The following is a 55,779-nucleotide window of genomic DNA, read 5'->3' as shown; positions in this document are numbered from 1 at the left end:
TTCTGGATCGCCACGGTCTGATCCTCGGCCATGGCGCGCGGGGAGGGGCCTCGCCAGCGTCTCCGCGGGCCGGGCCCCGTCAGTCCCGGCGGGCGGGCGGCGCGAGCCGCGGCTCCGGCACGACGGGGGCGGTCGCCGGCGGGCGGCGCACCGGCAGGAGCAGCACCAGCCCCACGGCGAGGACGAGGACGAGCCCGAGGATGCCCCAGTACTGCACGTTCGCCTCGCCGCTGCCCGAGACGGCCGCGGCGATCGAGACGGCGGCCGCGAAGGCGGCGGGCGCGAGGAACGAGGCCGCCCGCCCGGTGGTCGCGTAGAGGCCGAAGATCTCGCCCTCGCGTCCCTCCGGGATGAGGCGGGCCAGGTAGCTGCGGCTCGCCGACTGCGCCGGGCCGACGAATAGGCACAGCAGCAGGCCGAAGATCCAGAACACCGTGCTCCCCCCGTCGTGCAGGACGAAGACGGCGGTGCCGCAGACGACCAGGCCGATGAGCGAGGCGACGATCACGGCCTTGGGGCCGATGCGGTCGTCGAGCGCGCCGACCGAGATGGTCGCCACTCCGGCCACGACGTTCGCGGCGATGGCGAACAGGATCACCTCGCCGGCGTCGAAGCCGAAGGTGCCCTGCGCCAGCACGCCGCCGAAGGTGAAGACCCCGGTGAGCCCGTCGCGGAACACCGCGCTGGCGATGAGGAAGGCCACGGTGCTGCGGCTCTCGCGCCAGAGGGCGGCGACCTGCGCGAAGAGCGCGCGGTAGGAGGCGATCACGCCGACGCGCTCCGCCCGGCTCGCGCGCGCCGGCGTCTCCGGCACCGCGACCAGCACAGGGAGGGCGAAGACGGCGAACCACACGCCGGCGACCAGGATCGAGACGCGCACGTCGAGGCCGTCGTCCCCCGTCACTCCGAAGAGCCCGACCTCGGGCGAGATGAAGCCGAAGTACACGATCAGCAGCAGGACGATCCCGCCCACGTAGCCCATGCCCCAGCCGAAGCCGGAGACGCGGCCGATGGTCGCCCGGGTCGAGACCTGGAGGAGCATCGCGTTGTAGTTGACGCTCGCGAACTCGAAGAAGACCGTGCCGACCGCGAGCAGTCCGAGTCCCAGCCAGAGGACGGCCGGGTCGGGGCGCACGAGGAACATCAGCAGGATGCAGAGGACGACGACGGCGGAGTGGATCCCCAGCCAGAGGCGGCGGCGCCCGCCGAGGTCGGCCCGGCGGCCGGTGATCGGCGCGATGACGGCGACGACCACGCCGGCGGCGGCGAGGGACCAGCCGAGCGCGGCCGAGACTCCGCTCGAGGTGCCGAAGAGCCCGTCGGTGGTCAGGTAGACGGTGAAGACGAAGGTGGTCACCACCGCGTTGAAGGCCGATCCGCCCCAGTCCCACAGGCCCCAGGCGAGGACGGGCCAGCGGCCGGTGCGCGTCGTCATGGGCCCACCGTAGGGGGAGGAGGTGAACGGCCGGAAGCGGCGGGACCCGCGAGTCTGAGAGTTGAGCCGATGCGACTCAACTTCTCGCCTCCGGACTTGACGCGAGACGACGGATGCGTAAACTTGAGCGTGCGGGGCTCAACTCCCGCAGAGGATTCCGCACCACCCGTCAACTGACCGGCAGCCGCCCGCGCGACGCCGATCGCGAAGGAGAACAACGCATATGTCCCGTGCCGTAGGCATCGACCTGGGAACCACCAACTCTGTCGTGGCCGTCCTCGAGGGAGGCGAGCCCACCGTCATCGCCAACGCCGAGGGCTTCCGCACCACGCCGTCCGTCGTGGCGTTCACCAAGGACGGGGAGGTGCTCGTCGGCGAGACCGCGAAGCGCCAGGCCGTCACCAACGTCGACCGCACCATCGCGTCGGTCAAGCGCCACATGGGCACCGACTGGACCTTCGGCGTGGAGGACAAGAAGTACACCCCGCAGGAGATCTCGGCCCGCATCCTGGGCAAGCTCAAGCGCGACGCGGAGCAGTACCTGGGCGACAAGGTGACCGACGCGGTCATCACCGTCCCGGCCTACTTCAACGACGCCGAGCGCCAGGCGACCAAGGACGCCGGCGAGATCGCCGGCCTCAACGTCCTGCGCATCATCAACGAGCCCACCGCGGCCGCGCTGGCCTACGGCCTCGACAAGGGCAAGGAGGACGAGCTCATCCTCGTCTTCGACCTCGGCGGCGGAACGTTCGACGTCTCCCTCCTCGAGGTGGGCAAGGACGACGACTTCTCGACCATCCAGGTCCGCGCGACCTCGGGCGACAACCGCCTCGGCGGCGACGACTGGGACCAGCGCGTCGTCGACCACCTGGTCAAGCGCTTCAAGGACTCGACCGGCGTCGACGTCTCGAAGGACAAGATCGCTCGCCAGCGCCTCAAGGAGGCCGCGGAGCAGGCGAAGAAGGAGCTCTCCTCGAGCACCTCGACCAGCATCCAGCTGCCCTACCTCTCGCTCACCGAGAACGGTCCGGCGAACCTCGACGAGACGCTCACCCGCGCCAAGTTCGAGGAGCTCACCAGCGACCTGATCGAGCGCACCCGCAAGCCCTTCACCGACGTCATCGCCGAGGCGGGCGTCAAGGTCGAGGACATCGCTCACGTGGTCCTCGTCGGCGGCTCGACCCGCATGCCGGCCGTCGCCGAGCTCGTCAAGAAGCTCACCGGGGGCAAGGAGCCCAACAAGGGCGTCAACCCGGACGAGGTCGTCGCCGTCGGCGCCGCGCTGCAGGCCGGCGTCCTCAAGGGCGAGCGCAAGGACGTCCTCCTGATCGACGTGACCCCGCTCTCGCTGGGCATCGAGACCAAGGGCGGGATCATGACGAAGCTCATCGAGCGCAACACCGCGATCCCGACCAAGAGGTCCGAGACCTTCACCACGGCCGACGACAACCAGCCGTCCGTCGCGATCCAGGTCTTCCAGGGCGAGCGCGAGTTCACCCGCGACAACAAGAACCTGGGCACGTTCGAGCTGACCGGCATCGCGCCGGCCCCGCGCGGCATCCCGCAGGTCGAGGTCACCTTCGACATCGACGCCAACGGCATCGTCCACGTGTCCGCGAAGGACAAGGGCACCGGCAAGGAGCAGTCGATGACGATCACGGGCGGCTCGTCGCTGCCCAAGGACGACATCGACCGCATGGTCCGCGAGGCCGAGGAGCACGCCGCCGAGGACAAGGCCCGCCGCGAGGCCGCCGAGATCCGCAACAACGCCGAGACCCTGGCGTACTCGATCGACAAGCTGATCAAGGACAACGAGGACAAGCTGCCCGAGGACGTCAAGTCCGAGGTGCAGGGAGACGTCGACGCGCTGAAGACCGCGCTCGCCGGCGACGACGACGCGGCCGTCAAGACCGCGTTCGACGCCCTCAACGCCTCGCAGACCAAGATCGGCCAGGCGATCTACTCCCAGGACCAGGCCGCGCAGAGCGCCCCCGCGGACGCTCCGGCCGACGGTGACAAGAAGGACGACGAGGACATCGTCGACGCCGAGGTCATCGACGAGGACGAGCCGAAGGACACGAAGTAGCCATGGCAGCCGAGAACGAGCCCCAGGACCTCCCCGAGGAGCAGCCGGCCACCGGCGGCGAGGCGGGAGCCGAGGCGGCGCAGGACGCCCAGGACCAGGAGGGCCTCATCGAGGCCGAGGGGCCCGACGTCGAGACCAGCCTCTCGGACGCCGACCTCTCGTTCCTCTCGGGACAGTCCAGCGCCGAGACGCTCGCGGCCGAGCACCTCGCCGACCTCCAGCGGGTGACCGCCGAGTACGCGAACTACCGCAAGCGAACCGAGGCCAACCGCCAGGTCGACAAGGAGCGCGCGATCGGCGACGCGGTGAAGGTCATCCTGCCCGTGCTCGACGACCTCGACCGCGCCGAGAAGCACGGCGACCTCGCCGAGGGCGGGCCCTTCACGGCCATCGCGCAGAAGCTTCGCGGCGGAGTGGAGAAGCTCGGCCTGGTGAAGACCGGCGCCGTGGGCGACCTGTTCGACCCGAACATCCACGAGGCGATCTTCCAGCAGCCCACCCCCGGCGCCGAGACCTCCACGGTCGCGGACGTCGTCGAGGCGGGCTACTACCTCGGAGGCTCGCTGCTGCGGGCCGCCAAGGTGGTCGTGGCAGTCCCCGCCGACTGACCCCGCCACCGGCACCACCACCGCGGAGGACCCCGCCCCGCTCGGCAGCACGCTGCCGGACCGGGGCGGGGTCCCTCGCCGCATTCGACACAGGAAGAGGCACATGGCCAGCCAGGATTGGTTCGACAAGGACTTCTACAAGGTCCTCGGCGTGTCCAAGGACGTCTCCGCCGCGGACCTGAAGAAGACCTACCGCAAGCTCGCCCGCCAGTTCCACCCCGACTCCAACCCGGGGGACGCGAAGGCCGAGGCGCGCTTCAAGGAGATCAGCGAGGCGTACACCGTGCTCTCGGACGCTGAGCAGCGCAAGGAGTACGACCAGATCCGCGCCATGGGCGGCGGAGCGCGCTTCACCGCGGGAGGCCAGCCCGGAGGGTTCGACGACGTCTTCGGCGGCATGTTCGGCCAGGGCGGGCGCACCTCCTACAGCACCCAGCAGGGCCCGCCGCCCGGCTTCGAGGACATCCTCGGCGGCATGTTCGGCGGCGGAGGCAGCCGCTTCGGCCAGCCCAGCGGCGGCTACCGCGGCTTCGGCGGCCCGCAGAAGGGCGCCGACGTCACCGCCAGCACCACCATCGACTTCCGCACCGCGACCCGGGGTGACACCGTCCAGCTGCAGACCGGCGACGGGCGCACCCTCTCGGTGCGCATCCCGGCCGGCGTGGCCGACGACCAGAAGATCCGCGTCCGCGGCAAGGGCCGCCCCAGCCCGGACGGCGGCGATCCCGGCGACCTGGTGCTCACCGTCTCGGTCCGCAAGCATCCGGTGTTCGAGCGCGACGGGCTGAACCTGCGCGTGACGGTCCCCGTGACCTTCGTCGAGGCCGTCTTCGGCGCGACGATCGAGGTGCCGACCCTCGGCGGCGAGCCCGTCAAGCTCCGGGTCGCCGCAGGCACCCCGAGCGGCCGCGTCCTGCGCGTCAAGGGCCGCGGCGTCACGACCCCCAAGGGCACGGGCGACCTGCTCGCCGTCCTGCAGGTCGCCGTCCCGAGCCACCTGTCCGCCGCCGCCCGTGAGGCCCTCGAGGCCTACGCCGCCGCCGAGCCGGACGAGGACCCGCGCGAGGACATCCTGGAGAAGGCCCGCTACTAGCACCGGATCGGCGCGACCGGTCGGAGGAGGAGACATGGACGAGAACACGCCCGTCTTCGCGATCGCCGTCGCCGCCGAGCTGGCGGGGATGCACCCGCAGACCCTGCGGCAGTACGACCGGCTCGGGCTCGTGAGCCCGACCCGCACCGCGGGCAAGTCGCGCCGCTACTCGATGCGCGACGTGGTGCAGCTGCGCGAGGTCGCCCGGCTCTCCTCCGAGGGCGTCTCTCTCGAGGGCATCGCGCGCATCCTGCAGCTCGAGAACCAGGTGCAGTCGCTCTCGCAGCGGGTGCGCGAGCTGGAGTCGGCGCTCGCCGATGAGCTCCTGAACCGGCCGGGCCGCCGCGTGTTCGCCGCCGGACTCGAGGGGGACGTGGTCACTCTGCGCCACGGCACGCGCGCGCAGCGCCGGACCGAGCTGGTCGTCTGGCGCCCCGCGCCACGATCAGAGGCCGACGACGACGCCACGCCCTGAACGAGGGGTAGCCTGACCGGGCGCCGCCCCGTCATCGCGGCGCCCGTCCCTCCGCTCGGGGCGGAGAGCAGGAGGACCGCCGTGGACCACGACAGCAGCACCCCGCGCGACGAGCGCGACGCCCGCCGGGAGCAGGCCGCCCAGGAGCAGGCGTCGGACGCCTCGCGACAGGAGCAGGCCCCGGACGCCACGCGCGCGTCCCGCAGGACGCCCGTCGTCCCCGACAACGGGTTCTCCCGCGAGTCCTACGCGATCCACGCCGCCCGCAGCGACCTCCCCCTCTTCTCGGATGCGCTGAACGCCGGCCGCGACGACTCCGGCTGGCTGTCGTCGCTCTCGAGCACCCTCGCCGGTCCCACCGGGCCGGTCGGCTCCCCGGACTCGGCCGCCGAGACGGCGCAGGCCGCGCTCGACCGCCGCACTCGCCGTCGGAGCGACGAGTCCGACTCCTGAGCCGCGGCTCCGGCTAGTCGCGCAGGCGCGTCGCGGCCATCCGGGCGTCGACCAGGCGGCCGCCACTGAGGCGGGCGAGGATCACGGAGCCGAACGGCAGCGCGCGCACGAGGGGCAGGCCCTCGACCCGTTCCTCGTCCGTGTAGCCGAGGAGGACGTACATCCCGACCACGGCGATCGCGGCGATCGTCGCGACCCGCGCCGGGATCTGGTCTATCGTGCCGCCTCCGCCGTCGATCGGCTCGGCGAGCGTGACGCACATGAGGAAGATCGACGCGTAGACCGCCAGGTGCACGTGGGAGCGGCTCCACGGGCGCGCGAGCGCGGCGATCGGCAGGATCCAGAGGGCGTACCAGGGGTGGATGGCGGTCGACGCCGTCACGAACGCGAGCAGCGCACCGGACAGGCGGGCGAGCGGATCGATGGAGCGCCGCGACAGCATGAGGCGCGCAGCGATCAGGCCGGCGAGCCCGAGCGCGAGGATCTTGACCACGGCGATCGCCGCGGCGGGGTCGTGACCGGTGAACTCGACGGCGCGGGAGACCGAGACCGTGACGAACGACATCGGCGCGTACCAGTGCAGAATCGAGCCGGGCACGACCATCGCCGCGACCCAGCCGACCCCGACGCCCGCGAGCAGCCCGACGGCGACCACGAGGCCGAGCGCTCCGGCGCCCGTCCAGAGCCAGCCGCGGGTGCGCTCACGCCACGTCGCGTCGTGGCGCAGCCACAGGAGCGCGAGCACGGGGAGCGCGATCACGGCGATCGGCTTGATCGCGATCGCTCCGGCCATCAGCACGACGGCGGCGATGCGCCGGTCGGTCTGGGCGTAGTAGAGCGACGCGAGGATGAGCGCCAGCATCACGGAGTCGTTGTGGCCGGCGACGACGAAGAGCACGAGGGTCAGCGGGTTGGCGACGATCGTCCAGGCGGTGAGCGGGACCGAGAGGCCGCGCAGGCGCGCCAGGCGGAGCGCGTAGACGGCCATGACGCCCACGCCCGCGACCGACACGGCGCGGAGCATCGCGATCGAGAGCTCCGGTGCGCCGTAGCCCGCGAACTGCACGGCGGTGCGCTCGATCAGGAGGTAGAGGGGCCCGTAGGGCGTGGGTGTGTCGGCCCAGAGCGGGTCGACGCCGAGGTCGAACCAGCCCGGGAGCGTCGCGACGCCGTGGGTGTAGGGGTCGATGCCCTGGGTCATCAGGCGACCCTGCGCCACGTAGGAGAACATGTCGTGGCTGAACAGCGGCACCGTCACGAGGAGCGGAGCGGTCCAGGCGAGGGCCGCCACCACGATGGTGCGGACGGAGCCGGGGCCCGCCGCGAGAGCGACCGTGCGCAGGCGGAGCCACGCGATCAGCAGCAGCATCCCGCCGCCCACGACGAGGGCGCCGCTGGACTCGGTGAGCCAGCCCGTGGCGCGGATCGAGGCGACGAGAGGCCAGTCGCGGATGGGCGAGCCGGCGGGCAGGTAGCCCACGCCGAGCGAGCCGAGGAGGATCGCGATCGAGCCCAGCAGGCCCGTCGCCAGCGGTGCGGCCTCCATGAAGCGGAGCCGCGGTCGGCGCTGCCGTCCCGTTGCCCGGGCCGTGTCCGGCCGCTCGATCGTCCCCCGTGAAGCCATCGGAGCCACGCTAAAGGATGGGACTCCGAAGTGCATGGACGGCCGGTGAACGGTTGATCAGTCGGCGCTCAGGTTGTACAAGGACCCGCACGCGCACCGATCAGGGCAGGCGCGGCACCGGGGCCGGCTCCGCGAAGCGCAGCTGGTTGCCGAACGGATCGATCACGTCGAGCGCGAAGCCGAACGGCGTGCGGGTGATCCGCGGGTTGAGGTAGGGGTACGCCTTCGCGTCGAGCTCGGCGTGCAGTTCGCGGACACCGCGGAGGGCGACGTGCACCGCGGCGCCGGGACTGCCGTCGCGGTGGTGCTCGCTGAGGTGCAGGCGGAGCCCCGAGCGCGACACCTGCAGGTAGAGGGGGGCGTCGAGCGCGGCGCGGTGCTCCCAGTCCACCTCGAAGCCGAGGTAGTCGACGTAGAACTCGCCCGCCTTGGCGACCGAGAAGATCCGCAGGATGGGCACGGCCGCCTCCAGCCGGACCGGCTCGAGCCGGTCCGGCTCCTCCGCGCTCGACCGGTCCCGTGCACGCCGTCTCGTCTCCACGCCACGAGGCTAGCCGCCCCGCGGTCGGCCCGGCGCCGGCGGGTCAGTCGACGAGATCGAGAGCGCGCAGCAGCCGGAGGGTCTCGACCCCGGCGGGCGGGCAGCGGCCCGCATCGGAGCCGTCGACCCAGTGCAGCGAGTCGATCTCGCCGCTCGGGCGCGCCTCCCGGTCGAGCTCGGCGGCGAAGACGCTCATGTGGACCTCCCGCCCCTCCGGCTCGCCGTGCGCCTGGGTGCGGACGGTGAACAGGGGCTCGAGGCCGAGCGCGACGGCGCCGAGCTCCTCGCGGGCCTCGCGGGCCGCCGCCTCGATCCCGCTCTCGCCCTCGTCGACCTTGCCGCCGGGGAGGTAGAGGACGTCGCGGCCCCGCGCCGTGACCATCAGGACGCGCCGGTCGCGGAGGACGGCGACGGCGGACACGACGATCGGCGGGAGGGTGCTCATCCGCTCATCATGCCCGCCGCGGGCGGACCGTCGCGGCGCCCCCGCGGCTACCATGGGGGCACACCAGAAGGACGCGCGCAGCCGGCGCGCGCCGGGGCCCCGTGCGCCCGAACAGCTGAGGAGCAACCCGTGGCAGAACCCACCACCCTCGACAAAGTCATCACCCTCGCGCAGCACAGGGGATTCGTCTTCCCCTCGGGTGAGATCTACGGGGGCACCCGCTCCGCGTGGGACTACGGGCCGCTCGGCGTGGAGTTCAAGGAGAACATCAAGCGCCAGTGGTGGAAGACCTTCGTGCAGGGCCGGGGCGACGTCGTCGGCCTGGACTCCGCGGTCATCCTGCCCACGGCGATCTGGCACGCCTCGGGACACGTCGGCGTCTTCTCGGACCCGCTGACCGAGTCGCTGATCACCCACAAGCGCTACCGCGCCGACCACCTCTTCGAGAAGTACGAGGAGGTCAACGGCCACCCGCCCGTGAACGGCCTCGCCGACATCCCGGACCCGGAGCACCCCGACAAGGTCGGCCAGTGGACCGAGATCAAGCAGTTCTCGGGCCTGATGAAGACCTACCTCGGCGTCGTCGACGACGAGTCGGGGCTGCACTACCTGCGTCCCGAGACCGCCCAGGGCATCTTCACCAACTTCGCGAACGTGCTGCAGAGCGCCCGTCGCAAGCCGCCCTTCGGCATCGGCCAGATCGGCAAGGCGTTCCGCAACGAGATCACCCCCGGCAACTTCATCTTCCGCACCCGCGAGTTCGAGCAGATGGAGCTCGAGTTCTTCGTCGAGCCCGGCACGGACGAGGAGTGGCAGGAGACCTGGATGCAGCTCGCCTGGGACTGGTTCGTCGGGCTCGGGATGAACCCCGAGAACATCCGGCAGTACGAGCACCCGAAGGACAAGCTCTCCCACTACTCCAAGCGCACCGTCGACATCGAGTACCGCTTCAGCTTCGCCTCGGGCGAGTGGGGCGAGCTGATGGGAGTCGCGAACCGCACCGACTACGACCTCAAGACGCACATCGAGCACTCGGGCAAGGACCTCTCGTTCTTCGACCAGAACAAGAACGAGCGCTACGTGCCGTTCGTGATCGAGCCGTCGTTCGGCCTCACCCGCGCGCTCATGGCGTTCCTCGTCGACGCCTACGAGGAGCAGGAGCTGCCGCCGAACGCCAAGGGCAAGGTCGAGACGCGGACCGTGCTGCACCTCGACCCGCGCCTGGCGCCGGTGAAGGTGGCCGTGCTGCCGCTCTCGCGCAACGAGGCCCTCTCGCCGCTCGCGCGCCGCGTCGCCGACCAGCTGCGCCAGCTCTGGAACGTCGACTTCGACGACTCCGGAGCGATCGGCCGCCGCTACCGCCGCCAGGACGAGATCGGCACCCCGTACTGCGTGACCGTCGACTTCGACTCGCTCGAGGACGACGCCGTGACCGTCCGCGACCGCGACACGATGAAGCAGGAGCGCATCCCGCTCGAGCAGCTCGAGTCGTACCTCTTCACCGGGCTCCGCGGGGCCTGACGCTCCTCCCGGGACGCCGCCGACCGGACGGGCCGGCGGCGTCCCGGAGGGCGCGGACCAGCCGGCCCTGCGGTCAGCGCTCGCGGGCGAGCAGGGCGAAGACGAGGGTCGAGGTCCACTCGCCCTTGCAGAACTCGTCCTCGCGGTGGTGCGCCTCGAGGCGCATCCCGAGGCGCTCGCAGAGGCGGGCGGATGCGGTGTTCCGGGCGTCGAGCTGCGCGATCACGCGGTGCGCGCCGAGGGTGTCGAACGCGAGGTCGAGCAGCGCCCGGGCGGCCTCGGTCGCGTAGCCGCGCCCCTGCGCCTCGGGGTGCAGCACCCAGCCGACCTCGACCGCCTCCTGCTCGACGGACGTCGCGATGAGAGTGAGGTCGCCGATCATCCGCCCGGCGAGGACGCCCTCCCGGGGGACGATCGCCAGCACGGCCACGTCGCCGTCGGCGGCGAGCCGTGTCGAGGGGAGGCGGCGCTGCAGGTGCGCCCGCGACTCCTCGGGGGTGCGCACCGGCCAGCGGAGGAACCGGACGGCGTCGGCGTCGCCCTGGTAGCCCGCGTGGTCCTCGGCGTCCTCCGGTCCGAGGGGACGCAGGAGCAGGCGCTCGGTGAGCAGCGGCGCGGAGCGCAGCGGCTCCGCGTCGAAGGGGAGCCGGAGGCTCACGCGGTGGCGGCGTCCGCGTCGGGGCGCGCGGCGGCGGCGGGCTCGGCCGGGACCTCGATGCCGAAGAGGGCCTCGAGCCCGGTGAGGTACGCCTCCTGGGCTCCGGCGCGCGCGTAGTCGCGGGCGCGGACGCTCGGGGTGTGCAGCAGGACGCCGGCGAGGTGGCGGAGCGCCTGCTCGGTGCGGCCGTCCTCGTCGCCGCGCGAGCGGGCCCGCTCGATCTCGGCGTCGAGCGCGTCGAACACGTGGGCGCGCAGGGCGACGACGGCCGGAGTGAGGCTCTTCTCGTCGGCGACGTCCGAGAACTTCCGGGCCGCCTTGTCGACGAGCGCGCGCGCCTGCTGCGACGCGTCGAGCACATCGAGAGGCGCGTGCAGGCTGATCGTCTCGAGGTCGAGGAGCTCGACGCCGGCGACCGAGGTGACGTCGGAGGCGACGTTGCGCGGCAGGCCCAGGTCGATCACGAGCTGGCGCTCGCGGGAGAAGCCCTGGAGGCGCCCGGCGGCGAGCAGGGCGGCATCGAGCACCGGCTCCTGGGTCGTGGTGCAGGTGATGACGATGTCGGCCGAGACCGCCTCGAGCGGGAGATCGGAGGCGGCGATGGGCCGGAGCGAGCGTCGGGCGGCGAAGCCCTCGGCGCGGCCGGAGGGGGAGTGCACGGCGATGTCCACCACTCCGCGGTCGCGCAGGGCCGCGACGGTCGCCCGCGCGTAGCTGCCGGTGCCGACGAGGAGGACGTGGGCGGCCCGCCAGTCGGTGACGCGGCTCGCGGCCAGGTCGAGCGCGAGGCGCACGATCGAGCGGCCGGCGCTGCCGAGGCCGGTGCGGTTCTTGATGCCGCGCGAGGTCTGCGAGGCGCGCTGGAACAGGCGCTCGAGCTCGGAGGAGGTGGTGCCGAGGCGGCGTGCCTCCTCGAGGGAGCGGCGGACCTGGCCCGCGATCTCGCCCTCGCCGACCACGACGGACTCGAGCCCGCTGGAGACGGCGAAGAGGTGCTCGGCCACCCGGTCGCCCGAGACGACGTCGACGCTCCCGCGCAGCTCGTCCTGCTCGACGCCGGTCGCGGCGCTGACGGCGGCGGTGGCGGCCTCGACGGCGACGGCCTGCGCGGCGGTCAGCGGCTCCTCGATGTCGAGGTAGGCCTCGAAGCGGTTGCAGGTCGCGACGACGACGGCTCCGGAGACGAAGTCGATCCCCTCGGAGAGGGCCGCGGTCACGGCGGAGGAGTCGACGGAGAGCTTCTCGAGGAGATCGAAGCTGGCGTTCTTGTGCGACGCCGTCAGACACAGAAGCACCACGTCAGTCTACCCGCGCTCTGCGGGGCGGGGTCCCGGACTGGGGAGGAATGCACGGATGCGCCTGGAATAATGCCGCGGTGACCTCCCCCACCGACGGCCTGCTCGATCCGCTGCACCCCCTCTCCGCCGGCCGCACGGCCGACTCGCTGCTCCTGCGCGCCTACCGCTCCGAGCGGGGCGAGAGGACGCCCGTCTGGTTCATGCGCCAGGCCGGCCGCAGCCTCCCGGAGTACCGGGCCCTGCGCACCGACACGAAGATGCTCGACGCCTGCCTCGACCCGGCGCTGGCGAGCGAGATCACCCTGCAGCCGGTGCGGCGCCACGGAGTGGACGCGGCCATCTTCTTCAGCGACATCGTGATCCCGCTGCGGCTCGCGGGCGTCGGCGTCGACATCGTCCCCGGGCGCGGTCCGGTGCTCGAGAAGCCGGTGCGCACGGCCGCCGACGTCGCCGAGCTCGCCTCGATCGACCCGTCCGTGCTCGACGAGACGCTCGAGCCCATCCGCGAGGGCGTGCGCCGCACCGTCGCGGGCCTCGGCGACACCCCGCTCATCGGCTTCGCCGGCGCTCCCTTCACCCTGGCCGCCTACCTGGTGGAGGGCGGCCCGTCCAAGGACCACCTGCGCGCGCGGACGATGATGCACGCCGACCCCGCCGCCTGGGCCCAGCTGATGGAGTGGACCGCCGAGGTCACCGGCCGCTTCCTCCGCGCGCAGGTGCTCGCCGGGGCCAGCGCCGCGCAGCTCTTCGACTCCTGGGCCGGGGCGCTCTCGCTCTCGGACTACACGACCCACGTCGCTCCCGCATCCGCGCGCGCCCTCGTCCACGTGCGCGACCTGGCGTTCGACCACGGGGAGACGCGCCGCAACGTCCCGATCGTGCACTTCGGCGTCGGCACCGGCGAGCTGCTCGGAGCGATGCACGGCATCGGCGCCGACGTGGTGGGCGTCGACTACCGGATCCCGCTCGACGAGGCCAACCACCGCCTCGGCGGCTTCGTGCCGGTGCAGGGCAACGTCGACCCGGCGCTGCTGACCGCGCCGTGGGAGGTCCTCGAGTCCCACGTCGACGACGTGCTCCGCCGGGGCCTGAGCGCCCCCGCGCACGTGCTCAACCTCGGCCACGGCGTGCCGCCCGAGACCGACCCCGACGTGCTCACGCGCCTCGTCGCGTTCGTGCACGCCTGGCGGCCGTGAGCGAGGAGCGCCCCCGCGACGCGGCGTCGTACGACGTCGCGGTCGTCGGCGGCGGAGTGGCGGGGCTCGCCGCCGCCGCGGAGTGCCTGCGCATCGGCCTGCGCGTCGTGGTGCTCGAGGCGGGGGAGCGGGTCGGCGGCTCCGTCTCTCCGCTCGCCCTGGCCGGAGCCGCGCTCGACGCGGGCGCCGAGAGCTTCGCCACCCGCGGCGGCCACGTCGAGCGGGCGCTCGCCGCGCTGACCCTCGACGGCGTCCCGCTCGCCGAGTCGATCGTCGAGCCCCGGACGCACGGCTCGTGGCTGCACCTCTCGGGCGGCCGCTCCGTGCCGTCGCCCCGGGCCGGCATCCTCGGCATCCCCGGCACGCCGCTCGCCCCCGACGTCGTGCGGGCGATCGGCCGCCGCGGCGCCTGGCGCGCCTGGCTCGACACCCTGATGCCGGTGCTGCGCATCGGCCGCGCGCACTCCCTCGCCGAGCTGGTGCGCACCCGGATGGGCGAGCGCGTGCTCGAGGACCTGGTCGCGCCGGTCGTCTCCGGCGTCTACTCGAGCCGGCCGGACGACATCGACGTCGACCTGGCCGCACCCGGACTGAACGGCGCGCTCACCCGCGCGGGCTCCCTCGCCCGGGCCGTGGCCGCCCTCCGCGCGAACCTCCCGGCCGGAGTCGCGGTCCGCGGGCTCGAAGGCGGGATGCACCGCCTGGTCGCCGCGCTGGTCCAGCGGATCGACTACCTCTCCGGCGAGATCCGCACCGGCGCCTCCGTGCAGCGGCTCGAGGGCTCCGACGGGGACTTCGTCCTGACCCTCGCCGACGGCGCTCTGAGCGCCCGAGCGGTGATCGTCTCGACCCCGGAGCGCGACGCCCGGGCGCTGCTCGCCGGCCTCGCCCCCGCCGTCGCGGAGTGCGCCGACGAGGCGCCCCACGACTCCGTCGAGCTGGTGACCCTCGTCCTCGACGACGCCCGCCTGGACGCAGCCCCCCGCGGCTCCGGTGTGCTCGTGGCGCCCACCGCCACCGACGTCACGGCCAAGGCGATCACGCACGCGACCGCGAAGTGGGACTGGCTGGCCGCCTCCCTCCCTCCCGGCCGCCACGTGCTGCGCCTCTCCTACGGGCGCCCGGGCGAGCGCCCGCCGCTCGAGGGGCGCACCGATGCCGAGGCGGCCGCGATCGCCCTGCTCGACGCCTCGACGCTGCTCGGACTCGCCCTCGATCCGGCGTCGCTCGTCGACTCCGCCCGGGTGCGCTGGGCCAACGTCCGGCCCGCCGCGGCGCTGGGCCGCCGCGCGCACCTGGAGGCGTTCCGCGAGGCGCTCCTCCCGATCGAGGGAGTCGCTGTGACCGGCACCTGGATCGCGGGCACGGGCCTCGCCTCGGTGCTCCCGCACGCCGCCGAGACGGCCGCCCTTATCCGGCGCCGACTGGTGCGTCAAGGAGTCGGGCTGCCGAGCGACGCCCGCGACGCCGACGGCTACTCTTAGGCCCAGGCATCCGCGCGAGCGTGCGGCGTGCCCCGGCACGAGTGGTCACCGACCGCGTGGACGATCGCGAGAGCGACCCAGGACGAGGAGTAGGCGTGAAGGGCAAGATTCTTTTCGTGGCAGGAGCCGCAGCCGGGTACGTGCTGGGAGCACGTGCCGGCCGCAAGCGGTACGAGCAGATCGCCTCGGCGGCAGGCCGCTTCTGGCGGACCCAGCCGGTGCAGGACGTCGCGGGCGCCGTCGGCGGTGCCGCGAAGACCCAGCTGAGCAGCGTCTCGGACAAGGCGTACGAGGTCGTGCGCTCGGTGGTCATCAAGGCCGTGTCCGGCGGCAGGAAGGCCCAGGGAGCGAGCGACGCGGAGGCGTCGGCCGCCGCCCGCAAGGCGGCCTCGAAGGTCGACGAGGCCGCGGCGTCGGCCGGCTCCGGCGGGTCGACGACGTCCACCTCCACCAGCAGGGCCTAGTGCTCATCCCTCCGGCCGTGCCAGGCGCGCGCCGGCCGGCACGTCCCACCCTCGAGGAGCTCCCGTGGTGAACGAACGCAATCCCAAGAACGCCCGATCGCTGGGAGAGCTGGTCAGCGACCTGCCCGGCCTCGTGATCGAGCTCGTCAAGGCCGAGGTCGCCTCGCTGAAGAACGAGCTGGCGGGCAAGGCGAAGAGCGCGGGTCTGGCCGTCGGCCTGTTCGCGGTCGCGGCCTTCCTCCTCCTGACCGCGTGGGCGACGCTGGTCGCCTTCGCGATCATCGGCATCGCCTCCTGGCTTCCGGCCTGGCTGTCGGCGCTGATCGTGACGGTCTTCTTCCTCCTGGTGGCCGTGATCCTCGCCCTAGTGGGCGTGCGCACCATCAAGAAGGCCGTGCCGCCGGTGCCGCAGGACTCGATCGACAGCATCAAGAAGGACGTCCAGGCGTTCAAGGGAGTGGGCAGCTATGACAACTGAGCGATCCGTCAGCAGCACCACGCCCCGCTTCGTCGACCCGGCGGAGCTGAAGCCCGGCCAGCTGAAGGCCGACATCGAGCGCGCTCGCTCCGAGCTCGCCGCGACCCTCGACGCGATCGAGTACAAGGTCAACGTGCCGCGCAAGGTGCGTACCGCCCAGCGGGCGATCGAGCGCAAGCTCCAGGTCGTGCGCCGCCAGAACCCCTCCGCGCTGATCGCCGGAGCGGTCGGCGCCGCCGCCGCCGTGGGCCTCGTCGTCTGGGGCGTCGCGAAGCAGATCATCGAGGACTGAGTGCCGGAGGGCCCGGGGCGCTAGCGTCCCGGGCCCTCCGGCGCCAGAGCCCCCGCCGCTTTTGTGCATCGGCACGAGCGGAGGGATGATGGATCAATGACCGATCAGACCGCCGGCACGGCGGGTCCCGTTCAGTCCGCCCCCGACACGAGCGCCGCCGCTCCGGCGCCGCAGCCCCCCGCCGATCAGGATCACTCCGATCAGGCCCTGGGATACACGCTCTGGGCGGTTCTCCGCAGGGATCCCGCACGTCCGTTCACCCTCTCCAGCGACGCCGTGGATCCCGCGGTGAAGCAGTACGAGCATCTCGTCGCCCAGCTCGAGGGCGAGGGCGTGACCGTCCGCGGCACCTACGACGTCTCGGCCCTGCGCGCCGACGCCGACATCATGCTGTGGCTCACGGGCCCGGCGCCCGAGGAGCTGCAGCGGGCCTACCGCGAGCTGCGGCGCACGGAGCTGCTGGTCGGCCTCCTGCCGACGTGGAACGCGATGGGCGTGCACCGCGACGCCGAGTTCAGCTCGAACCACCTCCCCGCCTACATGCGCGGGAAGGCGCCGGCCCGCTGGCTCACGGTCTACCCCTTCGTCCGCTCCTACGAGTGGTACATCCTCCCCGAGGAGGAGCGCCGCGCGATGCTCGCCCAGCACGGGCGCCAGGGCTCGCGGTTCCGCTCCGTCCTGACCAACACGGTCGCCTCGTTCTCGCTCGGCGACTACGAGTGGATCCTCGCCCTCGAGGACGAGGAGCTCGTCAACCTCGTCGACCTCATGCGCGACCTGCGCGCCACGGAGGCCCGCCGCCACGTGCGCGAGGAAGTCCCCTTCTACACAGGACGGCGCATCGACGCCGACCAGATCGCCGAGGTGCTCCGATGAGCGACACGACCAGCGAGCCGATCCTCGTCCGCGGGGCCACCCCCGCGGCGGCGTCCGGCCCCGAGCACGTCGAGGTCCCCGTGGCCTACGACGCGATCCTCCTCGCCGGCTTCGGCGGGCCCGAGGGTCAGGACGACGTCATCCCGTTCCTCCGCAACGTCACCCGCGGCCGCGGCATCCCGGAGGAGCGCCTCGAGGAGGTCGCCCACCACTACCGCCACTTCGGCGGCGTCAGCCCGATCAACGCGCAGAACCGTGCGCTGAAGAAGGCGCTCGAGGCCGAGCTCGCGAACCGCGGCATCGACCTCCCCGTGCTCTGGGGCAACCGCAACTGGGCGCCCTACATGAGCGAGGCCGTCGCCGAGGCGAAGGAGCGCGGGTTCACCAACCTGCTCGCCATCGCCACCAGCGCGTACTCCTCCTTCTCGTCCTGCAGGCAGTACCGCGAGGACTACGCGGCGGCGCTCGACGCGACCGGCCTCGAGGGCGAGCTGCGGATCGACAAGGTGCGCCAGTTCTTCGACCACCCCGGCTTCGTCATGCCGTTCGTCAAGGCCGTCCACGACGGGCTCGACGAGCTGCGCGAGCGGATGCCCGACCTCGATGTCACGTCCGAGGTGGAGGTGCTGTTCTCGACGCACTCGATCCCCATGGCCGACGCCGAGCGCAGCGGACCTCACGAGCGCCACGACGACGGCACCGTCGTCGACGTGCACGAGTTCGGACCGGGCGGTGCCTACGAGGCGCAGCACCTCGCCGTCGCCGAGGTCGTCATGGCCGCCGCCACGGACGAGGACGTGCCCTGGCAGCTGGTCTACCAGTCGCGCTCCGGCCCGCCCACCCAGCCCTGGCTCGAGCCGGACATCAACGACGCCATCGCGGAGCTGCCGGCCCGCGGCCGCCGCGCGCTGCTGATCGTCCCGCTCGGCTTCGTGTCCGACCACATGGAGGTCATGTGGGACCTCGACAACGAGGCCCTCGAGACCTCGGAGGAGCACGGACTCGTCGCGCTCCGCGTCGCGACCCCCGGCACGGACCCGGTCTACGTCTCCGGCCTGATCGACCTGGTCCTCGAGCGCGTCAACGGCGTGCCGACGGAGGACCGGCTCTCGATGACGGCGCTCGGCCCCTGGTACGACGTCTGCCGCCCCGGCTGCTGCGAGAACGTGCGAGCGGGGTTCAAGCCCGCCCTGGCGGGAGTCGCACCGTGATGAGGAGTCGTCTGTCGTGAGCATCAGAGTCGGCACCCGCGCGAGCGCGCTCGCGGTGGCGCAGACCCGGATGACGGCCGATCTGATGTCGGCCGCCGCGGGGGTCCCCGTGGAGCTGGTGCGCATCGAGTCGGACGGCGACCGCATGCGCGGCTCGCTCGCCTCCCTCGGCGGCACCGGCGTGTTCGTCAGCGCCCTGCGCGACGCGCTGCTCGCCGGGCGCTGCGATGCGATCGTGCACTCGCTGAAGGACCTGCCCACCGCTCCGGTGGAGGGCCTGCTGCTCGGAGCGGTCCCCGAGCGGGAGGACCCGCGCGACGCGCTCTGCGCCCGCGACGGGCTCACCCTGGCGACCCTGCCGGTCGGAGCCCGCGTGGGCACGGGCTCGCCCCGTCGGCGCGCGGCGCTGCTGGCCGCCCGTCCGGACCTCGAGATCGTGGACATCCGCGGCAACATCGACACCCGGCTCCGGAGGGTGCTGCCCGGCAGCGACTCGCCGCTGGACGCGATCGTGCTCGCCCTGTCCGGCCTGCGCCGCCTCGGCCGGGTCGACGCGATCACCGAGGTGCTCGGCTTCGACGTCTCCCCGCACGCCCCCGGTCAGGGAGCGCTGGCCATCGAGGTGCGCGACGAGGAGCCGTCGGAGGAGCTTCGCGCCGCTCTCGCAGCGGTCGAGCATGTGCCGACCCGCGCGGCGATCACGGCCGAGCGGTCGCTCCTCGCCTCCCTCGAGGCCGGGTGCGCCGCTCCGATCGGAGCCTCCGCGGTCGTCGAGGAGGACCGCGTGGTCCTGCACGGCGTGGTCTTCGCCGTCGACGGCACGGCGTCCCTCGCACGGGAGGTCGCGGAGCCGGTCGGTAACGGTTCGGTCGGCGGTGGTCGACACCGGGCGGATCCGCAGTATGGTGGTCGCGAACTGCCCGTCGTCGAAGCCGCGTTCCGTTGCGGCTCTCTGCTCGCTGACGCGCTTCTCGGTGCGGGTGCCGCCGAACTCGCACCCCTGGGAGCCCCTTCGTGATCGTCCCCGCCGCCTACTCCCAGTGGGAGAAGCCGTTGCAGGGGTGGCGCATCCTCGTCCCCCGCGGAGGCCCGTGGGGGGACGGTGTCGCCGCCGCTCTCCGTGCCAAGGGAGCCTCGCCCGTCGTCGCTCCGATGATCAACTTCGCGCCGACCGACGACTTCCCGGCGCTCGAGCAGGCCCTCGCCGACCTCGAGGCCGGCGCCTTCGACTGGATGACCGTCACGAGCGCCACCACGGTCGATGTCCTCTCCCTCCTGCGCACCACCGTGCCCGCGAGCACCAAGGTGGCGGCGGTCGGCGAGACCACGGCGGCCGCGCTCGTCGCCGCCGGGTACTCCGTCGACCTCGTCCCCTCCGAGGACAACTCCGCCCGCGGCCTCCTGGCCGAGTGGGAGGAGGCCACCGGCGGCCGGCACCCCCTGCGCGTGCTGACGCTGCGGTCCGAGATCGCCAAGCCGCTGCTCACCGAGGGCCTCACCCGCATCGGGCACGACGTGCGCTCCGTGGTCGCCTACCGTACGGTCGGCGTCCCGGTGGAGGAGCGCGTCGTGGCGGATGTCGCCGGCGGAGCCGTGCACGCGATCCTCGTCACCTCGGGCAGCGTGGCGGAGCAGGTCCAGAAGCAGCTCGGCCCAGTGCCCGAGTCGATCCTCGTCGCCGCGATCGGCCCGCAGACCGCGAAGGACGCCCGCGCCTTCGGCCTGCGCGTCGACGTCGTCGCCGACGAGCGCTCGGCCTCCTCCCTCATCGACGCGGTCGCCGCCGTCGCCACGGAGCGCGCTCCCCGCTGAGCCGCCTCTCCGGCGCGACGTCGGCCGGGAGGGGCGGGCCTCGCCCCACAGGCCGGGGACCCGCCTCTCGGCTGACGTCCTGCGTCCGGAGCACCTCCACGGGGTGGGGCGTCCGCGCTCCCGGGGGGTGCTCGGCGGGGCGGGATTACGCTGGAGGACATGACTGCCATCCGCCCGCGCCGCCTCCGCACGACCCCCGCACTCCGCCGTCTCGTCCAGGAGACGCGCATCCACCCGGCGCAGCTGATCCTGCCCCTCTTCGTGGCCGAGGGGATCACCGAGGCCCGGCCGATCGGGTCGATGCCGGGGGTGATGCACCACTCGCTGGACAGCGTCCGCGGAGCGGTGACGGAGGCGGCCGAGGCGGGGATCGGCGGCGTGATGCTGTTCGGCGTGCCCACCACGCGCGACGCGGTCGGCTCCGGTGCGACCGACCCCGACGGCGTGCTCAACGCCGCGACGCGGGTCGTCGTGGAGGAGGTCGACGACGCGCTGGTCGTGCAGACCGACCTGTGCCTGGACGAGTTCACCGACCACGGCCACTGCGGCGTGCTCGACGACCGCGGGCGCGTCGACAACGACGCCACGCTCCTCCGCTACGAGGAGATGGCGCTCGCCCAGGCCGAGGCCGGCTCCCACCTGCTCGGGCTCTCGGGGATGATGGACGGCCAGGTCGGAGCGATCCGCGCCGCTCTCGACGGCGCCGGGCACCTGGACACCGCGATCCTCGCGTACTCGGCGAAGTACGCCTCCAGCTTCTACGGTCCGTTCCGCGAGGCCGTGCAGTCCACGCTCGAGGGCGATCGCCGCACCTACCAGCAGGACCCGGCGAACCGCCGCGAGGGCCTGCGCGAGGCGACCCTCGACCTCGCCGAGGGCGCCGACGTGGTGATGGTGAAGCCGGCCATGAGCTACCTCGACGTGCTCTCGGACGTCGCATCCGTCTCGGACGTGCCGGTCTGGGCGTACCAGGTGTCGGGGGAGTACGCGATGATCGAGGCCGCCGCCGCGAACGGCTGGATCTCGCGCGAGCCGGCGATCCTGGAGTCGGTCACGGGGATCCTCCGCGCGGGGGCCGACGCGGTTCTCACCTACTGGGCCGTCGAGATCGCTCGCGACCTGCTGAAGTAGCCGCTCCTCCTCCTGGGAGCGAGCCTCGGCATCTCGTCCGAAAGCGCCTCTCCGGCGCGAGGGCGCCGGGCGGCGCGCGTACCCTGGAGGGGTGACCACCTCGGCGAACGACACCCTGTACGAGCGTGCCCGGCACGCGATCCCCGGAGGCGTCAACTCGCCCGTCAGAGCGTTCCGCTCGGTCGGCGGGACCCCGCGCTTCATGGTCTCGGCCGCCGGCCCGTACATCACGGACGCGGACGGGCGCGAGTACGTCGACCTCGTCTGCTCCTGGGGCCCCGCGGTCCTCGGGCACGCGCACCCCGAGGTCGTCGCGGCGGTGCAGGAGGCGGCCGCCCGCGGTCTCTCGTTCGGCGCGTCCACTCCCGCCGAGACCGACCTCGCCGAGCTGGTCGAGGCGCGGATCACGGCCGGGGGAGTCTCGCCGATCGAGAAGCTCCGCCTGGTCTCCACCGGCACCGAGGCGACGATGACGGCGATCCGCCTCGCCCGCGGCGTCACCGGCCGCGACCTGCTGATCAAGTTCTCCGGCCACTACCACGGCCACTCCGACGGGCTGCTCGCCGATGCCGGCTCCGGTCTCGCGACCCTCTCGCTGCCCGCCTCCGCCGGCGTCACGGCCGCGACCGCGGCCCAGACGATCGTGCTGCCGTACAACGACCTCGAGGCGGTGCGCGCGGTCCTGGCCGAGCGCGGCGCCTACATCGCGGCGGTCATCACCGAGGCCGCGGCCGCCAACATGGGCGTCGTCGCTCCGGACCCGGGCTTCAACGCGGCCCTCGCCGACCTCGTGCACGCGAACGGCTCGCTGCTGATCATGGACGAGGTGCTGACCGGCTTCCGCGTGAGCGCCGGCGGCTGGTGGGGGCTCGAGAACCGCGGCGCCGAGGCTCCGTACCGGGCCGACCTCTACACCTTCGGCAAGGTCATCGGCGGAGGGATGCCGGTCGCGGCTCTCGGCGGCCGTGCGGACGTCATGGATCACCTGGCGCCGCTCGGGCCGGTGTACCAGGCGGGCACCCTCTCCGGGAACCCGGTCGCGGTGGCCGCGGGCATCCGGACGCTGCAGCTGGCCGACGACGCGGTCTACGCCTCGCTGGACGCCACGGCGCTGACGCTCCAGCGCGAGGTGTCGGCGGCGCTGACGGCCGAGGGCGTCGCGCACACGGTGCAGACGGCCGGGAGCCTCTTCAGCTTCATGTTCACGGACCTGGGCCGGCCGGTGCGCGACTACGCCGAGGTCCAGGCGCAGGAGTCGTTCCGCTACCCGGCGTTCTTCCACGCGATGCTCGACGCGGGCGTCTCGCTGCCGCCGTCGGTGTACGAGGCCTGGTTCGTCTCGGCCGCGCACGACGACGCGGCGATCGGGCGCATCGTGGACGCGCTGCCGGCGGCGGCGAAGGCCGCAGCGGCCGCTCGGGCGTAGGCTCCCGGGCCACCCGCGGATCAGGCGGGGGGCCCGCCGCACCGGATCTCCGGGCGGCGGACGTCCCGCGCGCCCGGCCGCCGGCGTGCGGCGACCGGGCAGGGGCCCTCAGCCCCGGCGCGAGACCGACTTCGGCAGCACGAACACCAGCGCGAAAGCGGCGACCGCCATCAGGGTGCTCAGGAGCATCGCGGGAGCCGCGGCGTCGAGGAAGCCAGAGGCGACCGTGTCCGGACCCGTGATGACGAGGCTCCCGAACAGCACGCTGCCGATGACCGCGATGCCCACGGCCGAGCCGATGCGCTGGATCGCCGAGATCACGCCGCTCGCCGCGCCCGCGTCCTGCGGGTCGACGGTCGAGACGATGAACTGCACGTTCGGGGCGATGAAGAAGCCGTTGCCGAGGCCCGCGATCAGCAGCGGCGGCAGGAGCTGCCAGTTGCTGATCGAGTCCGGGGTCGCGGTCAGCAGCACCAGCCAGACCCAGCCGAGCCCGACGGCGAGCAGTCCGCTGCCCATCACCAGGACGTTGCGCCCCAGGCGCGCCGTCATCCGGTTGCTCTGCGAGGAGCTGATGATGCTGCCGATCGCGAAGGGGATCGACACCAGGCCCGACTCGAGCGCGGTGTGGCCGAGGCCCGACTGCCAGAGCAGCGAGATGGTGAAGAAGATGCTCGTGAAGGCCGCGAAGTAGACCAGCGCGAGGATCACGCCTCCGGTGAAGGCCGGGTGGCGGAACAGCGTCGGCGGCACCAGGGGAGCGCGTCCGCGGCGGACGTGGAGGACCTCCCAGGCGCCGAACGCGGCGAGGAGCAGGACTCCGCCGGCGATCGAGAGGAAGGTCCACAGCGGCCAGCCCTCGTCCTCGCCCTGGATGAGCGGGACGAGCAGGGCGACCAGGCCGCCGGAGACGAGGACGAGGCCGAGCCAGTCGACGCCTCCGCTCGGGGCGCGGTCGCCGGCCTCGAGGTCGCGGCGGGCGGGGAGGAGGACCGCGGCGGCGATCAGGGTCGCGACGCCGATGGGCAGGTTCACCCAGAAGACCAGGCGCCAGCCGTTCTCGTCGCCGAAGGCCTGGATGATCAGGCCGCCGATGATCGGGCCGAGCGCCGACGAGACTCCGAGGACCGCGCCCATCACCGCGAAGGCCTTGCCGCGCGAGGGGCCGCGGAAGAGGAGCTGGATGTAGGCGTTGACCGCCGGGACGAAGACGCCGCCCGCCAGGCCCTGCACGATGCGGGCGATGACGAGCTGGGTGTCGTCCGCGGCCAGTCCGCACGCGAAGCTGGCGACGGTGAAGAGGGCGATGCCGCTGACGAAGACCCACTTGTGCCCGAAGCGGTCGCCGAGGCGGCCGGCGGGGATGAGGGCGAGGCCGAACGCGAGGGCGTAGCCGGAGATGATCCAGGAGAGCGTCGACTCGGAGGCGTCGAGCGTGGTGCGGATGGTGGGCAGCGCCACGTTCACGATCGTCGTGTCGAGCAGGGCGATGAACATGCCCGCGAGCAGGACGATCAGCGAGCGCCAGGCGCGCTTGTCGGGGGCGGGAGGGGCGCCGGTCGATCGGGCGGTCGACGTCTCGGTCATCGCAGGAGTGCCTTTCGAGCAGGGGGGGAGGGGGGTCCGTCAGACCTGTTCGAGGGACGCGACCGGATGTGAATGCTCGCAGGAGAAACCGGGTTTCCGCACGCCGGGATCTGTGGGGGCCTTCAGACGGAGGGCTCGCCGCAGCCTCGCCTCGCGGGGCGTCAGCGGATGCGCGACTCCGCCAGACGGGCGCAGTCGATGCAGAGCTCGGCCGTGGGCCGGGCGGCGAGGCGGGCGGCTCCGATCGGGCGGCCGCACGAGGCGCAGTTCCCGTAGCCGCCGGTGCCGAGGCGGGCGCGAGCGGCGTCGAGCTCGCGCGCCGTGCGGGCGAGAGCGTCGCGGACTCCGGCCATCCGCGACCACTCGGCCGAGAGCGGCGTGCCCTCCGGGTCGTGCTCGTCATCGGCGGTGCCGTCGGCACGGTCGCGCAGGAGCTCGGCCAGCGAGGCCTCGAGCCGGGCCGCCTCGTCGCGCGTCTCGGCCTGCCGCTCGGCCAGCAGCGCGTCGAGGAGGCGCGCCTCGTCCGGATCCATCGGCATCCGACCATGCTGCCACCCACGCGAGCGGCGGGGCATCGTTGTGCGATCCGGCGCTGACCCGGCGGCGGGCGGCGGGGCAGACTAGAGGCATGCCCGTCGTGACCGTGCTCCCCGACCGCCTCGAACTCCGCCTCACCGCGGCCGAGCGACTGCTCGCGTTCCACCGCAGCGACGTCGTCGTCGACCGGTCGAGCATCCGCTCGGCGACGGTCACCGAGGACCCCTGGATCTGGGTCCGGGGCATCCGCGCGCCGGGCACCGCGGTGCCGCTCACGCTCGCGGCCGGCACGTGGAAGTTCCACGGCGGCAAGGACTTCCTGCTGATCAAGCGCACCGCCTCGGCCGTCGTGATCGACCTGGTCGACGAGGACTACTCCCGCCTGATCGTGAGCACCAAGCACGCTCCCGAGCTGATCGCGGCCCTCCAGCTGGGGACGACGACCGCGGCGATCCCCGTGATCGAGACCGACGACCTCGTGATCGTCCCCGAGGTCGCCGAGCAGGCGGAGCGGGCCCAGGCGGCCGCCGCGGAGAAGTGCGCGAAGACGAAGGCGAAGGCGGCGGAGGCCGCGGCCGTGGCCGCGGAGGCGGCGGGTCCGGTGACGGTGGTCGAGGGCCGGGAGGCTGCGAGCGGCGGGAGCGCGGCGACCGCGGCTCCGGAGGCGGACGGCGCCGCGGAGGACGTCGCGGCTCCGACGGAGTCAGCAGCGGGGGCCGCTCCGAAGAGCCCGAAGGCCACGCCGAAGGGCGCTCCGAAAACGAGTGCTCGGACCGCCGCGAGCACGCCGGCCGAGTCCGGGGCTTCCGCGCCCGTGGACGTCATCGGCTCCGAGCCGATCGACTCCGCAGCTCCGGTGAAGTCCGCCGAGCCCGCCCCCGCGAAGCCGGCTCCGGCCGCGAAGCCCGCGCCGAAGCCCCGCACGCCGGCGAAGCCCCGCGCCGCGCGCCCCGACTCCTCCGTCGGTCACGCGTCGGCCGAGCCGAGCGGCGCCACCGAGGCTGCGGAGTAGCGCACCGCCGCACGAGCAGCCGCCCCGCAGCGCCGGCCGGGGCGCCCCCTCCTCCACGCTCGAGGCGGGCGGACGCCCTCCGGCGACGCCGTGCACTCAGGCGCGGACGTCCACCAGCGTCCGACCGTGCGAGCGGCCGGCGAGCACGTCCTCGGCCGCGTCGACCGCCCCGCCGAGCGGCACCGTCGTCGTCAGCTCGTCGAGCAGCTCCAGGTCGAGGTCGTGGGCGAGGCGGCGCCAGGCCTCCTCGCGGAGCTTGCGCGGCGCCTCCACCGAGTTGATGCCGGCCAGCGTCACTCCGCGCAGGATGAACGGCATCACGCTCACCGGCAGGTCCGGGCCCTGCGCGAGACCGCATGCCGCCACGGTGCCGCCCCACCGCGTCTGCGCGAGGGCGTTCGCGAGCGTGTGCGAGCCGGCGGAGTCCACCGCTCCCGCCCAGCGCTCGGACTGCAGCGGCTTCCCGCCCTCCTGCAGCTCGGCGCGGTCGATGACGTCGGAGGCGCCGAGGCGCTGGAGCAGAGCGCCGTGCTCGCCGAGCCGGCCGGTCGAGGCGACGACCTCGTGGCCCAGGCGCGCCAGGAGCGCGACGGCGAGCGACCCCACGCCTCCCGAGGCCCCCGTCACCAGGACGGGACCGCTGCCCGGCCGCACGCCGTGCCGCTCGAGCGCCAGCACGGCCAGCATCGCCGTGAAGCCCGCGGTGCCGATCGCTCCGGCCCGTGCCGCCGAGATGGCGCCGGGCAGCCGGAGCAGCGACGCGGAGTCGACACGCGCCCGCTCGGCGAGCCCGCCGTCGTGGCGCTCGCCGAGGCCGGCGCCGTTGAGCACCACCCGGTCGCCGGAGTCGAAGCGCTCGCCCGCCTCGCCGTCCGCGTACTCCACGGTGCCGACCAGGTCGATGCCGGCGACGAGCGGGGTGCGGCGCACGATCCCGGGCCGCCCCGCCAGCGCCAGGGCGTCCTTGTAGTTGACGCTCGAGTACTCGACGGCGATCGACACGTCGCCGTGCGAGCGGTCGGGATCGTCGCGCTCGAGGAGGCGGGCTCGGTTGGGGGTGTCGGTGTCGGAGTCGGAGTGCCGCTCGGCGACGATGGCTCGGTACATGGGCCCACGCTACGCCCGCGGGCCCGCGGCCGGGCGGTCAGTTCAGGGGCCGGGTGCCCTCGGGGAGCGATCCGCCGGAGTAGAGGGCGGCGGCCGCGTCCTGGAGCGCCGTCAGGGCGACGCGCTGCGTCCACGGACCGTAGGAGACGCGGGCCAGCCCGAGCTCCTCGAAGCGGGCGGGGGACTGGGAGCCGGGGACGCCGATGACGCTGACGCGCTGCCGCCCGAGGGCGGCGACGAGGGACTCCAGCTCGGCGTCCTGGAGCAGCCCGGGGACGAAGAAGCAGGTGGCGCCGGCGTCGAGGTAGGCGCGGCCGCGCTCGACGGCGTCGGCCAGGACCTCATCGCGGTCGCGGTCGCCGGCACGGAGGAGCACGTCCGTGCGGGCGTTGAGCGCGAAGGGCACCGCCTCCTCCTCGGCCGCGGCGACGGCCTTCTCGACCGCCCGCAGCGCCTCCGGGAGCGGCTTCGCCTGGTCCTCGAGGTTCGCGCCCACGACGCCGATCCCGATCGCGCGCCGGACCGTCTCGCCCGCGTCGCCGTAGCCCGCCTCGAGGTCGGCCGAGACCGGGACCTCGACGGCGGCGACGATGCGCTCGATCATGCCGAGGTGCAGCTCCAGCGGGATCCGCTCGCCGTCCTCGTAGCCGAACGCCGCCGCGATGGAGTGGCTGGCGGTCGCGAGCGCCCGGGTCTCCGGGAGCGCAGCGATCGTGGTCGCGCTGATCACGTCCCAGACGTTCACCACCTGCAGCAGCTCGGGGGCGGTGTGGAGGTCGACGAGGGTGCGCCCGCGCGCTTCGATGCTCATGGCACGAGCGTAGGGCCCGCGTGCGCGGCGCAGGCCGCCGCATCGCAGTCCGCGCATACGACGAGCTGGGCGCGGCAGGAGAGGTCGGTGCAGTTGCGCATCCGGCTGGTCGGCGCGGCGCACGAGGTGCAGCGGCCGAGCACCTCGGCGTCGGGGGAGAAGGAGACGGAGCCGCGGCCGTCGAAGACGTACAGGGCCCCCTTCCACAGCCCGCGGTCGCGCCGCGCCTCGGCGTAGCGGACGACGCCGCCGTCGAGCTGGTACACCTCGCCGAAGCCGCGCGCCGTCATCAGGCTCGACAGCACCTCGCAGCGGATGCCGCCGGTGCAGTACGTGACGACGGGCCGGCCCTTGAGGCGGTCGTAGACGCCGGCGTCGAGCTGCTCGACGAACTCGCGGGTGCTGGAGACCCCCGGCACGATCGCCCCCTCGAACCGGCCGATCTCGGCTTCGAAGGCGTTGCGGCCGTCGAAGAGCACCACGTCGTCGCGCTCGGCGACCAGGGCGTCCAGCTGGTCCGGGTCGAGCCGCGGCGCCGTCCCGACGACCCCGTCGGCGTCGACCCGCAGCTCGTCGGGCGCGCCGAACGAGACGATCTCGTCGCGCACCTTCACCGAGAGACCGGGGAAGTCGAGGCTGCGGCCGTCGTCGTCGAGGCCGGAGCCGTCGCTCCACTTCACCTCGAGCCCGTGGAAGGCCGAGTGCTCACGGGTGCGGCGGACGTAGCGCTTCAGGGCGTCCATCCCGCCGCCCAGCGTGCCGTTCACCCCGTGCTCCGAGATCAGCAGGCGCCCGCGCAGGCCCAGCGACTCGCACAGCTCGCGCTGCCACAGCCGCACGGACTCGGGGTCGGCCAGCGGCACGAAGCGGTAGAACAGCAGGATCTTCGGCAGCACCGGCACATCCTACGAGGACGTCCGGACCGGGGCGCGGCGTGTGGCAGCATCGTCGGGTGCCCGACGCCTCCGCCCCCGTGCCGCACTCCCGCCTCGAGGACGTCTTCGGTCTCGTCACCGGTGCGTTCGTCGTGTCGCTCGGCCTCTACCTGCTGCGCGCGAGCCAGGCGGTCACGGGCGGCACCGCGGGTCTCGCACTGCTGCTGGGGTACCCGCTCGACATCCCGTTCGGCGTGATCCTCGTCACGGTCAACGTGCCGTTCCTCGCCCTCTCGCTGTGGAAGAAGGGCTGGCGCTTCACGCTGCGGACCATGTTCTCGATCGTGCTGGTCTCGGTCCTGGCGGGCCTGCACCCGCTGGCGTTCGGCGAGCTGCGGATCGAGCCCGTCTACGGCGTCCTCACGGGCGACGTGCTCGCGGGGATCGGCCTCCTGATCCTCTTCCGGCACGGGTCGAGCCTGGGCGGATTCAGCATCGTCGCCCTGATCGCGCAGGAGCGGCTCGGCTGGCGGGCGGGCTACGTGATGATGGCGCTCGACGCGTGCGTGGTCGCGGCCGCGCTGCTGGTGGTGCCTCCGCTGAACGTGCTGATCTCGGCGGCGGGAGTGGTGGTGCTCAACCTGGTCCTGGCGTTCAACCACCGGCCCGGGCGCTATCTCGGGTCCTGACCCCCTCCGCAAGCCCTTCGGCGCGCACCGCCGGGTTCCTAGGCTGAGGGCGCGGGCCCCCGCCCGCCCTTCCCGAACGGAGAAACCGGATGTCCGACTGGACCTACGACCCCTACGCCCGCCTCGGCGAGGTGCCGACCTTCGCGCTCGAGAGCGACGACATCGCCGACGGTGCGCCCCTGTCCGCCCGCCACTACGGCGAGGGCTCCGGCGGCGAGGACGTCTCGCCGCACCTGCGCTGGTCGGGAGCCCCCGCCGAGACGAAGAGCTTCGCCGTGACGGTGTTCGACCCCGACGCGCCCACCGGCTCCGGCTTCTGGCACTGGGCCGTCTACAACCTCCCGGCCGACACCACGGAGCTCCCGACGGGAGCCGGAGCCGCCGGCTTCGAGCTGCTCCCGGCGGGCGCGCAGACGCTGCCCAACGAGATGCGGCTGCGCCAGTTCGTCGGAGCGGCGCCGCCGGACCGCGAGCACCGCTACTTCTTCGTGGTGCACGCCCTCGATGTCGAGTCGCTCGACCTCGACCCGGAGTCGACGCCGGCGATCCTCGGCTTCAACGCGCACTTCCACACCCTAGCGCGGGCGCAGATCGTCGCCACGGCGACGCCGGACGGCGCGAAGGACTGACCGCTCCGCGGGGAGCGCGCGCTACCCGAAGAGGGTGCGCGCCTCCTCGTAGCGGGCGTCCGGCACCGTCTTGAGGGTGCCGAGCGCCTCGGCGAAGGCCACGTGGTAGATGTCGGTGCCGCGCAGGGCGACCATGCGGCCCCAGTGCTCGGCGACGACGGAGTCGATGGCGGCCATGCCCAGGCGGGTCGCGAGGACGCGGTCGAACGCGGTGGGCGTGCCTCCGCGCTGGATGTGGCCGAGCGTGGTGGCGCGGGTCTCGATGCCGGTGCGCTCCTCGATGAGCGGAGCCAGCAGCTCGCCGATGCCGCCGAGGCGGGGCCGGCCGAAGGCGTCGAGGCCGCGCTCGGAGTGGGCGTCGTCCATCGTGTCGAGCGAGAAGCCCTCGGCGACCACGACGAGCGGTGCGCGCCCGCGGTCCTGCGCGCTCTGCACCCACTCGACGATCTGGTCGAGGGAGGTGCGCTTCTCCGGGATGAGGATGACGTGGGCGCCCGCGGCCATGCCGGAGTGCAGGGCGATCCAGCCGACGTGGCGGCCCATGACCTCGGCGACCATGCAGCGGCCGTGCGAGTCGCCGGTGGTGCGGAGGCGGTCCATCGCGTCGGTCGCGATGCCGACGGCGGTGTCGAAGCCGAAGGTGTAGTCGGTGGCGCCGAGGTCGTTGTCGATGGTCTTCGGGACGCCGACGATCTTGAGGCCCGCGTCCGTGAGGCGCTTGGCCGCGGCCAGGGTGCCCTCGCCGCCGATCGCGATGATCGAGTCGATGCCGTTGCGGTCCATCATCTCGGCGATCTTCTCGGGGCCGCCGTTCTCGCCCTCGAAGGGGTTCGTCCGGCTGGTGCCGATGATCGTGCCGCCCTGCTTGGCGATGCCCTGGATCTCGGGGCGGCCCAGGGGCAGGAGGTCGCCGTCGACCACTCCGCGCCAGCCGTTCCGGAAGCCCACGAACTCCTGGTCGTAGACCTTGATGCCCTTGTAGACGGCACCGCGGATGACGGCGTTGAGGCCGGGGCAGTCGCCACCGGAGGTCAGGATCCCGATCTTCACCCGCTCAGGTTAGAGGACCCGGTGAACGGATGTGCACGCGGACGACGACGGGCCCCTCCTCGCCGCCTCGAGGAAGGGCCCGTCGTCGTGCTCTGTGCTGGTGGGACTAGGTCGTGACGAGCTCGCCGTTGACGCCGCGGGGGAAGAATCCGCCGGTGCGCGTGCCGGCCGCGGGGTTCAGGTACACGATGTTGAGGACCTGGCCCGGGGTGCGGCTGAACGCGATGGAGCTGCCGTCGGTCGGGACGATGTTCGCCTGGCCGTTGACCTTGACGCCCTGGTCGAGGTCGGTCTTGCCGTCGAGGCTGTCGCGCGCGTCGGAGAGCTTGTTCGCCGAGTCGGACAGGTCGGCGGCGTAGATCGCCGAGCGGATCGCGCCCGCGTGGTACGCCTCCACCGCGAGGATGCCGGCGGCCGCGTCGAGGTAGGTCTTCGACTGGATGAGCGGGGCGGCGCCCTTGTAGGCGGTCACTCCCACGTCCTCGAAGACGAAGGCGCCGAGCAGGAAGTTCGACTCGCTCGCGAACGGGTCGAACGACTGACCGGCCTTGATCAGCCCCGCCGCAACGGCGGCGGAGTTGAAGCTGTCCTTCAGGTTGATCGCCGGGCGGGCCACCTTCGCGGTGCCCAGCGCGGCCCGCAGGAACTGCACGTGGGCCTTCTCGTCGTTCGCGACCTCGGTGGCGAAGCTCTTCAGCCACGGGGTCTTGAAGTCGACGGGGCGGCCGCCGATGACGCCGCCGGGCGTGCCCTTGCCGGTCACGTCCGAGCCGCCGAGGCCGGTGCCGTAGACGGCGCGGAGGTAGAACTCGGCCTCGAGGTACTCGAGGTTGAGGGCGAAGTTGAGGATCGAGGCGTCGCTGGGGCCGCTGGCAGCGACCTCCTCGGCGGAGGCGGTGGGCGCGGCGAGGGCCGCGGCTCCGATGCCGAGGCCGGCGACGCCGGTGGCCTCGAAGAAGCGGCGACGGTCGAGAGCGGTCTCAGAGCTCTTGACGATCGCGTTGCGGATGAAGGTCGTGTCGAACATGTGCGCATCTCCAGTGATAGGCGGGTGCCGGGCGGCTGGAGCGCCGCCGCGACAGCGCGAAGCTACGCCCGGGATCGACCTGCTGACCAGTGGAAACGGGCGATCGGATCCGCGCATGTGTTCACGCCGTCTGAACCAATCCGCCGGGCGTGTCGCTCCGAACACGTCGTGGATGGGGGTTCTGTGGAGGAGCGTCCGATCCGGTGTCGGAGCCGCCGGTTACCATCACTGCGTGTCGATCCCCGCCCCTGCTCCGGAGCCCGCCTGGGCGACGGTCTACGCGCCGGCGGAGCCGGTGAGCCTCGCGCTCACCCTCCGCACGCTGCTGCGGGGCTCGGGCGACCCGACCATGCTCCTCGACGCGTCCGGCTTCTGGCGGGCGTTCCGCACGCCGCTCGGCCCGGGCACCCTGCATCTGCGGCAGGCGGCCGACGGCGCGGTCCACGCGCGCGCCTGGGGCGGGGGAGCGGAGTGGCTGATCGACGCGGTCCCCGAACTCCTCGGCCACGGCGACGACTGGAGCGGGCTCGACCTGTCGGCCCACGCGCCGCTCGCCGAGGTGCTCCGCCGCTCGTCGGGCCTGCGCCTCACGCGCGCGAACCTGGTGTTCGAGATGCTCGCGCCGTCGGTCCTCGAGCAGAAGGTCACGAGCACGGAGGCGTGGCGCGCCTACCGGGTGCTGGTGCGCCTCCACGGGGAGCCCGCCCCGGGGCCGGTCGCTCTGCACGTGGCTCCGAGCGCGCAGCAGTGGCGGCGCGTGCCCTCGTGGGACTGGCACCGCGCGGGAGTGGATCCGCGGCGCTCGCGGACCGTCCTCACCGCCGCGCTTGTCGCCTCCGGCCTCGAGCGGACCCTCGCGCTCGGGCGGGGCGGCGACGAGGTCGCCCGCCGGCTGCAGTCGGTGCCGGGGATCGGGCCGTGGACGGCGTCCGAGGTGATGATGCGCGCCCACGGAGATCCGGACGCGGTCAGCGTGGGCGACTACCACCTGGCCGCGGCCGTCGGCTTCGCGCTCACGGGCCGGCTCGGGGTCGACGACGACGGCATGCTCGAGCTCCTCGAGCCGTGGCGCGGGCACCGGCAGCGGGTCATCCGGCTGATCGGCTGCAGCGGAGCGAGGAAGCCGCGGCACGGCCCGCGGATGACCATCCAGGACCACCGCCGGCACTGATCCGCTCCTCCACAGGGGCGGCTCGCGGGCGAGTCGGCGCGACCACCGCGTCACGCCGCGTCCGGGCGGCGGGTCGGGCTTAGCCTCGGAGGATGCAGCAGTCGACGACCCCAGGTGTGCCCGGCAGCGACCCGGAGCGCGAGCCCGACGAGGCGGCCGTGCGGAGCGGGGTCGACGCGACGATCGGTGGTCGGACGCCGGAGGGCGGCACGGGGTCGGACGACGAGGTCGAGGCCGGTGAGGCGCGCGACTCCGTGAGCGGGGCCGAGGTCGTGCCGGCGCCGGAGTCCGCGTCCGAGAACGTGGCCGAGCCTCAGGACGACCAGGAGTCCGACGCTGAGGACGTGGCTGAGCCTCAGGACGAGCAGGAGTCCGACGCTGAGGACGAGGACCTGCGCGAGCCCGGTGTTCAGGACGAGGACGAGGTCGTGCGCGACGCTCAGGACGAGGCCGTGAGCGAGCCCGATGCAGAGGACGAGGTCGTGCGCGACGCTGAGGACGAGGTCCTGCGCGGGCCCGACGCCGCGTCGGAGTCGGAGCTCGCCGCGCCCGCCGCCGCCGAGCCCGAGGTCGACGACCGCCCGATGATCGAGCGCGTCGAGTCCCTGGTCCGCCGCTGGATCGCGCGCAGCGGCGAGTTCCCGGTCGAGCCCGCCGCCCAGCGGCTCGCGGGCGTGCTCCAGGACCCGAACGGACTCGACTTCACCGTCGGGTTCGTCGACGGCGTCGCCCGGCCCGAGGACCTCTCGGTCGCGGCCGAGAACCTCGCGGCGCTCACCGCGAAGACGCCCGCCTTCCTCCCCTCCTACCTGCGCGCCGCGATCAGCACCGGCGGCGCCGTCGGCCCCGTGCTGCCCTGGGTGGTCGTGCCCGCGGCCCGCCGGGTCCTCCGCCGCCTCGTCGGGCACCTCGTGGTCGACGCCTCGGAGGCGCGTCTCGGTGCGGCCGTCGCCGCGCTGCGCGAGGGCGGCGACCGGCTCAACCTCAACCTCCTCGGCGAGGCCGTGCTCGGCGAGCGCGAGGCCCGCCGCCGCCTCGAGGGGACCCTCCGCCTGCTCGAGCGGCCGGACGTCGACTACGTCAGCGTCAAGGTCTCGAGCGTCGTCAGCCAGCTGTCGATGTGGGCCTTCGAGGAGGAGGTCGACCGCGTCGTGGAGCGTCTCACCCCGCTCTACCAGGCCGCCGCGTCCGGAGCCGACCCCACCTTCATCAACCTCGACATGGAGGAGTACCGCGACCTCGACCTGACGGTCGCCGTGTTCCGACGCCTCCTCGAGCAGCCGGGCATGCTCGACCTCGAGGCGGGCATCGTCCTGCAGGCCTACCTGCCCGACTCCGTCCGCGTGCTCGACGAGCTGACCGAGTGGGCGCAGGAGCGCCGGGCCCGCGGCGGAGCCCCGATCAAGGTGCGCGTCGTGAAGGGCGCGAACCTCGCGATGGAGCGGGTCGACGCGGCCCTGCACGACTGGCCGCTCGCGACCGTCGGCAGCAAGGTGGAGGCCGACACGAACTACAAGCGCCTGCTCGACCGGGCGCTGCGGCCGGAGCGCGTCGACGCGGTGCGCGTGGGCGTCGCCGGGCACAACCTCTTCGACCTCGCCTGGGCGTGGCTCACGGCGACCGAGCGCGGGGTGACCGGCGCGGTCGAGATCGAGATGCTGCTCGGGATGGCGACCGGGCAGGCGCGCGCCGTCCGCGAGGACGTGGGACGACTCCTCCTCTACACGCCCGTCGTGCACCCGCACGAGTTCGACGTGGCCATCTCGTACCTCATCCGCCGGCTCGAGGAGAACAGCAGCCCCGAGAACTTCCTGTCGGCCGCGTTCCGCCTCGACGACGAGGAGGTGCTGCAGCGGCAGCTCGGCCGCTTCCGCGCCTCGCTCGAGGCCCTCGACGACTCCGTCCCGCCGCCGAACCGCACGCAGGACCGCCTGCGGGAGTGGTCCTCCGGCTCCGGCCGCCGCCTCGTGCAGGAGCACGCCCGCGCCGGCGAGCGGGCGCAGGACCCGGCCGCCGCGGGCCTGACGCAGGCCGTCCTCGGCCTCAGCCGCGGCTCCGGTGCGGCCGCCGCGACCGCGGGCTTCCACAACGAGCCCGACACCGACCCCGCCCTCCCCGGCAACCGCCGCTGGGCGCGCCTGATCACCGAGCGCATCGCCGGCTCGACCATCGGAGCGGGCACGGCCGACGCCGCGCGCGTGAGCACCGAGGCGGAGCTCCAGGAGGTGCTGCGCACGGTGTCCCGCCGCGCGGAGCGCTGGGGCGAGCGCCTGGGCTACGACCGAGCGGCCGTGCTCGACCGCGCCGGCCTCGTCCTCGCCGCGAACCGCGACCGCCTGATCGAGGTGATGGCCTCCGAGACCGGCAAGACGATCGCCGAGGCCGACCCCGAGGTCTCCGAGGCCATCGACTTCGCCCACTACTACGCCACCCGCGCCCGCGAGCTCGACGCCGTCACCGGGGCCACCTTCGTCCCCGCGCGGGTCACCGTCGTCGCTCCGCCGTGGAACTTCCCGGTCGCCATCCCGGCCGGATCGATCCTCGCGGCGCTCGCCGCCGGCTCCGGAGTCGTGGTGAAGCCGGCGCCCCAGGCCCGCCGCTCGGCGGCTGTGCTCGTCGAGGCGCTCTGGGACGCGGGCGTCCCGCAGGAGCTCCTCGCCCTGGTCGACCTCGACGAGGAGGAGCTGGGACGGGCGCTGATCACCGACCCCCTCGTGGACCGCGTGCTGCTCACCGGCTCCTACGAGACCGCCCGCCTCTTCCGCTCCTGGCGGCCCGGCCTCGCGCTGCAGGCCGAGACCAGCGGCAAGAACGCGATCATCGTCACTCCCCACGCCGACTACGACCTCGCCGTCGCCGACATCGTCCGCAGCGCCTTCGGGCACGCCGGCCAGAAGTGCTCCGCCGCCTCCCTGGTGATCCTGGTCGGCTCGGTCGCCCGCTCCAAGCGCTTCCGCGCCCAGCTGGTCGACGCCGTCACGTCGCTCCGCGTCGGCCGGCCCGATGACCCGTCGGCGGTGATGGGGCCGCTCATCGAGGAGCCCACCGGCAAGCTCCTGCACGCGCTCACCACGCTGGGCGGAGGCGAGTCGTGGCTCGTCGAGCCGCAGCGCCTCGACGAGAGCGGCACGCTCTGGTCGCCGGGGATCCGCGAGGGCGTCACCGAGGACAGCTACGTCCACCTCACCGAGTTCTTCGGCCCGGTGCTCGGGATCATGCACGCGGCGACCCTCGAGGACGCCGTCCGGATGCAGAACGGCACCGAGTACGGGCTCACGGCCGGGCTCCACTCCCTGCACGCCGACGAGCTCGCCCTCTGGATCGACTCGGTCGAGGCGGGCAACCTCTACGTCAACCGGGGCATCACCGGAGCGATCGTCCGGCGCCAGCCCTTCGGCGGCTGGAAGCGCTCGTCCGTCGGCGGCGGCGCGAAGGCGGGCGGACCCAACCACCTCATCGGCCTCGGCTCCTGGAAGCCCTCACCCGCGCGCTCCTCCTCGACGCTGCACCTGCGCGGCCTCGACGACCGCGCGCGCCAGTTCATCGAGGCGGCCCAGTCCTCGCTCCGGTTCGAGCAGTTCGACCTGCTCCGCCGCTCCGCACTCTCCGACCAGCTCGCCTGGGCGACCGAGTTCGGAGTCGTCACCGACATCTCGAAGGTCGGCGTCGAGCGCAACCTGTTCCGCTACCTCCGCGTGCCGATCGCGCTGCGCCTGGCCGACGGCGGCGACCTCGGAGAGCTCCTCCGCGTCATCGCCGCCGGCCTGCTGACCCGCTCCCGGATGGACATCTCCACGTCCCTCCCGCTCCCGCCGCGGGTCCAGGAGATGCTCGGCGGCGACGAGCTCGCCGAGATGGCGGGCCTCGTCCCGCGCATCGTCGTCGAGACCGACGCCCAGTGGCTCGAGCGCGCCGCGGCCGGCCGCATCACGGCCCCGCGCATCCGCATCATCGGCGACATCGTCTCCGACCGCGTCGACGGCTACGCGGGCCCGCAGGCCCCCGGCAGCCCGACGCACGGACAGCAGGCCGTCGTCCGCCGATCGTCCGACTCGACCGGCTCCTTCACCGACGTCGTCGCCGGCATGACCCGCGGCAGCACGGGCACTCCGGTCCCGCTCACCCGCGCCGACGGATCCCGCGTCCCCCTCGCGACCGCCCTCGCCGAAGCCCTCGGCGGCGCCCTCGACACCGCCGTCTACGCCGACCCGGTCACCCCCGCCGGCCGCGTCGAACTGCTGCCCTTCCTCCGCGAGCAGGCGATCTCGATCACGAACCACCGCTTCGGCAACCCGATCGATCTGAGCGACGACGTGCTGTAGTCGATTCCACGCCCGTCCCTGACGGGCGTGGCGCGGTCGGCTTGGCGACGGGGTGCGTTCTGAGGAGCGGGGGGCGTTCGGCTACAGCGATCCGCTGGTACGCGGATCGCTGGTTCGCCTCGGGGGCGGTGCTTGCGGGGATGGTGTGGATCGGGCGTGGCGCGGTCGGCTTGGCGACGGGGTGCGTTCTGAGGAGCGGGGGGCGTTCGGCTACAGCGATCCGCTGGTACGCGGATCGCTGGTTCGCCTCGGGGGCGGTGCTTGCGGGGATGGTATGGATCAGGCGGGCGCGGGTCGGCGTCCCGACGGAGCCTCGGGACGCGGCTCGACGAGGGGCGACGGGGGGACTTACTTGTCGCGGCAAGTAGTGGATAGGGTGGGGGGATGAGTGCGCCCGAGACACGCTGGCTGACGCCCGATCAGCTCGACGCCTGGCTGCGCTTCATCGCGGTCGTGGAACTGCTGCCTGGCGCCCTCGACACGCAGCTGCAGCGCGACGCGGGGCTCACGCACTTCGAGTACCTGACGCTGGCGATGCTGTCCGAGGCGCCCGACCGCGCCCTCCGGATGACCACGCTCGCCGCCCGCACCAACGCGACCCTGCCCCGGCTCTCGCACGTGGTGACCCGCCTCGTCGCCCGCGGCTACCTCGAGCGCCGCCCCTGCGCCTCCGACGGCCGCGCCACGAACGCGGTGCTCACCGACGCCGGCCTCCAGAAGATCGTCGACACGGCGCCCGGTCACGTCGCGACCGTGCTGGCCGACGTCATCGATCCGCTCGACGCCGAGCAGATCCCGCAGCTGGCCGACATCATGTCGCGCATGCTCGCCCGGCTCGACCCCGAGGGCAGGATGACGGTCGACGCCGTGCGCTCCTCGCTCGGAGACCCCGACACCCGCTCCTGCTGAGCGCGCCGACCCCTCACTCCCGGGGCGGACCGGCCGCGGCCGGATCCGTGTACAGGGACTCCCGGACGTGCCAGTCAGGGTCCTCGAGGCCGCGCCCGCATGGAGCCGAGGTCCTGCACCGCGACCGGCTCGGCGCCGCCGGAGGCCGGCCCGTTCCCGAGCACCTCGCCGACCTCCTCCGGCTGCCGACGCTCACCGCGAAGAGGGCCTGCACCCGGGAGCGCGCGTCGATGATCTCCTTCGACCTGGAGGTCGAGAAGGAGGGGTGCGGGAGGAGCATCGCGGACACGTGCTCGGAGGCGACGGAGCAGGCGGCGTCGTCGCTGAACAGAGGATTCAGGGCTGAAAAGGGGATCCAGGGTCCGGCCGAGCGCCGTGGAGAACGCCCTCGAGCGCTCCGGATCCGTGAACGGGAGGTCGACGAGGATCGAGTCGACGGCCCTCCGCGTCAGTACAGCGATCGGCCGCGCGACACGCGGGAATCGGTGCCATCATCGCCTCGTGCAGTTCACCACGACGCTCTTCCAGATCGGCAACAACACCGGCATCGAGGTGCCGCCCGAGGTCCTCGAGGCACTCGGCGGCGGCAAGCGTCCCGCCGTCGCGGTGACGGTGAACGGCTACCGCTTCACCAGCACGGTCGGAGCGATGGGCGGACGCGCGCTCATCCCGTTCTCGGCCGAGAAGCGCCGCGAGACGCAGCTCGCCGGCGGTGACGCGATCGACGTCGTGATCGAGCTCGACACCGTGCCGCGCGAGGTCGTCGTGCCGGAGGACCTGGCGTCCGCGCTGGCCTCGGCGGGCGCTGCGGAGCGCTTCGCCGCGCTCTCGCCCAGCGCGCGGAAGGCCCACGTCACGTCGGTCGAGGGCGCGAAGGCCGCCGAGACGAGGGCGCGCCGCGTCGCCTCGATCGTCGCGGCGCTCGTCGGCTGACGGGCGCGCCACGGTCCGGGACGCCACCTCGTCGCCGGATAGGCTGCCTCCGGCGCCCCACGGCGGAGCGCTCTGGAAGCGGAGTCGGGGGACTTGATGGGTGCGGTTCGGCGTTGGGTGTTCCCGATCGTGTGGATGGTCATCATCGGAGCGGCGAGCATCGCCCTGGTGAAGATCGCGTTCTTCCCGGACGGCGCGGCCGAGGCCGATCCGACGCAGCCGACCGGTGAGATCACCGAGCCGACCGTCACGGTCGCCCGCGGCACGGTCACCAACGACCTCACCCTCCAGGGCACCGTCGCCGCCGACCCCGCCGTGCCGCTGAAGGCGACGGCGGCTGGAACGGTCGACGACGTCTACGTGCAGCAGGGCGCGGCCGTCGCGTCGGGCGATCTCATCTACGACATCCGCGTCGAGACTCCGCGCGACCCGGTCGAGACGACCGGCCCGGACGGCGCCGTCACCCTCACCCAGCAGGAGCCCTCCGTGCGCTTCGAGCGGGTCTACGCCGCGACCGGCGGCACCCTCAGCGCGCTCGGCGTCATCCACGACCAGGCCGTCACGGTCGGCGAGGTGACCGGACAGGTCGCGCCGCCGAGCTACGCCGTCACCGGCACGATCGACGCGCAGCAGCTCTACCGCATCCAGAACCGGCCGACGGAGGCGCAGGTCGCGATCACGGGCGGGCCCGCCGGCTTCACCTGCACCGACCTCACCATCAGCACCCCTCTCGCCGGAGCCGGCGAGGGCGGCACGACCGGCGGAGCGACGGACGGCGGCGGCGGTGGAACCTCCACCGGCGGCTCCGGCACGAGCTTCACCTGCCAGGTGCCGACGGAGGTCACCGTGTTCCCCGGGCTCGCCGCCTCGGTGACGCTCGCGGGAGGCAAGGCGGAGGACGTCCTCGTCGTGCCGACCACCGCGGTCGAGGGCACCGCCCAGTCCGGCGTCGTGTTCCGCCGGGCGGACGACGGCAGCACCGAGGAGGTCCCGGTGACGCTGGGACTCACCGACGGCAGCTCCGTCGAGATCACCGGCGGAGTGGAGGAGGGCGCCGAGCTCCTGCAGTTCGTGCCGGGCGCGGAGGAGGCTGCTCCCGACGTCCAGCTGGGCGGCGACTGCATCGCGCAGCCCGACGGCTCGGTCTTCTGCTCGTGACGATCCTCCGGCTCGAGGGGATCCGCAAGGTCGTCCCGCTGCCCGATGCACCGCCGCTGACGATCCTCGACGGCGTCGATCTCGAGGTGGGCGAGGGCGACCACGTCTCGGTCGTGGGGCGCAGCGGCTCCGGCAAGTCGACGCTGCTCAACATCCTCGGACTCATCGACGAGCCGACCGAGGGGCGGATGCTGCTCGAGGGTGCTCCCACCGAGACCCTGTCCTCGCGGGCCCGCGCGCGCATCCGCGGCGGCACCATCGGCTTCATCTTCCAGCAGTTCAACCTGCTGGAGGGGCGGACCGCCCGCGAGAACGTGATGACGCCGCTGCTCTACGCGACCGGATCGGAGTTCTGGCGCCGCCGCGACCTCGCGGCCGAGATGCTGGAGCGGGTCGGCCTCGGGCACCGCGTGGACTCGATGCCCGGGCGCATGTCGGGCGGCGAGCAGCAGCGGATCGCGATCGCCCGCGCCCTGGTGCGCCGACCGCGGCTGATCCTCGCCGACGAGCCGACGGGCGCCCTCGACACCGACACCGGCGAGAGCGTGATGGGCCTGCTCGACGAGATCGCCCGCGAGTCCGGCTCGGCGCTGGTCACCATCACCCACGACCCGGCCATCGCGGCGCGGGCCGAGCGCCACTACCGGCTCGACCACGGCCGCCTGGGCTCGACCGCGGATGCGGGCCCCGTCGCCGAGGCGGGGGTCCTCTGATGCGCGCGCTCGTCGGGATCGCCGGCGCGATCGTCGAGGCGTGGACCGAGCTGCGGATCCACCGCGGCCGCGTGCTGCTCTCGCTGGTCGGAGTCGCGGTGGCCGTCGCCGCCCTGACCGCGGTCGTCGCCGCCGGCGGCATCGCCCGCCAGGCCAGCATCGAGCAGGCCGAGCGCTCCAGCGGGCGCCCGGCGAGCCTCTTCCTCTCCGCCTACCCCTCCGGTACCGGCACCGCCGAGGTGGATGCCGACGCACTCCAGGCCGCGTGGACCGGTGCGCTGGAGCGCTACTCCATCACCTACGCGAGCCGCTCGACCTACGGCAGCGCGCGCGTCCAGTTCGCCGACGGCGCCGTCGACGTCGCGGTGCAGGCGGTCGACCAGCCCTTCGCCGAGATGCACCGGCTGAAGATCGTGGACGGCTCCTGGTTCACCGCCCGCGACTCCCAGCGCCTCGCTCCCGCCCTCGTCGTCAACGAGCGCTTCTGGGAGCGGATCGGGAGCCCGGATCTGCGCACCCACCCGGTGGTCACCCTGCTCGGCTCCGAGCGCGACGTCACGGGCGTGGTGGTCGGCGTGACTCCCTCCTCGCAGTTCGAGACGGACCCGTCGATGATGATGCTCGCGGACGCCTACCCGGCGGTCGCCCGCGACGCCGACCCGCAGTACGGCGGGCAGGGCGTGCCGAACTACGAGATGTGGGTGCCGCTCGACCTGGCCGAGCCCCTCGCCGCGGCGGTGGAGCGCGACGTGGCCGGCGCCCTGGGATCCGACTTCGAGGTGTCGGTCGACCGGCAGGACTACCTGGTCTACGACTCCGACCCCTTCGGCGTGCTGACCTGGGTGATCGGCGGCGTGGCGGGCCTGGTGCTGGCGCTCGGCGCGCTCGGACTGCTCAACATCGCCCTGGTCACCGTCCGGCAGCGGATCCGCGAGATCGGCATCCGGCGCAGCTTCGGCGCCTCCTCCGGCCGCATCTTCTTCTCGATCATGATGGAGAGCGTCGTGGCGACCGTGGTCGCCGGAGTGGTCGGCGTGACGATCGCGGTCATCCTCGTCACCAACCCGTGGACGGTGGCCTTCGTGCAGGACAACGGGATCGCCGACATCCCGCCTTTCCCGGCCGAGGCGGCGCTGCTCGGGCTCGGGGCGGCGACCCTCGTCGGCGCGCTCGCGGGCCTGGTGCCGGCGATCGTCGCCGTGCGGGTGAAGGTGATCGACGCGATCCGCTACTGAGGCCCGCCGAGGGTGACGACGAGCTCGTCGCCCTCGAGCGCGGCGTGCGCGTCGGAGTAGTGCGCGATCCGGGGCAGCCCCCGGGTGCTCGCACTCTCGTGGCTCCCGACGACGATGACGCGCATGCCGGCGTCCAGACCCGCCCGGATGCCGGCCTCGGCGTCCTCGAACACCAGCGCGTCCTCGGGGGAGACGCCGAGCAGGGCCGCGGCGGCGAGGTAGCCGTCGGGAGCAGGCTTGCCGTTCGCGACGTCGTGCGCGGTGACGACGGTGTCGGGGGAGGGGACGCCCGCCGCGGCCAGACGGGCGGCCGCCAGTGCCGGGCTCGCGGACGTGACCAGGGCGACGCGCTCGCGGGGGAGTGAGGCGAGGAACGCCGTCGCGCCGGGGATCTCGACGGTGCCCTCGGTGTGCTCGAGCTCGTACGCGTCGAGCTCCGCGACGATCGCGTCGACGTCGCTGCCGGCCGGAGCGAAGCGGCGGACGCTGTCGGCGGCGCGGACACCGTGAACGGCGCCGAGCACCGCGTCGTGGTCGAGACCGAAGCGCTCGGCGAAGGCGCCCCAGATGGTCTCGACGACGGCCGTCGAGTCGACGAGCGTCCCGTCCATGTCGAAGAGGGTGGCGCGGGCTCGGAGGAGGTGGGGCATGCGTCCATCCTGGCGGTCGGCGGCCTCCGGCGTCTGCCGGAGCGGACAGCGCTCGGACAGCGCGCGATCAGCCCGCCCTCAGGCCATGCATCGTGTCGCGGCGCTACGGTGGTCCGAGATCGCGGGCAGACGCCCGGAGGGGAGTGGAGGACGCCATGACGGACGACAACGGAACCGGCACGGACCAGGGCGCGAGCACGGGCGGCGAGGCCTCCGGACCCCGCGCCGGGTGGTACCCGGACCCGGCGGGCTCGTCCCGTCAGCGCTGGTGGGACGGGACCGGCTGGACGGAGTCGCTCCGCGACGCGCCGGCGGCCACTCCCACCGCCCCGGCCGAGAGCGGGTCGGCGCAGGCCGCCGCGACTCCCGTTCCGCCGACCGCACCGACTCCGCCCGCGCCACCCGCCGAGCGTCCCGCCTACGGGGAGACGTCGAGCGGAGCGGCGACGAGCTACGGACAGTCGGCCTCGGGTCGGTATCCGCAGCAGCCGTCGTCCGCCGACCCGCAGCAGAGCTACGGCCAGCAGGGCTACGGGCAGCAGGGCTACGGGCAGGGCTACGGCCAGCAGGGCGCCGGCCAGCAGCAGCCGCAGCAGCCGCAGCAGGGCTACGGCCAGCAGGCTCCCCAGCAGTACGGCCAGCAGCCGCAGCAGCCGCAGCAGCCGCAGCAGCCCTACGGCCAGCAGCAGCCGCAGTACCCGGCCTACGCCGCGGCTCCCGGAGCACCCGTGCAGCAGCGCGACACGAGCATCGTCACGTCCACCCCGTGGATCTGGGTGGTGGTTCTCCTGCCGCTGCTCTCGGCGCTGTCGATCTTCCTCCTCCCGCCGAGCGCGATCGTCGACTCGTCGATGGCCTCGACCTACGGGCCGAGCTCCTCGATGGGGATGTCGACCGCCTACCTCGTCGGCCTCGGCGTGCTCCAGGTCGTCGGCTTCCTGATCTACGCGGCGGAGGTCGTCTTCGCCTTCCTCGACTGGCGCCAGCTGAAGCGAGCCGGCCTGCAGCGTCCGTTCCACTGGGCGTGGGCCTTCCTCGCCGCTCCCTACGTCTACGTGATCGGCCGAAGCGTGGTCGTGAAGCGCGTGACCGGCGGCGGACTCCTCCCGCTCTGGGTCTTCCTCGGCGTCGTGGTCGTGTCGTTCCTCATCGCGATCGGCTGGACGGTGTCGCTCTTCTCCCAGATGACGCAGGCCTTCGCTCCCGCGGGCTTCTGAACCCGTGCGCGCCGCCGATCTCGTCCTGACCGGCGGCGCCGTCTTCACCGCCGACGCCGTGCGCTCCCGAGCGCACGGCGTCGCTGTCGTCGGAGGGCGGATCGTCGCGGTCGGCGCCGACGCCTCCGACCTGATCGGGCCGCGCACCGAGGTGGTCGACCTCGAGGGCCGGATGCTCGTCCCCGGCTTCCAGGACGCCCACGTGCACCCGGTCTGGGGCGGTGCCGCGCTGCTGCGCTGCTGGCTCGGAGCGGGAGGGTCGCCCGCCGAGCACCTGGCGACGGTCGCCGAGTACGCGGCTCGGGAGAGCGGAGCGGAGTGGATCCTCGGCGGCGGCTGGAACCTGCCCGACTTCCCCGGAGGCACCCCGACCGCCCGCGAGCTCGACACGGTCGTCCCTGACCGGCCCGCCTTCCTCACCAACGCCGACGGGCACGGTGCCTGGGTCAACTCCGCCGCACTGCGCCTCGCGGGGATCGACCGCACGACGCCGGACCCCGCCGACGGCCGCATCGAGCGCCTGGCCGACGGCACCCCCTCCGGCACCCTGCACGAGGGGGCGATGGACGCGGTCCGCCGCCACCTCCCGCCCGCGAGCGCGGACGAGCTCCACCGCGCGCTGCTCCTCGGGCAGGAGACCCTGCACTCGTTCGGAGTGACGGCGTGGCAGGACGCGATCATCGGCTCCTACGGCGATGTGGGCGACCCCGGTCCGGTGTACCGCCTAGCGGCGCTGAGCGGCGAGCTGACCGGGCGCGTCCGCGGTGCGCTGTGGTGGGACCGGGGCCGCGGCGTCGAGCAGATCCAGGAGCTCGTCGAGCGGCGCGCGGCGCTCGCCGCCGACCGCTTCGCGCCGACGACCGTCAAGATCATGCAGGACGGGGTCGCCGAGAACTTCACGGCGGCGATGCTCGAGCCCTACCTCGACGGGCACGGCGGCCACGGTCACGGCGACGGCCTCTCGATGGTCGACCCGCGCCTCCTGAACGAGGCCGTGCCGCTCCTGGACGCGGCCGGGTTCCAGGTGCACTTCCACGCGATCGGCGATCGCGCCGTGCGCGAGTGCCTGGGCGCCGTCGAGCGGGCGATCGAGGCGAACGGGCGCCGCGGCAACCGCCACCACCTCGCCCACCTGCAGGTCGTGCATCCGGACGACCTGCCGCGCTTCCGTGCGCTCGACGTCACGGCCAACCTGCAGATGCTGTGGGCCTCGCTGGAGCCGCAGATGGTGGAGCTGACGCTGCCGTTCCTCGGTGAGCGGCGCGGCTCGTGGCAGTACCCCTTCGGCGACCTGCTCCGCTCGGGCGCGGTGCTCGCCGCGGGGAGCGACTGGCCGGTGTCGACGCCCGACCCGCTCGCCGCGATCCACGTCGCGGTGAACCGGCTCTCGGCGCCGTCCGAGCGCGAGCCGGGGAGCGAGGAGGTGTTCCTCCCGGAGCAGCGCCTCGACCTCGCCACCGCCCTCTCCGCCTCCACGGCCGGCTCGGCGTGGGTGAACGGCCTGGAGGGCGAGTCGGGCTCGATCGCCGTGGGACTCGCGGCGGACTTCGCCCTGCTGGACCGGGACCCCTTCGCCGGCGACCCCCGCGCGATCGGGGACACCCGGGTGCTGGGCACCTGGATCGGCGGCGAGCGCGTCCACACCGCAGCGGACGCGCCCGCCTGATCCGGGTCGTTCAGGAGGCGGCGCTCAGCAGGTGATCGCTCCGCCGATGATCCCCGCGAGCAGCCCGCCGGTCGCGGAGGCGATCGCGCCGGGACCGGAGATCGCGCCGATCACCCCGCCGGTCGCGGCACCGCTGACGCCGCTCCCGGCGACGCAGTGGCCCCACTCGGGCGAGCTCCAGTCGCTGTTCAGGTGCAGGCCGCCCGCCGCCGAGCGGGACGCCGAGTCCGGGGCGAAGTGGAAGGTGAGCGTGTCGGAGTCGTCGATCGACCAGTGGCCCGACACGGTGCGGCCGCGTCCGACGTCGATCCTCTCCGGGAGTGCGTCGGACGTCTCGGCGCCGTCCGTGAAGCCGACCCCGCCGCCCGCCAGCTCGACGATCCGCGTGTCGTCGGTGACGTCGAAGGTCACCGTCGACGCCGATCCGCCCCGTGCCTCGAGGTGCACCCGGCTGCTCGTCTCCTGCCTCGCCGGCTCGGCGTGCGCGGCCTGCGCTGTGAACAGCGGCACCGCCAGCAGAGCGGCCGCCGCCGCGACCAGTGCCGTGCTCGTCCTCTGTCGTTCCATCGTCGTTCCCTCCCTCGGATTCCGATCCAGGAGGGAGGGCTCAGCGCCGCCGGTCGACGAGGGCGAGGACGACGGACGCCACCGCTGCCGCGACGGCGGCGGTGACCACGACGTCCCACGGATCCTCGGCGCCCACCGCGGTCGCGACGAGGTGCCCGGCCAGGACGCCGACGAACAGTGCCGGGAGCATCAGCCAGATGCGCCGTCTCCGTCGTGCCGCCGTACCGGCCTGTTCCCTGTCGCTCATGCTCGCCCTCCTGGATTAACCATACAGGTATGGAGTACCAGGCGGTCGCGACGCGCGTCGAGGAGGTGGCGCGATCCGTCAGGCCTCGCTGCGCTGGATGAGGCGGGAGAGGACGATCGCGGAGCGCGTGTGGTCGACGTTGGGCGCGATGCGGACCTTCTCGAGGGCGAGCTCGAGGCTGGGGATGTCGCGCGAGCGGATGTGGACGATCGCGTCGGCGGAGCCGGTGACCGTGCCCGCGTCGACGACCTCGGGGACCGCGGAGAGGATGCGGCGGAGCTCGTCCGGAGCGACGGTGCCGCGGCAGAAGAGCTCGACGTAGGCCTCGGTGGCCATGCCGTCGACCGCGGGGTCGACCTTGATCGTGAAGCCGCGGATCACGCCGTCGGCCACGAGGCGGTCGACGCGGCGCTTCACCGCGGAGGCGGAGAGCCCGACCACGCCGCCGATGTCGCCGTAGCCCGCGCGGGAGTTCTGGCGCAGCAGATCGAGGATCTTCCGATCGATGTTGTCCATGCTCCGAGGATAGGCGCGGCCGGAGCGGCGCCTGGACGGCAGCAGAGTGCCACTGGAGATTCGTGACGCCCGGCTATATAGTTGCTCGCGGTCCATAGTTGATCGCGGTCAACTAGGTCCGCCGCCGTGCTGAAGAGGAGCCCATGTCACACCCCGAACACCGCGCCGCATCGCGCGGAACCACCGCGCCGCACGCCCCCGCCGGGCCGGACGGCGCCATGTCGCACCGCCAGGTGCTCGAATCGCTCAGCGGCCTGCTGCTGGGCATGTTCGTCTCGATCCTCGCGGGCACGGTCGTGTCGACCTCGCTGCCCCGGATCATCTCCGACCTCAAGGGCGACCAGAACGCCTACACCTGGGTCGTCACCGCGACCCTGCTCGCGACCACGGTCTCCACCCCGCTCTGGGGCAAGTTCGCCGACCTGTTCAACCGCAAGCTGCTGATCCAGCTCGCCCTCGGGCTGTTCGTCATCGGCTCCGCCCTGGCCGGCTTCTCGCAGGACACGAACATGCTGATCGTCTTCCGCGTGTTCCAGGGCCTGGGCGCCGGCGGACTCGCCGCGCTGAGCCAGATCATCATGGCCGACATCATCAGCCCCCGTGAGCGCGGCAAGTACGCCGGCCTCTTCGGCGGCGTGATGGCGATCGGCACCGTCGGCGGCCCGCTCCTGGGCGGCGTCGTGACCGACGCGTTCGGCTGGCGCTGGAACTTCTTCATCGCGATGCCCGTCGCGATCGTCGCGATCGTCCTCCTCCAGATGACCCTCCGCCTCCCCGCGCACCCGAAGCGCAAGGTGCGGATCGACTACCTCGGCGCCGTGCTCATCGCGGGCGGAGTCTCGCTCCTGCTGATCTGGGTCTCCCTCGCCGGCAAGAACTTCGACTGGGCCTCGTGGGAGACCGCGGTCATGGTCGGCGGCGCCGTCGTGCTGCTCATCGCCGCCGTGATCACCGAGCTCACCGTGGCCGAGCCGATCATCCCGATGGGGATGTTCAAGAACCGCACCTTCAGCCTCGCCGTCGTGGCGAGCATCTCGGTCGGCGTCTCGATGTTCGGCGTCGCCGTCTTCCTCGCGCAGTACATGCAGCTGGCCCGCGGAGCCACGCCGACCCAGTCGGGCCTGCTCACCATCCCGATGATGGCCGGCCTGCTGATCGCCTCGACGATCTTCGGCGGGATCATCTCCCGCACCGGCAAGTGGAAGGCGATCATGATCAGCGGCGGCGTGCTCGCCGTGATCGGAACCTCCCTCCTCAGCACCCTCCGCTACGACACGGACCTGGTCCTCGTCGGGATCTACATGGCCGTCCTCGGCGCCGGCCTGGGCATGCTGATGCAGAACCTCGTCCTGGTGGTGCAGAACTCGATCGAGGTGAAGAACCTCGGCGTCGCGACCAGCGCGGTCACGTTCTTCCGCAGCCTCGGCGGCACCGTCGGAGTCTCGGTCCTGGGCTCGATGCTCGGCACCGTGATCGCCGACCGCATCAAGACCGGCATCGCGGGTCTCGCTCCCGCCGACCAGGCTCTCGCCGCGCAGGCGCTGGGCAGCGGCACGATCCCGCAGCCGGCGACCCTGCCCGACGCCGTGCGCGTCGTGGTCGAGAGCGCCTACGGGATCGGCGTGGGCGACGTGTTCCTCTACAGCATCCCGCTCGCCGTGGTCACGCTGATCGCCGTCGTCCTCCTGCCCAACGTGAGCCTCGGCTCGAAGAACGCGGTGCAGCTCAAGGCGGAGCCGACCACTCCGCTGCAGGCCGCGGAGGACGCCCTCATCGCCGCCTCGGACGGCCAGGCGGCGCTCCGCCCCGTCGGCCAGGCCCGGCGGACGGACGACGCGACGCACGCCCGAGAGGGTCGCGAGGCCACTCCCGTCGGACACGGCCGCCACGCCGACGAGGAGCGGCAGGAGGAGCCGGTCGGGCACGCCCGGCACGCTGCTCCCACCGGCTCCGTCGACGTGATCGAGCGCTCCTGATGCCCGCCGCCGCGCCCTCGGCCGAGGCGCTGCACGAGGTCGAGGAGCAGATCACCGTGCTCGCCGTCCAGGTGCGCCTCGCCGTCCGGGACGCGGCGGCGTCGATCGACCCGGCGCTGCCGCCCTTCGGACTGCGGCTGCTGCGGATCCTCGAGCGCTGCGGTCCGGTCCACTCCGGCGCCGCGGCGGAGCGGCTCGGGGTCGACCGCAGCGCGATCAGCCGCCAGGCCCGCCAGCTCGCCGAGCTGGGCCTGGTCGAGATGACCTCCGATCCCGCCGACGGCCGAGCGCGGTTCCTCTCGCTCAGCGCGGCCGGATGCGAGCGGATGCGCGACCTCGGCGGCCGTCAGCGGCAGCGGATGCAGGAGGCGCTGAGCGCCTGGCCCGAGGAGGACCTGCGCGCGTTCGCGGGATACCTGGAGCGGCTGACCGCGGCGGAGTGAGCCGCGTGATCTGAACGAGTGGCGCGGACCGACGGGGTCCGCGCCACTTCTGCGTGCCGCCGGACGCGGCGCGGGCGCGCTGACCGCGCGCCGTCTCGCGCCACCCGGTGCCGACGTCGTCGTGGTCGTTCTACATTTCCTGAGATGTTCTCACTCAGGAGGCGATGACCCTGTTCTCTTTCGACCATGCAGCAGCGGCGGAGCTGGTCCGTGCCTCGGACGAGGCGGCGGAGGCGCTCGCCTCCCAGGAGCTGCTGAGGTCCGTCGCTGCCGAGTACGCACTGGGCGAGTTCCGCGGCGCGTACGCCGAGCTGTTCCGCCGGGTCCGCCTCTGCGACAGGGAGAACCGCGGTCGGCTGAGCGCCGAGCTGCACGAGCTCGCCGACACGGTGCGGCTCGTGGCGAGGAAGGCCGAGGAGGAGCGTCGGCGCCGGGAGGAGTACGCGGCCTGGGAGCGGCGGGCGGACGAGCGCGAGCGGCAGCGCCGCCTCGATCCGGTCGCGGCCCTCGCGGCGGGAGTCGAGGAGGTCGTCGACCGGCCGCCGTCCGATCGGCCGGTCGTGCCTCCGCCGATCCGTGCGCTGTTCTCCCCGCGGTCGGTGCCCCGCACGTCCCCGGGCGGCCCCGCCGCGGGAGGCACGACCTCCGCCGATCCCGAGCGCCTCGACGTCTTCGTCTCGCAGACCCGGCAGGCGGACGAGGCGATGCGCTCCCGGCTCCAGGATCTGATGGCCGCCTGGGGAGCCTTCGGCAACCGCTGCTCGTGGGCGCCGGTCGAGTCCTTCTCGGTGCTCCGGGGCTTCCGCGAGCTGCTGTCGATCGGTGCGGCCGACGCGACCTGGGTCGAGCAGATCTCCCTGGCCTTCACCGCCGCGGGGGGAGCGGCGCTCTCCGTTCCGGTCCTCGACGCCGTCGGCACCCTGGCGCGGCCCCGGGGCGGCCGGAGCCTGCTCGACTCCCTCGCGGCACTCTCGTCCGACGATCTCGCGACACTCCTGGCGGCGTCGCCCGACCTCGCGGCGCGCCTCGGGCGACTGGCTCCGACCCTCGTGAACGACTGGTGGCGGAGCCTCGACTCCACGGACGGCGCGCGCTTCTCGCCGCAGCAGGAGGCGCTGGTCGCCGGTCTGCCCGGAGTGATCGGAAATCTGGAGGGTGTTCCCTACCGCGCCCGGGTGAGGGCGAACGAGAGGGCGCTGAGGGCGCGGATCGTGGCGCTGAGGAGCGAGGCGGCGGGCCTGCGCGGGAAGGCGGGCGACGGGGAGCGACTCGCGGCGGTGGAGTCGCAGCTGGTGGCGCTGAGGGACGTGCGGGCATCGCTCCGGCGCGGTCTCGGTCAGGACCCGCGCTTCCTCATCTCCCTGACCGCCGACGAGCCTCCGCTCGCCGCCGTCTCGATCGGCGATCCCGACACCGCCACGAACGTCACCTACGCCGTCCCCGGGATGGGACAGACGACGGAGAGCATGACCCGATGGACGAAGGCGTCGCAGAATCTGCAGTCACTCCTCCCGCCCGGCAGCGCCGTCGTCTCCTGGATCGGCTACGAGACCCCGCCGATGGCGCGGCTCGGCGGGAACGGCATGGACGTCCTCACCTCGAACCAGGCGGTCGCCGGCGGCGCCGCACTCGCCTCGGCTGTCCAGGGGCTCTCCGCGGTCCGGGGCGACGACCTGCCGAAGCCGAACGTCGTCGCCCACTCCTACGGCAGCACTGTCATGGCCGTCGCCGCCTCGCGCTCGGACGTCGAGCTCGGGGTCGTCGTGACGCTGGGCTCGGCCGGCCTCCCGGACAGCGTCGACGCGGCGAGCGACCTGCACGCGGAATCCGTCTTCGCGGGGCAGGCGCGGGACAAGTACCTCGGCGAGACCGAGAGCGGCGACGAGGCCGCGTGGATGGGCCGCGCCTTCAGCTGGAACCACCACACGGATCCCGCTGACGAGGACTTCGGCGCGCGCGTCTTCGGTGTGGAGACCGGAGGCGACGCCGGGAGGATCGTGACGGATCACGCTGCGCTGAAGAGCGACGACGGCGATCTCGCGGGGTATCTCGACACGAACACCGAGTCCCTGCAGAACGCGGCGTGGGCCGTCTCCCGGCGACTCGACCTGCTGACCGAGAACCGGCCGCTCGGACCGACCGCCTTCCAGAAGGCGGTCGTGGGAGCCTCCCATGGCGGGTAGAGGCTCTCCTCAGCGGACGGGCGTCGCGCTGACCGTCGCCGCTCTGCTCGTGATGTCGATGACCGCTTGTGCAACGGAGAAGGAGGCGAGACCGGTGAGCACGATGAGTCCTCGGGAGGGTCGGGACCGGGTGGTGGAGTTCGTGCGGGACTCCGCGGGGCGGCTCGATGTGGAGGGGTGGTGGCCGCGGAGCGGCGCGGCCAGGCCCGATGTGTGCGGCCCCGGCGACCGGGTGAGCGGTGCGAGCTACAGCTACGCCTGGTGGGCCCCGGCGGGCACCGATGTCGAGGGGGATGCGCGGAAGGTCGCGGACTACTGGGAGTCGCTGGGGATGACGGTGAGAGTGACCGATTCGACTCCGCGCCCGACGGTCTACGGGCAGGGCGGACCGGTGCTGCGGGCGAGCTTCGTCACCGGCGCTGTCGAGGAGATGTACATGATCGGGGCGGAGATGCCGTGCGCGCCCGGCGATTTCGAATCACTCCTCCTCGAGGACGAGGCTCAGCGCGCGGCGGGCGCGGTCCTTCCGGGTGATGAAGGGGTCGTTCCGAAGCCGGATCCGTGGGACCTCCCACTCCAGTCCGATCCGTCGGGTTCCGGCTCGGAGGGATGAGCCGCCCCGTCCACCGCGTCCGGATCGGAGATGCCGACGTCGCTTCCGTTGCCGGGGGAGGGGTCGGCCTCAGCGCGGTGCGCCCACCAGCTGCGCGACGTGCACGACGAAGGCGCGGCGGCGGTCGCGCGTCTCCTCCCCGCCCCGGGAGGCGAAGGGGGTGAGGTGCCAGATCTCGCAGAGGCCGAGGAGGGCGATGAAGAGGTCGTCGGCGGACCAGCTCGCGTCGACGACGCCGGTGCGCTGCCACTCGAGGACCCGGGCCTCGGGGGCGGGGACCCCGCCGAGATGCTCGCCGGCCTCCTCCCAGACGCCGGCTCCCTCCAGGCGCGCCCACGTGAGCAGGCGCAGGAACTCCGGGTGCTCCCACACATGGTCGAACATGCGGCCCGCGAGGTCGGGGAGGTCCGCCGCCTCGGCGAGGAGCGTCTCGTCGAGAGCGCCGAGCGCCTCGACGACGGTCGCGACGAACAGGCCGCGCTTGCCGCCGTAGTAGGCGTAGAGCCGCTCCTTGTTCAGACCCGCCGCCGCGGCCACACGGTCGACCCGGGCGCCCGCGAAGCCGTGGGCGGCGAACTCGACGGAGGCCGCGCGGAGGATCCGCTCGCGTGCGGGCAGCGCCGCATCGGATGTCGGCTCCATGGTTCACCTCCGGGCGCTCGAACGATACACTCTTCTTCGCCCAACCAACTGGTTGGGGTGGTTCGGCCCCGATGACGCGGCTCGGATCCGGACCCGCCGGTCCCGCTCCGCTCCGTGTGAAAGGCCGCCATGCCCTCCCCGTCCGCTCCCTCCTCCGCCCGCCGCTGGTGGGTGCTCGTGATCCTCGCGCTCACGCAGCTCGTCGTCGTGCTCGACGGCACCATCGTCACGATCGCCCTCCCCGCCGCGCAGGCCGACCTCGGCCTCACCGACGTCGAGCGCCAGTGGGTCGTCACCGCCTACGCCCTCGCGTTCGGCGCGCTCCTGCTCCTGGGCGGCCGCATCGCCGACTACACCGGCCGCAAGCGCACCTACCTGATCGGGATGATCGGCTTCGGCGCCGCCTCCGCCTGGGGCGGCCTCGCCACCTCCGGCACCGAGCTGATCGCCGCCCGCGGGCTGCAGGGCGCCTTCGCCGCGCTGCTCGCTCCGGCCGCTCTGGCCCTCCTCACCGTCTCCTTCCCCTCCGGCCGCGAGCGGGGCACGGCCTTCGCCGTCTTCGGAGCGGTCGCCGGAGCGGGCGCCGCCGTCGGCCTCGTGCTGGGCGGGCTGCTCACCGAGTTCGCCGACTGGCGCTGGTGCCTCCTCGTCAACGTCCCCGTCGTCGTGGTCGGCGCGATCGCCGGCCAGCTGCTCGTCACCGAGAGCCGCGCGGAGGGGCGCAACCGCTTCGACGTCGCCGGGACGATCACCGTCGCGCTCGGGCTCGCGAGCGTCGTCTACGGCTTCACCCTCGCCGAGCAGGGCTGGCTCCGCGTCGACACCCTCGGCTTCCTCCTCGTCGGCGTGCTGCTGCTGGCCCTCTTCGTGCGGATCCAGGCCCGCTCCGACCACCCGTCGCTGCCGCTGCGCATCGTCGCCGACCGCGTCCGCGGCGGAGCATTCCTGGTCCAGGCGATCGTCGGCAGCGTGATGATCGGCTCCACCCTCTACCTGACCCTGCACCTGCAGCTGGTCCTGGGCCTGCCGCCGCTCGAGGCGGGCCTGGCCAATCTGCCGATGACGGTGACGATCATGATCGTCGCCGGAGTCGCCGCCAAGCTGCTGCCGCGCACCGGCCCGCGCGTGCTGATGATCGTCGGCCCGCTGATCGCGGCGGCCGGGCTCCTCTACCTGAGCCGCATCACCCCCGACGGCGGCTACCTCCTCGAGGTGCTGCCCGCGCTGATCCTCCTGGGCGTCGGCATGGCGATGGTCTTCGTGCCGCTGCAGAACCTCGCGCTCACCGGAGTCGCGGCCCACGACGCCGGTGCCGCCGGAGCGACCGCCAACGCCGCCATGCAGATCGGCGGCTCGATCGGGCTGTCGATCTTCACGACCCTCTACGCGGGAGTCGCGGGTGAGCAGCAGTCGCCGGTCGCCTTCGTCGACGGCTACTCCGCGGTCTTCGTCGCGGCCGCGATCGGGCTGGTCGTGGCCTCCGTCGTCGCCGTCGCGATGATCCGGGTGAAGAAGGAGGAGTTCCTCGCTCAGGCTCCGAAAGAGGCCGTCGCCCACCTGGGCTGATCCCGGCCTAGGCTCGGAAGCGCCATGCAGCCACTGACCGAGACCGAGATCCGCGAGTCCTTCGTCAACGCCTCCCGCAAGGAGGTCGCCGACCTCGCGCTGCCGAAGGACTTCGACGCGCTGGACTGGTCGGTCATCGACCATCTCGGCTGGCGCGACCGGAGGATGGGCCGCCGCGCCTACGTCGTCGTGCCGCTGGAGGAGCGCCTCGTCGGGGTCCTGCTCACCCAGGCCGACGCCCTGCCGCGCTCGCGGGCGCAGTGCTCGTGGTGCCGCGACGTGCAGCTCCCGAACGACGTCGTCTTCTTCGGGGCGCGGAAGGCCGGAGCGGCCGGGCGGGCGGGGGACTCGCTCGGCACGCTCGTCTGCTCCCGCTTCGAGTGCTCGGTGAACGTGCGGCGGCGCCCGTCGGTGGCCTACATCGGCTTCGACCTCGAGGCGGCGCGAGCGCAGCGGATCGCGACTCTGCGGGCGCGCACCGAGGGCTTCGCGCGCGAGGTGCTCGGCGAGGCGTGACCGCGCTCAGCGGCGCGTGGACGCGCGCACGTGCATCCGCTCGCCCTGGCGGCCGAAGAGGCTGAGGAACTCGACCTGCTGCTCGTCGGCGCGGCCGAACCAGTGCGGCACCCGGGTGTCGAACTCGGCGGCCTCGCCGGCCGGCAGCACCAGATCGTGCTCGCCGAGCCGCAGGCGGAGTCGCCCGCTCAGCACGTAGAGCCACTCGAAGCCCTCGTGCGCGCGCTGCTCCGCCGGCTCCGTCACCGGCCCGGCCGGGAGCGTGTGCTTGAACGCCTGGAGCGCGCCCGCGTCGCGGCTGAGCGGCTGGATGAGCATGCCGTTCCGGCGCACCGGCCGCCCGTGCACGCGGGGATCCTCCGGCGCCGCGCCGACGAGCTCGTCGAGCGGCGCCCCGAGGGCGCGGGCGATCGGGAGGAGCAGCTCCAGCGTCGCGCGGCGGCCGCCGCTCTCGAGGCGCGAGAGGGTGCTCGCCGAGATGCCGGTCTCGGCGGCGAGGGACGCGAGCGTGCGGTCGCGGCGGGTGCGCAGGCGACGGAGCTGCGGTCCGACGGCGGCGACTGGCAGCGGCGAGGCCGGCGAAGGAGGCGCCGAGGATCAGGACG

General features: G+C 73.2%; 55 protein-coding genes and 1 pseudogene (1 of these 56 only partly in view). 36 read left to right on the top strand and 20 right to left on the bottom strand.

The features are described 5' to 3' along the window. On the top strand, positions 1-21 hold the final stretch of the coding sequence (locus C5C82_RS05965; RefSeq protein ID WP_181134403.1) for a prenyltransferase. 846 nt of this gene lie to the left of the window's left edge; the window shows 21 of its 867 coding nt (coding positions 847-867); the start codon falls outside the window, past its left edge; its stop codon occupies positions 19-21. Between the two features lie 58 nt (positions 22-79). Here the strand turns inward: C5C82_RS05965 and C5C82_RS05960 are convergent, their stop codons facing one another. Further along, complete coding sequence (locus C5C82_RS05960) at positions 80-1,435, bottom strand: MFS transporter (RefSeq protein WP_104354769.1); 1,356 nt, start codon at positions 1,433-1,435, stop codon at positions 80-82. A gap of 223 nt (positions 1,436-1,658) precedes the next feature. Here C5C82_RS05960 and dnaK point away from each other — a divergent pair, with 223 nt between their 5' ends. The 5 genes from dnaK (at position 1,659) to C5C82_RS05935 (ending at position 6,150) form a co-directional block, all read left to right on the top strand. Next, positions 1,659-3,521: a molecular chaperone DnaK gene (gene dnaK, locus C5C82_RS05955; RefSeq protein WP_104222890.1), complete on the top strand. Its 1,863-nt coding sequence runs from the start codon at positions 1,659-1,661 to the stop codon at positions 3,519-3,521. Positions 3,522-3,523: 2 nt separating this feature from the next. Next, the gene (locus C5C82_RS05950) at positions 3,524-4,129 is read left to right on the top strand and encodes a nucleotide exchange factor GrpE (RefSeq protein ID WP_104222889.1); all 606 of its coding nucleotides are present in this window, start codon (positions 3,524-3,526) and stop codon (positions 4,127-4,129) included. Positions 4,130-4,232: 103 nt separating this feature from the next. After that, complete coding sequence (locus tag C5C82_RS05945) at positions 4,233-5,222, top strand: DnaJ C-terminal domain-containing protein (RefSeq protein ID WP_104222888.1); 990 nt, start codon at positions 4,233-4,235, stop codon at positions 5,220-5,222. 34 nt (positions 5,223-5,256) lie between these two features. Next, the gene (locus C5C82_RS05940; RefSeq protein WP_104222887.1) at positions 5,257-5,697 is read left to right on the top strand and encodes a heat shock protein transcriptional repressor HspR; all 441 of its coding nucleotides are present in this window, start codon (positions 5,257-5,259) and stop codon (positions 5,695-5,697) included. Positions 5,698-5,778: 81 nt separating this feature from the next. Further along, on the top strand, positions 5,779-6,150 hold the full coding sequence (locus tag C5C82_RS05935) for a hypothetical protein (protein WP_104316993.1): 372 nt from the start codon (positions 5,779-5,781) through the stop codon (positions 6,148-6,150). Between the two features lie 13 nt (positions 6,151-6,163). Here C5C82_RS05935 and mptB read toward each other — a convergent pair whose 3' ends face one another. From mptB to C5C82_RS05920, 3 genes are all read right to left on the bottom strand, one after another. Next, entirely contained in the window at positions 6,164-7,774 is a 1,611-nt protein-coding gene (mptB, locus tag C5C82_RS05930) for a polyprenol phosphomannose-dependent alpha 1,6 mannosyltransferase MptB (RefSeq protein WP_146085957.1), read from the bottom strand. A 100-nt stretch (positions 7,775-7,874) separates the two neighbouring features. Further along, the gene (locus tag C5C82_RS05925) at positions 7,875-8,315 is read right to left on the bottom strand and encodes a glyoxalase superfamily protein (RefSeq protein WP_208543318.1); all 441 of its coding nucleotides are present in this window, start codon (positions 8,313-8,315) and stop codon (positions 7,875-7,877) included. 43 nt (positions 8,316-8,358) lie between these two features. Then, complete coding sequence (locus C5C82_RS05920) at positions 8,359-8,760, bottom strand: NUDIX domain-containing protein (protein ID WP_104292211.1); 402 nt, start codon at positions 8,758-8,760, stop codon at positions 8,359-8,361. Between the two features lie 129 nt (positions 8,761-8,889). Between C5C82_RS05920 and C5C82_RS05915 the strand changes: the two genes are divergently transcribed. Continuing rightward, positions 8,890-10,281 carry a glycine--tRNA ligase gene (locus C5C82_RS05915; protein ID WP_104226140.1) on the top strand — a complete coding sequence of 464 codons (1,392 nt, stop codon included), beginning with the start codon at positions 8,890-8,892 and terminating at the stop codon, positions 10,279-10,281. Between the two features lie 73 nt (positions 10,282-10,354). On the opposite strand, the gene C5C82_RS05910 is transcribed toward C5C82_RS05915, so the two are convergent. Together C5C82_RS05910 and C5C82_RS05905 are read right to left on the bottom strand one after the other, a co-directional pair. Next, complete coding sequence (locus C5C82_RS05910) at positions 10,355-10,939, bottom strand: GNAT family N-acetyltransferase (protein ID WP_258065976.1); 585 nt, start codon at positions 10,937-10,939, stop codon at positions 10,355-10,357. Beyond that, positions 10,936-12,234, bottom strand: a complete 1,299-nt coding sequence (locus tag C5C82_RS05905) for a glutamyl-tRNA reductase (RefSeq protein ID WP_104317002.1) — start codon at positions 12,232-12,234, stop codon at positions 10,936-10,938. The genes C5C82_RS05910 and C5C82_RS05905 overlap by 4 nt, the downstream gene beginning before the upstream one ends. Before the next feature lie 50 nt (positions 12,235-12,284). Here C5C82_RS05905 and hemE point away from each other — a divergent pair, with 50 nt between their 5' ends. From hemE to hemL, 11 genes are all read left to right on the top strand, one after another. After that, complete coding sequence (hemE, locus tag C5C82_RS05900; protein WP_104222882.1) at positions 12,285-13,433, top strand: uroporphyrinogen decarboxylase; 1,149 nt, start codon at positions 12,285-12,287, stop codon at positions 13,431-13,433. After that, positions 13,430-14,917: an NAD(P)/FAD-dependent oxidoreductase gene (locus C5C82_RS05895; protein WP_258065104.1), complete on the top strand. Its 1,488-nt coding sequence runs from the start codon at positions 13,430-13,432 to the stop codon at positions 14,915-14,917. The genes hemE and C5C82_RS05895 overlap by 4 nt, the downstream gene beginning before the upstream one ends. 116 nt (positions 14,918-15,033) lie before the next feature. Next, positions 15,034-15,381 carry a hypothetical protein gene (locus C5C82_RS05890; protein ID WP_146083616.1) on the top strand — a complete coding sequence of 116 codons (348 nt, stop codon included), beginning with the start codon at positions 15,034-15,036 and terminating at the stop codon, positions 15,379-15,381. 67 nt (positions 15,382-15,448) lie between these two features. Next, positions 15,449-15,859 carry a phage holin family protein gene (locus tag C5C82_RS05885; protein WP_244229489.1) on the top strand — a complete coding sequence of 137 codons (411 nt, stop codon included), beginning with the start codon at positions 15,449-15,451 and terminating at the stop codon, positions 15,857-15,859. Next, positions 15,849-16,151, top strand: a complete 303-nt coding sequence (locus C5C82_RS05880) for a DUF3618 domain-containing protein (RefSeq protein WP_104354767.1) — start codon at positions 15,849-15,851, stop codon at positions 16,149-16,151. Before C5C82_RS05885 ends, C5C82_RS05880 begins: the two co-directional genes overlap by 11 nt. 96 nt (positions 16,152-16,247) lie before the next feature. Then, entirely contained in the window at positions 16,248-17,027 is a 780-nt protein-coding gene (gene hemQ / locus C5C82_RS05875; protein WP_104233087.1) for a hydrogen peroxide-dependent heme synthase, read from the top strand. After that, positions 17,024-18,238, top strand: a complete 1,215-nt coding sequence (locus C5C82_RS05870; protein ID WP_104354766.1) for a ferrochelatase — start codon at positions 17,024-17,026, stop codon at positions 18,236-18,238. Before hemQ ends, C5C82_RS05870 begins: the two co-directional genes overlap by 4 nt. Positions 18,239-18,254: 16 nt before the next feature. Then, positions 18,255-19,256, top strand: coding sequence for a hydroxymethylbilane synthase (hemC, locus tag C5C82_RS05865; RefSeq protein WP_104354765.1), 1,002 nt, complete (start codon positions 18,255-18,257; stop codon positions 19,254-19,256). Beyond that, positions 19,256-20,050 (top strand): uroporphyrinogen-III synthase, encoded by a 795-nt coding sequence (locus C5C82_RS05860; protein WP_104222950.1) that lies wholly within the window; start codon positions 19,256-19,258, stop codon positions 20,048-20,050. The genes hemC and C5C82_RS05860 overlap by 1 nt, the downstream gene beginning before the upstream one ends. Before the next feature lie 159 nt (positions 20,051-20,209). Continuing rightward, positions 20,210-21,181, top strand: a complete 972-nt coding sequence (gene hemB, locus C5C82_RS05855; protein ID WP_104354764.1) for a porphobilinogen synthase — start codon at positions 20,210-20,212, stop codon at positions 21,179-21,181. Positions 21,182-21,272: 91 nt separating this feature from the next. After that, entirely contained in the window at positions 21,273-22,607 is a 1,335-nt protein-coding gene (hemL, locus tag C5C82_RS05850; RefSeq protein ID WP_104354763.1) for a glutamate-1-semialdehyde 2,1-aminomutase, read from the top strand. A 108-nt stretch (positions 22,608-22,715) separates the two neighbouring features. Here hemL and C5C82_RS05845 read toward each other — a convergent pair whose 3' ends face one another. Continuing rightward, the gene (locus tag C5C82_RS05845; RefSeq protein ID WP_104354762.1) at positions 22,716-24,194 is read right to left on the bottom strand and encodes an MFS transporter; all 1,479 of its coding nucleotides are present in this window, start codon (positions 24,192-24,194) and stop codon (positions 22,716-22,718) included. Between the two features lie 161 nt (positions 24,195-24,355). Continuing rightward, entirely contained in the window at positions 24,356-24,733 is a 378-nt protein-coding gene (locus tag C5C82_RS05840; RefSeq protein ID WP_258063213.1) for a TraR/DksA family transcriptional regulator, read from the bottom strand. Positions 24,734-24,822: 89 nt separating this feature from the next. On the opposite strand from C5C82_RS05840, the gene C5C82_RS17960 reads away from it, so the two are divergent. Next, on the top strand, positions 24,823-25,743 hold the full coding sequence (locus tag C5C82_RS17960; protein ID WP_258065975.1) for a hypothetical protein: 921 nt from the start codon (positions 24,823-24,825) through the stop codon (positions 25,741-25,743). 96 nt (positions 25,744-25,839) lie between these two features. Here C5C82_RS17960 and C5C82_RS05830 read toward each other — a convergent pair whose 3' ends face one another. The 3 genes from C5C82_RS05830 to C5C82_RS05820 are packed head-to-tail and all read right to left on the bottom strand — an operon-like array spanning position 25,840 to position 28,557. After that, positions 25,840-26,850: an MDR family oxidoreductase gene (locus tag C5C82_RS05830; RefSeq protein WP_104354761.1), complete on the bottom strand. Its 1,011-nt coding sequence runs from the start codon at positions 26,848-26,850 to the stop codon at positions 25,840-25,842. Positions 26,851-26,887: 37 nt separating this feature from the next. Further along, the gene (locus C5C82_RS05825) at positions 26,888-27,661 is read right to left on the bottom strand and encodes an isocitrate lyase/phosphoenolpyruvate mutase family protein (RefSeq protein ID WP_104257672.1); all 774 of its coding nucleotides are present in this window, start codon (positions 27,659-27,661) and stop codon (positions 26,888-26,890) included. Then, positions 27,658-28,557 carry a rhodanese-related sulfurtransferase gene (locus C5C82_RS05820; protein ID WP_104354760.1) on the bottom strand — a complete coding sequence of 300 codons (900 nt, stop codon included), beginning with the start codon at positions 28,555-28,557 and terminating at the stop codon, positions 27,658-27,660. Before C5C82_RS05820 ends, C5C82_RS05825 begins: the two co-directional genes overlap by 4 nt. A gap of 56 nt (positions 28,558-28,613) precedes the next feature. Here C5C82_RS05820 and C5C82_RS05815 point away from each other — a divergent pair, with 56 nt between their 5' ends. Together C5C82_RS05815 and C5C82_RS05810 are read left to right on the top strand one after the other, a co-directional pair. After that, complete coding sequence (locus C5C82_RS05815; protein ID WP_244230588.1) at positions 28,614-29,225, top strand: YitT family protein; 612 nt, start codon at positions 28,614-28,616, stop codon at positions 29,223-29,225. An 89-nt stretch (positions 29,226-29,314) separates the two neighbouring features. Next, positions 29,315-29,854, top strand: a complete 540-nt coding sequence (locus tag C5C82_RS05810; protein ID WP_104249897.1) for a YbhB/YbcL family Raf kinase inhibitor-like protein — start codon at positions 29,315-29,317, stop codon at positions 29,852-29,854. Positions 29,855-29,875: 21 nt separating this feature from the next. Here the strand turns inward: C5C82_RS05810 and C5C82_RS05805 are convergent, their stop codons facing one another. Next, positions 29,876-30,904 carry a 6-phosphofructokinase gene (locus tag C5C82_RS05805; protein ID WP_104246916.1) on the bottom strand — a complete coding sequence of 343 codons (1,029 nt, stop codon included), beginning with the start codon at positions 30,902-30,904 and terminating at the stop codon, positions 29,876-29,878. Between the two features lie 106 nt (positions 30,905-31,010). Continuing rightward, on the bottom strand, positions 31,011-31,931 hold the full coding sequence (locus C5C82_RS05800; RefSeq protein ID WP_104222865.1) for a ferritin-like domain-containing protein: 921 nt from the start codon (positions 31,929-31,931) through the stop codon (positions 31,011-31,013). A 232-nt stretch (positions 31,932-32,163) separates the two neighbouring features. Between C5C82_RS05800 and C5C82_RS05795 the strand changes: the two genes are divergently transcribed. The 7 genes from C5C82_RS05795 (at position 32,164) to C5C82_RS05755 (ending at position 42,372) form a co-directional block, all read left to right on the top strand. Then, positions 32,164-33,102 carry a DNA-3-methyladenine glycosylase gene (locus C5C82_RS05795; protein ID WP_258065974.1) on the top strand — a complete coding sequence of 313 codons (939 nt, stop codon included), beginning with the start codon at positions 32,164-32,166 and terminating at the stop codon, positions 33,100-33,102. A gap of 584 nt (positions 33,103-33,686) precedes the next feature. Next, a complete protein-coding gene (locus tag C5C82_RS05785) occupies positions 33,687-37,424 on the top strand; it encodes a proline dehydrogenase family protein (protein ID WP_104354779.1) in 3,738 nt (1,245 codons plus the stop codon). 384 nt (positions 37,425-37,808) lie between these two features. Beyond that, the gene (locus C5C82_RS05780; protein WP_104233099.1) at positions 37,809-38,333 is read left to right on the top strand and encodes a MarR family winged helix-turn-helix transcriptional regulator; all 525 of its coding nucleotides are present in this window, start codon (positions 37,809-37,811) and stop codon (positions 38,331-38,333) included. Positions 38,334-38,834: 501 nt separating this feature from the next. Next, on the top strand, positions 38,835-39,266 hold the full coding sequence (locus C5C82_RS05770; RefSeq protein ID WP_104295303.1) for a YdeI/OmpD-associated family protein: 432 nt from the start codon (positions 38,835-38,837) through the stop codon (positions 39,264-39,266). Positions 39,267-39,383: 117 nt separating this feature from the next. Then, positions 39,384-40,424, top strand: coding sequence for an efflux RND transporter periplasmic adaptor subunit (locus tag C5C82_RS05765; protein WP_104267166.1), 1,041 nt, complete (start codon positions 39,384-39,386; stop codon positions 40,422-40,424). Next, the gene (locus tag C5C82_RS05760; RefSeq protein WP_104354758.1) at positions 40,421-41,137 is read left to right on the top strand and encodes an ABC transporter ATP-binding protein; all 717 of its coding nucleotides are present in this window, start codon (positions 40,421-40,423) and stop codon (positions 41,135-41,137) included. Before C5C82_RS05765 ends, C5C82_RS05760 begins: the two co-directional genes overlap by 4 nt. Continuing rightward, positions 41,137-42,372 carry an ABC transporter permease gene (locus tag C5C82_RS05755; RefSeq protein ID WP_104295263.1) on the top strand — a complete coding sequence of 412 codons (1,236 nt, stop codon included), beginning with the start codon at positions 41,137-41,139 and terminating at the stop codon, positions 42,370-42,372. Before C5C82_RS05760 ends, C5C82_RS05755 begins: the two co-directional genes overlap by 1 nt. Here C5C82_RS05755 and C5C82_RS05750 read toward each other — a convergent pair. Next, positions 42,366-43,022, bottom strand: coding sequence for an HAD-IA family hydrolase (locus C5C82_RS05750; RefSeq protein ID WP_104354757.1), 657 nt, complete (start codon positions 43,020-43,022; stop codon positions 42,366-42,368). The two genes, C5C82_RS05755 and C5C82_RS05750, sit on opposite strands and share 7 nt — an antisense overlap. A 155-nt stretch (positions 43,023-43,177) precedes the next feature. Between C5C82_RS05750 and C5C82_RS05745 the strand changes: the two genes are divergently transcribed. Together C5C82_RS05745 and C5C82_RS05740 are read left to right on the top strand one after the other, a co-directional pair. Then, positions 43,178-44,239 carry a DUF2510 domain-containing protein gene (locus C5C82_RS05745; RefSeq protein ID WP_146085956.1) on the top strand — a complete coding sequence of 354 codons (1,062 nt, stop codon included), beginning with the start codon at positions 43,178-43,180 and terminating at the stop codon, positions 44,237-44,239. A 4-nt stretch (positions 44,240-44,243) separates the two neighbouring features. Then, positions 44,244-45,905: an amidohydrolase gene (locus C5C82_RS05740; protein ID WP_104354755.1), complete on the top strand. Its 1,662-nt coding sequence runs from the start codon at positions 44,244-44,246 to the stop codon at positions 45,903-45,905. A gap of 24 nt (positions 45,906-45,929) precedes the next feature. Here C5C82_RS05740 and C5C82_RS05735 read toward each other — a convergent pair whose 3' ends face one another. The 3 genes from C5C82_RS05735 to C5C82_RS05730 form a co-directional block, all read right to left on the bottom strand. Beyond that, the gene (locus C5C82_RS05735) at positions 45,930-46,472 is read right to left on the bottom strand and encodes a hypothetical protein (RefSeq protein WP_104233106.1); all 543 of its coding nucleotides are present in this window, start codon (positions 46,470-46,472) and stop codon (positions 45,930-45,932) included. Between the two features lie 40 nt (positions 46,473-46,512). Next, on the bottom strand, positions 46,513-46,719 hold the full coding sequence (locus C5C82_RS17245) for a hypothetical protein (protein WP_146076614.1): 207 nt from the start codon (positions 46,717-46,719) through the stop codon (positions 46,513-46,515). Between the two features lie 78 nt (positions 46,720-46,797). Next, on the bottom strand, positions 46,798-47,235 hold the full coding sequence (locus tag C5C82_RS05730) for an Lrp/AsnC family transcriptional regulator (RefSeq protein ID WP_104222855.1): 438 nt from the start codon (positions 47,233-47,235) through the stop codon (positions 46,798-46,800). A 218-nt stretch (positions 47,236-47,453) separates the two neighbouring features. On the opposite strand from C5C82_RS05730, the gene C5C82_RS05725 reads away from it, so the two are divergent. The 4 genes from C5C82_RS05725 to C5C82_RS05710 all read left to right on the top strand — a co-directional run bounded on the left by C5C82_RS05725 (position 47,454) and on the right by C5C82_RS05710 (position 52,450). After that, on the top strand, positions 47,454-49,211 hold the full coding sequence (locus C5C82_RS05725) for an MDR family MFS transporter (protein WP_104273714.1): 1,758 nt from the start codon (positions 47,454-47,456) through the stop codon (positions 49,209-49,211). Beyond that, positions 49,211-49,654 carry a MarR family winged helix-turn-helix transcriptional regulator gene (locus tag C5C82_RS05720; protein WP_104222853.1) on the top strand — a complete coding sequence of 148 codons (444 nt, stop codon included), beginning with the start codon at positions 49,211-49,213 and terminating at the stop codon, positions 49,652-49,654. The genes C5C82_RS05725 and C5C82_RS05720 overlap by 1 nt, the downstream gene beginning before the upstream one ends. A gap of 164 nt (positions 49,655-49,818) precedes the next feature. Next, positions 49,819-51,837, top strand: a complete 2,019-nt coding sequence (locus C5C82_RS05715) for an alpha/beta hydrolase (protein ID WP_104354754.1) — start codon at positions 49,819-49,821, stop codon at positions 51,835-51,837. Positions 51,838-51,967: 130 nt separating this feature from the next. Next, on the top strand, positions 51,968-52,450 hold the full coding sequence (locus tag C5C82_RS05710) for a hypothetical protein (RefSeq protein WP_146083480.1): 483 nt from the start codon (positions 51,968-51,970) through the stop codon (positions 52,448-52,450). A gap of 69 nt (positions 52,451-52,519) precedes the next feature. On the opposite strand, the gene C5C82_RS05705 is transcribed toward C5C82_RS05710, so the two are convergent. Then, complete coding sequence (locus C5C82_RS05705) at positions 52,520-53,092, bottom strand: TetR family transcriptional regulator (protein ID WP_104354753.1); 573 nt, start codon at positions 53,090-53,092, stop codon at positions 52,520-52,522. 129 nt (positions 53,093-53,221) lie between these two features. Here C5C82_RS05705 and C5C82_RS05700 point away from each other — a divergent pair, with 129 nt between their 5' ends. Both C5C82_RS05700 and C5C82_RS05695 read left to right on the top strand, forming a co-directional pair. Next, positions 53,222-54,658, top strand: coding sequence for an MFS transporter (locus tag C5C82_RS05700; RefSeq protein ID WP_104246903.1), 1,437 nt, complete (start codon positions 53,222-53,224; stop codon positions 54,656-54,658). A 24-nt stretch (positions 54,659-54,682) separates the two neighbouring features. Continuing rightward, complete coding sequence (locus tag C5C82_RS05695; protein WP_104222848.1) at positions 54,683-55,174, top strand: FBP domain-containing protein; 492 nt, start codon at positions 54,683-54,685, stop codon at positions 55,172-55,174. A 6-nt stretch (positions 55,175-55,180) separates the two neighbouring features. On the opposite strand, the gene C5C82_RS18165 is transcribed toward C5C82_RS05695, so the two are convergent. Both C5C82_RS18165 and C5C82_RS18160 read right to left on the bottom strand, forming a co-directional pair. Beyond that, entirely contained in the window at positions 55,181-55,522 is a 342-nt protein-coding gene (locus C5C82_RS18165) for a cupin domain-containing protein (protein ID WP_308471852.1), read from the bottom strand. 30 nt (positions 55,523-55,552) lie between these two features. After that, positions 55,553-55,741 (bottom strand): annotated as a pseudogene (locus tag C5C82_RS18160) (helix-turn-helix domain-containing protein); the annotation flags it as partial. Positions 55,742-55,779 lie beyond the last annotated feature (38 nt).

Source organism: Rathayibacter sp. AY1D5 (genome assembly GCF_002932515.1).
GTDB lineage: Bacteria > Actinomycetota > Actinomycetes > Actinomycetales > Microbacteriaceae > Rathayibacter.
The sequence above is the reverse complement of the archived record's forward strand: the minus strand, read 5'-3'. Positions and strand labels throughout refer to the sequence as shown.

What these genes read in the sequence shown, in the direction of transcription:
- C5C82_RS05960 (WP_104354769.1), bottom strand. Translation starts at nt 1,435, where the DNA reads ATGACGACGCGCACCGGCCGCTGGCCCGTCCTCGCCTGGGGCCTGTGG.
- dnaK (WP_104222890.1), top strand. Translation starts at nt 1,659, where the DNA reads ATGTCCCGTGCCGTAGGCATCGACCTGGGAACCACCAACTCTGTCGTG.
- C5C82_RS05950 (WP_104222889.1), top strand. Translation starts at nt 3,524, where the DNA reads ATGGCAGCCGAGAACGAGCCCCAGGACCTCCCCGAGGAGCAGCCGGCC.
- C5C82_RS05945 (WP_104222888.1), top strand. Translation starts at nt 4,233, where the DNA reads ATGGCCAGCCAGGATTGGTTCGACAAGGACTTCTACAAGGTCCTCGGC.
- C5C82_RS05940 (WP_104222887.1), top strand. Translation starts at nt 5,257, where the DNA reads ATGGACGAGAACACGCCCGTCTTCGCGATCGCCGTCGCCGCCGAGCTG.
- mptB (WP_146085957.1), bottom strand. Translation starts at nt 7,774, where the DNA reads ATGGCTTCACGGGGGACGATCGAGCGGCCGGACACGGCCCGGGCAACG.
- C5C82_RS05920 (WP_104292211.1), bottom strand. Translation starts at nt 8,760, where the DNA reads ATGAGCACCCTCCCGCCGATCGTCGTGTCCGCCGTCGCCGTCCTCCGC.
- hemE (WP_104222882.1), top strand. Translation starts at nt 12,285, where the DNA reads ATGCACGGATGCGCCTGGAATAATGCCGCGGTGACCTCCCCCACCGAC.
- C5C82_RS05880 (WP_104354767.1), top strand. Translation starts at nt 15,849, where the DNA reads ATGACAACTGAGCGATCCGTCAGCAGCACCACGCCCCGCTTCGTCGAC.
- hemQ (WP_104233087.1), top strand. Translation starts at nt 16,248, where the DNA reads ATGACCGATCAGACCGCCGGCACGGCGGGTCCCGTTCAGTCCGCCCCC.
- C5C82_RS05870 (WP_104354766.1), top strand. Translation starts at nt 17,024, where the DNA reads ATGAGCGACACGACCAGCGAGCCGATCCTCGTCCGCGGGGCCACCCCC.
- hemB (WP_104354764.1), top strand. Translation starts at nt 20,210, where the DNA reads ATGACTGCCATCCGCCCGCGCCGCCTCCGCACGACCCCCGCACTCCGC.
- C5C82_RS05845 (WP_104354762.1), bottom strand. Translation starts at nt 24,194, where the DNA reads ATGACCGAGACGTCGACCGCCCGATCGACCGGCGCCCCTCCCGCCCCC.
- C5C82_RS05840 (WP_258063213.1), bottom strand. Translation starts at nt 24,733, where the DNA reads ATGCCGATGGATCCGGACGAGGCGCGCCTCCTCGACGCGCTGCTGGCC.
- C5C82_RS17960 (WP_258065975.1), top strand. Translation starts at nt 24,823, where the DNA reads ATGCCCGTCGTGACCGTGCTCCCCGACCGCCTCGAACTCCGCCTCACC.
- C5C82_RS05830 (WP_104354761.1), bottom strand. Translation starts at nt 26,850, where the DNA reads ATGTACCGAGCCATCGTCGCCGAGCGGCACTCCGACTCCGACACCGAC.
- C5C82_RS05825 (WP_104257672.1), bottom strand. Translation starts at nt 27,661, where the DNA reads ATGAGCATCGAAGCGCGCGGGCGCACCCTCGTCGACCTCCACACCGCC.
- C5C82_RS05810 (WP_104249897.1), top strand. Translation starts at nt 29,315, where the DNA reads ATGTCCGACTGGACCTACGACCCCTACGCCCGCCTCGGCGAGGTGCCG.
- C5C82_RS05800 (WP_104222865.1), bottom strand. Translation starts at nt 31,931, where the DNA reads ATGTTCGACACGACCTTCATCCGCAACGCGATCGTCAAGAGCTCTGAG.
- C5C82_RS05785 (WP_104354779.1), top strand. Translation starts at nt 33,687, where the DNA reads ATGATCGAGCGCGTCGAGTCCCTGGTCCGCCGCTGGATCGCGCGCAGC.
- C5C82_RS05780 (WP_104233099.1), top strand. Translation starts at nt 37,809, where the DNA reads ATGAGTGCGCCCGAGACACGCTGGCTGACGCCCGATCAGCTCGACGCC.
- C5C82_RS05755 (WP_104295263.1), top strand. Translation starts at nt 41,137, where the DNA reads ATGCGCGCGCTCGTCGGGATCGCCGGCGCGATCGTCGAGGCGTGGACC.
- C5C82_RS05750 (WP_104354757.1), bottom strand. Translation starts at nt 43,022, where the DNA reads ATGCCCCACCTCCTCCGAGCCCGCGCCACCCTCTTCGACATGGACGGG.
- C5C82_RS05745 (WP_146085956.1), top strand. Translation starts at nt 43,178, where the DNA reads ATGACGGACGACAACGGAACCGGCACGGACCAGGGCGCGAGCACGGGC.
- C5C82_RS05735 (WP_104233106.1), bottom strand. Translation starts at nt 46,472, where the DNA reads ATGGAACGACAGAGGACGAGCACGGCACTGGTCGCGGCGGCGGCCGCT.
- C5C82_RS17245 (WP_146076614.1), bottom strand. Translation starts at nt 46,719, where the DNA reads ATGAGCGACAGGGAACAGGCCGGTACGGCGGCACGACGGAGACGGCGC.
- C5C82_RS05730 (WP_104222855.1), bottom strand. Translation starts at nt 47,235, where the DNA reads ATGGACAACATCGATCGGAAGATCCTCGATCTGCTGCGCCAGAACTCC.
- C5C82_RS05725 (WP_104273714.1), top strand. Translation starts at nt 47,454, where the DNA reads ATGTCGCACCGCCAGGTGCTCGAATCGCTCAGCGGCCTGCTGCTGGGC.
- C5C82_RS05720 (WP_104222853.1), top strand. Translation starts at nt 49,211, where the DNA reads ATGCCCGCCGCCGCGCCCTCGGCCGAGGCGCTGCACGAGGTCGAGGAG.
- C5C82_RS05715 (WP_104354754.1), top strand. Translation starts at nt 49,819, where the DNA reads ATGACCCTGTTCTCTTTCGACCATGCAGCAGCGGCGGAGCTGGTCCGT.
- C5C82_RS05705 (WP_104354753.1), bottom strand. Translation starts at nt 53,092, where the DNA reads ATGGAGCCGACATCCGATGCGGCGCTGCCCGCACGCGAGCGGATCCTC.
- C5C82_RS05700 (WP_104246903.1), top strand. Translation starts at nt 53,222, where the DNA reads ATGCCCTCCCCGTCCGCTCCCTCCTCCGCCCGCCGCTGGTGGGTGCTC.
- C5C82_RS05695 (WP_104222848.1), top strand. Translation starts at nt 54,683, where the DNA reads ATGCAGCCACTGACCGAGACCGAGATCCGCGAGTCCTTCGTCAACGCC.